At 42.7% G+C, this 57671-nt stretch carries 51 protein-coding genes, 1 pseudogene and 1 riboswitch (2 of these 53 running past the window's edge); of the genes and pseudogenes, 25 read left to right on the forward strand and 27 right to left on the reverse strand.

The genetic code is table 11. The annotated features are described in order from the left end of the window. From EPX21_RS02925 to EPX21_RS02935, 3 genes are all read right to left on the reverse strand, one after another. A protein-coding gene (locus EPX21_RS02925) for a TolC family protein (protein WP_134088189.1) crosses the window boundary here: on the reverse strand, positions 1-568 show its start. The gene continues 683 nt to the left of window position 1, outside the view; the window shows 568 of its 1251 coding nt (coding positions 1-568); its start codon is at positions 566-568; the stop codon falls past the left edge of the window. Positions 569-736: 168 nt separating this feature from the next. Then, positions 737-2119, reverse strand: coding sequence for an ATP-binding protein (locus EPX21_RS02930; RefSeq protein WP_134088190.1), 1383 nt, complete (start codon positions 2117-2119; stop codon positions 737-739). Between the two features lie 9 nt (positions 2120-2128). Beyond that, a complete protein-coding gene (locus tag EPX21_RS02935; protein ID WP_134088191.1) occupies positions 2129-2812 on the reverse strand; it encodes a response regulator transcription factor in 684 nt (227 codons plus the stop codon). A 600-nt stretch (positions 2813-3412) separates the two neighbouring features. Between EPX21_RS02935 and hemF the strand changes: the two genes are divergently transcribed. The 4 genes from hemF to EPX21_RS02955 all read left to right on the forward strand — a co-directional run bounded on the left by hemF (position 3413) and on the right by EPX21_RS02955 (position 9535). Beyond that, entirely contained in the window at positions 3413-4318 is a 906-nt protein-coding gene (gene hemF / locus EPX21_RS02940; RefSeq protein ID WP_134088318.1) for an oxygen-dependent coproporphyrinogen oxidase, read from the forward strand. Positions 4319-4435: 117 nt separating this feature from the next. Beyond that, entirely contained in the window at positions 4436-7027 is a 2592-nt protein-coding gene (gene gyrA / locus EPX21_RS02945) for a DNA gyrase subunit A (protein ID WP_134088192.1), read from the forward strand. 104 nt (positions 7028-7131) lie between these two features. Further along, positions 7132-8253, forward strand: a complete 1122-nt coding sequence (locus tag EPX21_RS02950; RefSeq protein ID WP_134088193.1) for a lipopolysaccharide assembly protein LapB — start codon at positions 7132-7134, stop codon at positions 8251-8253. A gap of 94 nt (positions 8254-8347) precedes the next feature. After that, the gene (locus EPX21_RS02955) at positions 8348-9535 is read left to right on the forward strand and encodes a tetratricopeptide repeat protein (RefSeq protein ID WP_134088194.1); all 1188 of its coding nucleotides are present in this window, start codon (positions 8348-8350) and stop codon (positions 9533-9535) included. Between the two features lie 129 nt (positions 9536-9664). Here the strand turns inward: EPX21_RS02955 and EPX21_RS02960 are convergent, their stop codons facing one another. After that, a complete protein-coding gene (locus tag EPX21_RS02960) occupies positions 9665-10630 on the reverse strand; it encodes an SIS domain-containing protein (RefSeq protein WP_134088195.1) in 966 nt (321 codons plus the stop codon). Positions 10631-10726: 96 nt separating this feature from the next. Here EPX21_RS02960 and recQ point away from each other — a divergent pair, with 96 nt between their 5' ends. Then, complete coding sequence (gene recQ, locus EPX21_RS02965) at positions 10727-12916, forward strand: DNA helicase RecQ (protein ID WP_134088196.1); 2190 nt, start codon at positions 10727-10729, stop codon at positions 12914-12916. Positions 12917-13012: 96 nt separating this feature from the next. After that, positions 13013-13828 carry a 3-deoxy-8-phosphooctulonate synthase gene (gene kdsA / locus EPX21_RS02970; RefSeq protein WP_134088197.1) on the forward strand — a complete coding sequence of 272 codons (816 nt, stop codon included), beginning with the start codon at positions 13013-13015 and terminating at the stop codon, positions 13826-13828. Here the strand turns inward: kdsA and EPX21_RS02975 are convergent, their stop codons facing one another. From EPX21_RS02975 to EPX21_RS02985, 3 genes are read right to left on the reverse strand one after another with little or no spacing between them, the layout of a single operon-like run. Next, the gene (locus EPX21_RS02975) at positions 13829-14779 is read right to left on the reverse strand and encodes a transglutaminase family protein (RefSeq protein ID WP_134088198.1); all 951 of its coding nucleotides are present in this window, start codon (positions 14777-14779) and stop codon (positions 13829-13831) included. Between the two features lie 12 nt (positions 14780-14791). Next, a complete protein-coding gene (locus EPX21_RS02980) occupies positions 14792-15727 on the reverse strand; it encodes an alpha-E domain-containing protein (RefSeq protein WP_134088199.1) in 936 nt (311 codons plus the stop codon). Between the two features lie 13 nt (positions 15728-15740). Beyond that, complete coding sequence (locus EPX21_RS02985) at positions 15741-17186, reverse strand: circularly permuted type 2 ATP-grasp protein (RefSeq protein WP_134088200.1); 1446 nt, start codon at positions 17184-17186, stop codon at positions 15741-15743. Positions 17187-17762: 576 nt separating this feature from the next. Here EPX21_RS02985 and EPX21_RS02990 point away from each other — a divergent pair. Then, entirely contained in the window at positions 17763-17957 is a 195-nt protein-coding gene (locus EPX21_RS02990) for a hypothetical protein (RefSeq protein ID WP_370450918.1), read from the forward strand. Positions 17958-18461: 504 nt separating this feature from the next. On the opposite strand, the gene EPX21_RS02995 is transcribed toward EPX21_RS02990, so the two are convergent. From EPX21_RS02995 to EPX21_RS03010, 4 genes are all read right to left on the reverse strand, one after another. Continuing rightward, complete coding sequence (locus EPX21_RS02995) at positions 18462-19145, reverse strand: NAD-dependent deacylase (protein ID WP_134088202.1); 684 nt, start codon at positions 19143-19145, stop codon at positions 18462-18464. A gap of 18 nt (positions 19146-19163) precedes the next feature. After that, complete coding sequence (locus EPX21_RS03000) at positions 19164-19724, reverse strand: DUF6580 family putative transport protein (protein ID WP_240768492.1); 561 nt, start codon at positions 19722-19724, stop codon at positions 19164-19166. Positions 19725-19876: 152 nt separating this feature from the next. Further along, positions 19877-21328: an alpha-L-fucosidase gene (locus tag EPX21_RS03005; RefSeq protein WP_134088204.1), complete on the reverse strand. Its 1452-nt coding sequence runs from the start codon at positions 21326-21328 to the stop codon at positions 19877-19879. A gap of 7 nt (positions 21329-21335) precedes the next feature. Continuing rightward, on the reverse strand, positions 21336-23168 hold the full coding sequence (locus EPX21_RS03010) for an alpha-L-fucosidase (RefSeq protein WP_134088205.1): 1833 nt from the start codon (positions 23166-23168) through the stop codon (positions 21336-21338). Positions 23169-23292: 124 nt separating this feature from the next. On the opposite strand from EPX21_RS03010, the gene EPX21_RS03015 reads away from it, so the two are divergent. Both EPX21_RS03015 and EPX21_RS03020 read left to right on the forward strand, forming a co-directional pair. Further along, positions 23293-24408, forward strand: coding sequence for an AI-2E family transporter (locus EPX21_RS03015; RefSeq protein ID WP_134088206.1), 1116 nt, complete (start codon positions 23293-23295; stop codon positions 24406-24408). A gap of 94 nt (positions 24409-24502) precedes the next feature. Then, positions 24503-25456, forward strand: coding sequence for an aldo/keto reductase (locus EPX21_RS03020; protein ID WP_134088207.1), 954 nt, complete (start codon positions 24503-24505; stop codon positions 25454-25456). Positions 25457-25537: 81 nt separating this feature from the next. Here EPX21_RS03020 and EPX21_RS03025 read toward each other — a convergent pair whose 3' ends face one another. The 3 genes from EPX21_RS03025 to mqnE all read right to left on the reverse strand — a co-directional run bounded on the left by EPX21_RS03025 (position 25538) and on the right by mqnE (position 28269). Next, positions 25538-26257 (reverse strand): menaquinone biosynthetic enzyme MqnA/MqnD family protein, encoded by a 720-nt coding sequence (locus EPX21_RS03025; RefSeq protein WP_134088208.1) that lies wholly within the window; start codon positions 26255-26257, stop codon positions 25538-25540. A gap of 16 nt (positions 26258-26273) precedes the next feature. Further along, positions 26274-26903 (reverse strand): histidine phosphatase family protein, encoded by a 630-nt coding sequence (locus tag EPX21_RS03030; protein WP_134088209.1) that lies wholly within the window; start codon positions 26901-26903, stop codon positions 26274-26276. Between the two features lie 169 nt (positions 26904-27072). Then, positions 27073-28269 (reverse strand): aminofutalosine synthase MqnE, encoded by a 1197-nt coding sequence (gene mqnE / locus EPX21_RS03035; RefSeq protein WP_134088210.1) that lies wholly within the window; start codon positions 28267-28269, stop codon positions 27073-27075. A 262-nt stretch (positions 28270-28531) separates the two neighbouring features. On the opposite strand from mqnE, the gene EPX21_RS03040 reads away from it, so the two are divergent. The 4 genes from EPX21_RS03040 (at position 28532) to EPX21_RS03055 (ending at position 32280) form a co-directional block, all read left to right on the forward strand. Next, complete coding sequence (locus EPX21_RS03040) at positions 28532-29071, forward strand: GNAT family N-acetyltransferase (RefSeq protein ID WP_134088211.1); 540 nt, start codon at positions 28532-28534, stop codon at positions 29069-29071. 357 nt (positions 29072-29428) lie between these two features. Then, a riboswitch (SAM riboswitch) is annotated at positions 29429-29537 on the forward strand. 253 nt (positions 29538-29790) lie between these two features. Next, positions 29791-29985, forward strand: a complete 195-nt coding sequence (locus EPX21_RS03045; RefSeq protein WP_370450919.1) for a PLP-dependent transferase — start codon at positions 29791-29793, stop codon at positions 29983-29985. A gap of 23 nt (positions 29986-30008) precedes the next feature. After that, the gene (metX, locus tag EPX21_RS03050; RefSeq protein WP_134088212.1) at positions 30009-31067 is read left to right on the forward strand and encodes a homoserine O-acetyltransferase; all 1059 of its coding nucleotides are present in this window, start codon (positions 30009-30011) and stop codon (positions 31065-31067) included. 31 nt (positions 31068-31098) lie between these two features. Further along, on the forward strand, positions 31099-32280 hold the full coding sequence (locus EPX21_RS03055; RefSeq protein WP_134088213.1) for a homoserine dehydrogenase: 1182 nt from the start codon (positions 31099-31101) through the stop codon (positions 32278-32280). Positions 32281-32357: 77 nt separating this feature from the next. On the opposite strand, the gene EPX21_RS03060 is transcribed toward EPX21_RS03055, so the two are convergent. From EPX21_RS03060 to prmC, 5 genes are all read right to left on the reverse strand, one after another. Beyond that, positions 32358-33554 (reverse strand): aminoacetone oxidase family FAD-binding enzyme, encoded by a 1197-nt coding sequence (locus EPX21_RS03060; RefSeq protein ID WP_134088214.1) that lies wholly within the window; start codon positions 33552-33554, stop codon positions 32358-32360. Then, positions 33551-34606: an oxidoreductase gene (locus tag EPX21_RS03065; protein WP_134088215.1), complete on the reverse strand. Its 1056-nt coding sequence runs from the start codon at positions 34604-34606 to the stop codon at positions 33551-33553. Before EPX21_RS03065 ends, EPX21_RS03060 begins: the two co-directional genes overlap by 4 nt. Before the next feature lie 80 nt (positions 34607-34686). Next, a complete protein-coding gene (locus EPX21_RS03070) occupies positions 34687-35793 on the reverse strand; it encodes a YncE family protein (protein ID WP_134088216.1) in 1107 nt (368 codons plus the stop codon). A 349-nt stretch (positions 35794-36142) separates the two neighbouring features. Next, entirely contained in the window at positions 36143-36913 is a 771-nt protein-coding gene (locus EPX21_RS03075) for a glycoside hydrolase family 25 protein (protein WP_134088217.1), read from the reverse strand. 12 nt (positions 36914-36925) lie between these two features. Further along, a complete protein-coding gene (prmC, locus tag EPX21_RS03080) occupies positions 36926-37786 on the reverse strand; it encodes a peptide chain release factor N(5)-glutamine methyltransferase (protein ID WP_134088218.1) in 861 nt (286 codons plus the stop codon). A 151-nt stretch (positions 37787-37937) separates the two neighbouring features. On the opposite strand from prmC, the gene ribD reads away from it, so the two are divergent. The 3 genes from ribD (at position 37938) to EPX21_RS03095 (ending at position 40490) form a co-directional block, all read left to right on the forward strand. Continuing rightward, positions 37938-38984 carry a bifunctional diaminohydroxyphosphoribosylaminopyrimidine deaminase/5-amino-6-(5-phosphoribosylamino)uracil reductase RibD gene (gene ribD / locus EPX21_RS03085; protein WP_134088219.1) on the forward strand — a complete coding sequence of 349 codons (1047 nt, stop codon included), beginning with the start codon at positions 37938-37940 and terminating at the stop codon, positions 38982-38984. A gap of 92 nt (positions 38985-39076) precedes the next feature. Continuing rightward, the gene (locus EPX21_RS03090; RefSeq protein WP_240768493.1) at positions 39077-39850 is read left to right on the forward strand and encodes an EamA/RhaT family transporter; all 774 of its coding nucleotides are present in this window, start codon (positions 39077-39079) and stop codon (positions 39848-39850) included. A 22-nt stretch (positions 39851-39872) separates the two neighbouring features. Next, positions 39873-40490, forward strand: a complete 618-nt coding sequence (locus tag EPX21_RS03095) for a YigZ family protein (RefSeq protein WP_134088221.1) — start codon at positions 39873-39875, stop codon at positions 40488-40490. Positions 40491-40553: 63 nt separating this feature from the next. Here EPX21_RS03095 and EPX21_RS03100 read toward each other — a convergent pair whose 3' ends face one another. Then, positions 40554-41243, reverse strand: coding sequence for a YafY family protein (locus EPX21_RS03100; RefSeq protein WP_134088222.1), 690 nt, complete (start codon positions 41241-41243; stop codon positions 40554-40556). Between the two features lie 218 nt (positions 41244-41461). Here EPX21_RS03100 and EPX21_RS03105 point away from each other — a divergent pair, with 218 nt between their 5' ends. Then, a complete protein-coding gene (locus EPX21_RS03105; protein WP_134088223.1) occupies positions 41462-41908 on the forward strand; it encodes an acetyltransferase in 447 nt (148 codons plus the stop codon). A gap of 89 nt (positions 41909-41997) precedes the next feature. On the opposite strand, the gene EPX21_RS03110 is transcribed toward EPX21_RS03105, so the two are convergent. Next, the gene (locus EPX21_RS03110; RefSeq protein WP_134088224.1) at positions 41998-42525 is read right to left on the reverse strand and encodes a YceI family protein; all 528 of its coding nucleotides are present in this window, start codon (positions 42523-42525) and stop codon (positions 41998-42000) included. A 286-nt stretch (positions 42526-42811) separates the two neighbouring features. On the opposite strand from EPX21_RS03110, the pseudogene EPX21_RS03115 reads away from it, so the two are divergent. Next, positions 42812-44071 (forward strand): annotated as a pseudogene (locus EPX21_RS03115) (TonB-dependent siderophore receptor); the annotation flags it as partial. A gap of 101 nt (positions 44072-44172) precedes the next feature. On the opposite strand, the gene EPX21_RS03120 reads toward EPX21_RS03115, so the two are convergent. Next, complete coding sequence (locus EPX21_RS03120; protein ID WP_166670667.1) at positions 44173-45003, reverse strand: universal stress protein; 831 nt, start codon at positions 45001-45003, stop codon at positions 44173-44175. 124 nt (positions 45004-45127) lie between these two features. On the opposite strand from EPX21_RS03120, the gene EPX21_RS03125 reads away from it, so the two are divergent. From EPX21_RS03125 to EPX21_RS03135, 3 genes are all read left to right on the forward strand, one after another. Then, positions 45128-46066, forward strand: a complete 939-nt coding sequence (locus tag EPX21_RS03125; RefSeq protein WP_240768497.1) for a UbiA family prenyltransferase — start codon at positions 45128-45130, stop codon at positions 46064-46066. Positions 46067-46072: 6 nt separating this feature from the next. Next, positions 46073-46705 (forward strand): bifunctional 2-polyprenyl-6-hydroxyphenol methylase/3-demethylubiquinol 3-O-methyltransferase UbiG, encoded by a 633-nt coding sequence (locus EPX21_RS03130; RefSeq protein ID WP_134088227.1) that lies wholly within the window; start codon positions 46073-46075, stop codon positions 46703-46705. A 122-nt stretch (positions 46706-46827) separates the two neighbouring features. Further along, positions 46828-48828, forward strand: a complete 2001-nt coding sequence (locus tag EPX21_RS03135) for a BamA/TamA family outer membrane protein (protein WP_134088228.1) — start codon at positions 46828-46830, stop codon at positions 48826-48828. Positions 48829-48834: 6 nt separating this feature from the next. Here EPX21_RS03135 and EPX21_RS03140 read toward each other — a convergent pair whose 3' ends face one another. Then, complete coding sequence (locus EPX21_RS03140) at positions 48835-49359, reverse strand: 5'(3')-deoxyribonucleotidase (RefSeq protein WP_134088229.1); 525 nt, start codon at positions 49357-49359, stop codon at positions 48835-48837. A gap of 372 nt (positions 49360-49731) precedes the next feature. On the opposite strand from EPX21_RS03140, the gene EPX21_RS03145 reads away from it, so the two are divergent. Further along, a complete protein-coding gene (locus EPX21_RS03145) occupies positions 49732-49911 on the forward strand; it encodes a histone H1 (protein WP_134088230.1) in 180 nt (59 codons plus the stop codon). A gap of 199 nt (positions 49912-50110) precedes the next feature. Here EPX21_RS03145 and EPX21_RS03150 read toward each other — a convergent pair whose 3' ends face one another. Beyond that, entirely contained in the window at positions 50111-50785 is a 675-nt protein-coding gene (locus tag EPX21_RS03150) for a response regulator transcription factor (protein ID WP_134088231.1), read from the reverse strand. Next, on the reverse strand, positions 50782-52188 hold the full coding sequence (locus EPX21_RS03155) for a cell wall metabolism sensor histidine kinase WalK (protein WP_134088232.1): 1407 nt from the start codon (positions 52186-52188) through the stop codon (positions 50782-50784). Before EPX21_RS03155 ends, EPX21_RS03150 begins: the two co-directional genes overlap by 4 nt. A gap of 274 nt (positions 52189-52462) precedes the next feature. On the opposite strand from EPX21_RS03155, the gene EPX21_RS03160 reads away from it, so the two are divergent. Together EPX21_RS03160 and EPX21_RS03165 are read left to right on the forward strand one after the other, a co-directional pair. Further along, positions 52463-53773, forward strand: a complete 1311-nt coding sequence (locus EPX21_RS03160; protein WP_166670668.1) for a DUF4270 family protein — start codon at positions 52463-52465, stop codon at positions 53771-53773. A gap of 6 nt (positions 53774-53779) precedes the next feature. Beyond that, on the forward strand, positions 53780-54778 hold the full coding sequence (locus tag EPX21_RS03165) for a kelch repeat-containing protein (protein ID WP_134088234.1): 999 nt from the start codon (positions 53780-53782) through the stop codon (positions 54776-54778). 103 nt (positions 54779-54881) lie between these two features. On the opposite strand, the gene mgrA is transcribed toward EPX21_RS03165, so the two are convergent. Both mgrA and EPX21_RS03175 read right to left on the reverse strand, forming a co-directional pair. Continuing rightward, positions 54882-55913 (reverse strand): L-glyceraldehyde 3-phosphate reductase, encoded by a 1032-nt coding sequence (gene mgrA / locus EPX21_RS03170; RefSeq protein WP_134088235.1) that lies wholly within the window; start codon positions 55911-55913, stop codon positions 54882-54884. Positions 55914-56028: 115 nt separating this feature from the next. Continuing rightward, positions 56029-56934 carry a L,D-transpeptidase gene (locus EPX21_RS03175; protein WP_134088236.1) on the reverse strand — a complete coding sequence of 302 codons (906 nt, stop codon included), beginning with the start codon at positions 56932-56934 and terminating at the stop codon, positions 56029-56031. A gap of 85 nt (positions 56935-57019) precedes the next feature. Here EPX21_RS03175 and EPX21_RS03180 point away from each other — a divergent pair, with 85 nt between their 5' ends. After that, positions 57020-57671, forward strand: the 5' portion of a protein-coding gene (locus EPX21_RS03180; protein ID WP_134088237.1) for a putative sensor domain DACNV-containing protein. 473 nt of this gene lie beyond the right edge of the window; the window shows 652 of its 1125 coding nt (coding positions 1-652); its start codon is at positions 57020-57022; its stop codon lies beyond the right edge, outside the window.

The raw sequence follows: 57671 nt of genomic DNA on the forward strand, positions 1-57671 counted from the left end.
ATTCTTTCGACAATAGTTGTGTACGCATAAAATCAGTTTGTGTTATTACTTGATTTTTAAGTCGCACCTCATTGATATCACGGAGCGAGTCGATGTTGTTTTTGGCAATTTTGAGAATATCCAGCTGTTTATGTGCCGTGTATATATCCATCCACTTTGAAGCAACTTCGGCAAATATTTCCCGCTCTAGTTCCTGATAATTCTTTATAGACCAATCGATCTGCTGCTGGGCCAGGTTTATTTTTTTTTGCCGTTGACCGGCTAACTGAAAAGGCTTGGTCAGTGTAAACAAAGTTTGGCGGTTTAGCGGATCGGACCATGCCGTATTGGCGGCGAAATGTCTATTTTGGGTCAACTGAATCGTTTCGTTATGAAATGAGGGATTGGGCCGCAGTGCAGCCGTTATACTGTCGGCCTGCGCGGCGCTGATTTGATGGGACTCGGTTTTTAAATTTGGATTTTGCGTTTTGGCAAACCGTAATGCATCCCGTAAGCTCAGGTGCTGAGCACTCACGGTAGCCAACTTACAAAAGCATAATAGCGCTATTATCCAAAAAGCTCTTTGCATGATGTGGTGTCGTTTTTCGGTGCAAAGGTGGAGAATAGGTGCTCCCCAAGCCGTTAGAAAGGCTTTATATTTTTATTAGAAAAATATTAGAGAAAGGGTAGTTCTTTATTGGTTATTCGTTGTTGTTGCCGATATCATTGGATATAGGTGTCAAGACGATATCAATAATCACATAGCTCCATGTTTTAAATGTGGTAGCTTGATCTGGAACTTGGTGCCAATTCCACGTGTTGACGAAACGCTAATCTCACCATGATGAAGGGCTATAATCCGTTGACAGAGGGTCATACCGATACCATGGCCGCTAGAGCGATTTTTGTTTTGGCCCCGATAGAATGGAATAAAAATCTTTGCTAAGTCGGCCTCAGGAATGCCTTTGCCATTATCAATGAAGTCGACAACCGCGTAGCCGTACTGATAAGAAATTTTTACTTCACACGACTGGTCGTCAGAAAATTTACAAGCATTCTCCATCACATTAGCGAAAGCCACTTGCAACAGGTAATTATTTCCGCTGACGGTAATCTCGTCATCGGCGTCGGGCACTTCCGTAAAGTCAATGGCAATATGGCAAGAAGGCGTCTGCTTTTGCAATTGATGTTTAGCGTCCAACAGAGTTTCATCGATGCGCACGGGCTTGAACGATATTTGTGTGGGGTCGTAGCTTGCTTTTGCTAAATCCAGTAAACTTGTGGTTAACTTAGCAAGTGCCTGTGCATCCTTCAGCGTTAATTCGATGGTTTGTTGATATTGTTCGACGCTTCGGGGTTTATTCGAAGAAAGCTCCAATTCTGTAATAATGGTCGACAAAGGTGTTCTAACTTCATGCGCGATATTAGACACGAATTCCTTCTGTGCGTTAAAAGATTTTTCGAGGCGATTAAGCATTTCGTTGAATGTGATCGCCAGTTCAGCCAGTTCATCTTTACCGCTACCGACGTTAATTCGCGAATCCAAGTTACTGGCTGTAATTTCCTCTACGTTATTAACCATATTTGAAACCGGTTTCAGCGCCTGTTCTGCGGAAAAGCGACCGGCAATGACAATCAATAAGAGCGACAAACAAAATGCAATCGCTAAATACTCTAAGATGGTATCGAGTTTTTCCTGTCCATAACGATCAATAGCTGCAGCGGTGATGATGTAGGATTTATTACCGTGTTGAAGTGTGAAAGCGGTGACATGGTATTTATTGTATTTGTATCGGATTTCTTTGTTTTTAACAATTGCATCCAATAGTTGAGGAGTCTCTTTTACGATGTCTTTATTTTCTGCATCGTGATAGATGAGTCGGTGCCACTCATCGTAAATTGCGACTTCTTCATTAATGACGCGCAGCGTATTATTAGCATATATTGTTTGGAGTACTTCGGGCTTGATGTTGAGGTCGAACAGAAAGTATACTTTTGTGATGGCATGTTGTTTAATCTGGTTGTAAAATTCATCTTTCTGATCATTAGCCAATGAAAGGTAAAAGATCAAAGCAAAAACCAGCAGAACCCCTGCTGAAAGCAGCGAATATAAAAGGGTTAGTTTATTCCTAATCTTCATGAAAAGTAGCTAATCAGTCTTGAAAATAAATCCCATACCGGGCTTGGTGTGAATATATTTTTCGTCATAGGCTTTATCAATCTTGTTGCGCAGATAATTAATATATACATCGATAAAGTTCGTTCCCGTGTCGAAGGTGGTGTCCCATACTTTTTCTGCGATTTCGACTCTCGGAAGAACCCTTCCTTTGTTGCGGATCATATATTCAAGCAACTTAAATTCTTTCGGCGTCAAACTGATTTCGTTTTCGCCCCGTTTAACAATCCTCGTATGGAGATTCATTTCCAATTCGCCCGCTTTCAATACGGCAGCACCGCTTCCCGGGCTATTGGTCGTACCCCGTTTGAGCAGTACACGGATTCTGGCCTCAAGTTCTCTAAAGTCAAAGGGCTTTACAAGGTAATCATCGGCGCCGGCGTCAAAACCCTCCAGCTTGTCATCGGTAGTTCCTAAAGCCGTTAACATAATGATCGGTAGATCAGGGTAAATCCCTTTTATTTCCCTGCATAAGTCAATTCCGTTAATCTTCGGAAGGATGATGTCCATGATAACCAAATCGTAGCCGTGTTGCATGACCAGTTTTTTACCCAACATACCGTCATAAGCCACAGCGGTTTTATAGCCATGTTCTTCCAGTCCGCGTTGTAGCAGTTGGGCGATACGCAATTCGTCTTCGATAATAAGAATATTCATTATTCTGTATTTAGCAGTACAAACTTAGGCAAAATTTAAGTTCTTCAGTAGCCGAAGCCTTGCCCTTGTTAAACAGAAGAGATGATCGTTGCATACTAGATCCATGATCTTGGTGGCATCCTTAAAAAAAAGCCCTCAACCGGGGAGATTGAGGGACTTTACTAACCAATTATAAACCTAAATTATGATACGACAAAGTTACATCGATTTGTGTTGAATTACAATCGGGATAGCATTGTGGTTTTGTGTTATTGGATTTTGTATACTGATATATAGTATGTTGTGACTTTATTTAAATAAATATTGACCGATTTTGATAATTTTTGGCAATTATAAAAAACGGTGTAAACAATTCCTTTTTGGCAAGATGGGAAGCGTTATTGATTATGATGGAGGAATTCCAGTTATGCAGGCTTTGCCGGAAAAAACGAACAACTCCACCCTCGACGAAAGAGTGAGCTAATCGGGAACGTATACGCAACTACTTGTTTCAAAAGGATCATTATCACTTATTAGGACGTTTTAAATGTTATGCAGGACGCAATTATCCAACAGCATTTACTGTGGCGTAATAGAAACCTAATTCCTTATCTTTGCCGCATGTTTAATAAAGAAGAAATTGCTGCTTCTTACCAGCAGATTCAGGACGGTATCTGCAGGGGTTTGGAAGAAGCGGATGGAAAAGCTTTTTTTGAGGAAGAGCGCTGGACGCGGGAAGGCGGCGGTGGCGGACGTACCCGTATTATGCAGAATGGAAATGTAATCGAAAGAGGAGGGGTGAATTTCTCTGCTGTTCATGGGAAGCTGCCGGAAAAAATAAAGGCCGCCTTTGGAGTAGAGGAAGACGATTTTTTTGCGACCGGTGTATCGATTGTCATTCATCCTAAAAATCCATGGGTGCCTATCATACATATGAACATCCGCTATTTTGAGCTTAATGAACAGACCAAGTGGTTTGGAGGAGGAATTGATTTAACGCCTCATTATGTCATTCCGACAGACGCTTCATTTTTTCATAAAAAGCTGAAGGAAGTTTGTGATCAGTTTCATCCCGATTTTTATGTCCGATTCAAAAAATGGGCAGACGACTATTTTTTTATCAAGCACCGGAATGAAACGCGCGGCATTGGGGGGATTTTCTATGATCGACTGCATACCGAAAATACGTCTCTTAGCTACGAACAGCTGTTTGAGTTCTCTAAGATGATTGGAGAAAGCTTCGTGTCTATTTACGCTGAATTGATAAAGCGGAACAAAGATCGCGCTTTTGCGCCTCATCAAAAGGAATGGCAATTGATCCGAAGAAGCCGGTATGTGGAGTTCAATCTGGTGTATGATTCAGGTACTAAATTTGGATTGGAAACAAATGGGCGGATCGAATCGATTTTAATGAGCTTGCCCCCTCAGGCTAATTGGGTGTATAACTATCAACCCTCGCCAGGTTCGGAAGAAGACAAAACACTACGATTACTGAAAAAAGGAATTGACTGGGTGGAAAAGGAATAGCTGCGGGGTTAAATAGTGACCTCATCGACTGCCTTGAGGTGGATGGTTAATTCTCAAAGATTTTTATTATTTTCGCAAGCACTAAAGCGAAATAGTTTTTTAATGGACTAAACAAGTATGGCTGACGAAACAGAAAATGACGATAATTTGGTGCCGGCTAACGACCGGATCATACCTATTAGTATAGAAGAGGAAATGAAAGCTGCCTACATCGACTATTCGATGTCGGTTATTGTTTCAAGAGCCTTACCAGATGTTCGGGACGGCTTGAAGCCCGTTCATAGGAGGGTGTTATATGGGATGTTGGACTTAGGGGTAACGAGCGGAAAGCCCTATAAAAAATCGGCCCGTATAGTTGGTGATGTGTTAGGGAAATACCATCCGCATGGTGATTCGTCGGTTTATGATACCATGGTGCGTATGGCGCAGGAATGGAGCCTTCGCTATCCTTTAGTAGATGGGCAAGGGAATTTCGGTTCCATTGATGGCGATAGTCCTGCGGCAATGCGTTATACGGAGGCAAGGTTGAAAAGGATTGCAGAGGAAATGCTTGCCGACATCAATAAAGATACAATTGATTACCAATTAAACTTCGACGATTCGCTTCAAGAACCGACAGTTCTTCCTACAAAGATTCCGAACCTGTTAGTGAATGGGGCGTCAGGAATTGCGGTCGGTATGGCAACCAATATGGCGCCTCACAACTTAAGCGAAGTGATTGATGGTACCGTTGCCTATATCGATAATCGCGATATCACCGTGGCAGAGTTGATGCAATACATCAAAGCGCCGGATTTCCCTACGGGCGGGGTGATATACGGTTATTCAGGTGTACAGGACGCTTTTGAGACCGGAAGAGGCCGCGTTGTAATGCGCGCCAAAGCGGAAATAGAAGTTGCAAAGAACGATAAGGAAACGATCATTATAACGGAGATCCCGTATCAGGTAAACAAAGCGGAAATGATCAAACGGACGGCAGATTTGGTGAACGAGAAGAAAATTGAGGGTATTTCTGCTATTCGGGACGAATCAGACCGGGAAGGCTTACGGATCGTATACGATATAAAAAGAGATGCAAATGCTTCGATCGTACTGAATAATCTTTTCAAGTACACGGCTTTACAGACCTCCTTCAGCGTAAACAATATTGCATTAGTGCATGGACGTCCCATGCTATTGAACCTGAAGGATATGATTCATCACTTTGTGGAGCATCGGCATGAAGTGATTATTCGCAGAACCAAATTTGAGCTTGCCGAAGCAGAGAAAAGGGCTCATATTCTGGAAGGCTTGCTGATTGCGCTTGACCATCTGGACGAAGTGATTCAGTTAATACGCTCTTCCGATACGCCCGAGGATGCTCGCGTTGGCTTGATGGAGAAATTCGGTTTGTCAGACATTCAGGCAAGGGCCATCCTTGATATGACGCTCCGACGGTTGACCGGTCTGGAGCGCGATAAGATCAAGGAAGAATATGAGGAGTTAATGAAAACCATCGAATACTTAAAGTCGGTGTTAGCCGATGAAGGCTTACGGATGCAGATCATCAAAGACGAGCTTTTGGAAGTTAAGGAAAAGTATGGAGATGAGCGTCGTTCCCAGATTGTGCATTCAGCGGAAGATATGCGCATGGAAGACTTTATCGATGACGAGGAAATTGTTATCACCATATCGCATGAAGGATATGTAAAGCGTACACCATTGACGGAGTACCGTTTACAGGCAAGAGGTGGAAAGGGAGCGTTAGGGTCGACGACGAAAGACGAAGACTTTACAGCCCATATTATTACTGCTTCTGCACATAATTATATGTTGTTCTTTACCGAGGCAGGCCGTTGCTTCTGGCTACGCGCCTTTGAAATTCCGGAAGGTACCCGAACGTCCAGAGGAAGAGCCATCCAGAACATTATCAATATTCCAAAAGAAGAAAAAATCAAAGCCTATATAAAGGTGAAGAATTTGAAAGATCAGGAGTACCTGGAGAACAACTTCATCATTATGTGTACAAAAAGGGGCACAATTAAAAAGACCTCGCTGGAAGCATATTCGCGACCAAGAGCAAACGGTATTAACGCCATCAATATAAACGAAGGTGACCAGCTACTGGAAGCCTGCTTAACGAACGGCAACAGCGAGATTGTAATGGCTTTAAAATCAGGACGAGCTATTCGTTTTAATGAGTCGACGGTTCGCCCTATGGGAAGAACTGCCACAGGTGTACGCGGTGTTACCTTAGCGGGGCCGGAGGATGAAGTGATTGGCATGATTAGTGTTAATACAAAAGATGCGACCGTATTGGTAGTTTCGGAAAAAGGTTATGGAAAACGTACCGATCTGGAAGACTACCGGGTGACCAATAGGGGCGGTAAGGGAGTTAAAACCCTAAATGTAACGGATAAAACCGGTTTGCTGGTTGCCATTAAAGACGTAACGGACGATGACGATTTGATGATTATTAATCGCTCGGGAATTGTAATCCGAATAGCCGTCAGTAAGTTGCGCGTGATGGGGAGGGCTACACAGGGCGTTCGCTTAATTAACTTAAAGGAGAATGACCAAATAGCATCCATTACCAAAGTTGATCACGATGAAGAGGAGAGTAGCGAAGATGCAGAAAACATTGTTGTTAACGACGTTATTCCAGATGACACAAACGGTAATGATGCCGACGAATCAGATGATGTTGAAGAGGATGAAACAGAGGAATAATCAACTGTTTATGTGCGCAGGAGCGAGACACAAAATTAACAAGTATTGATGGCAAGTCACCCGATTTAAGGATCGGGTGACCTGCCTTAAAAAAGAAGAGGCTAATGAAAAGTGATCTGTATAAACATATCATCACTAGTACTGCTGTAATTATTTTCTTTTGTACGCAGTTGGGCTGGGCTCAGTCTAATATCAAGGAGGGAAATAACAATTTCGCTCGCTACACAAAATCAGGTGATATCAAAGATCTGTTGGAAGCCCGCAAATTTGCGGATCTCGCCTATAAAGAACGCAGAGATTCAAGCTCATATAGCAACACCTTATTGCGGGGACTCGTATACAGTAGTCTGGCTGTAGCCGACTCTAACCGGACACAAAAGTATGTGAAGGATCCCATTGATGAAGCGGAGTTTATGTTAAGTCGACTGAATGATGAGCAGCTAAATTTTGAGAATGAAGCGCAGATCAATTACCTGAAAAAACGTTTGGCGGCAGCTTATTTGATTCGCGCAAACCGTGCGCTCACTAATAACAACTACGATGAGGCCTATCGCCTATTCGGAAAGGTGAATGAGTATAACAGCACAGCGAATACAAAGCACAATTTGGCTTTACTGAGTGAGCGTTTGGACAGACCGGACGATGCTATCAAGTTGTATAACGAATTCATCCAAAATAAATCATCAGCCAAACCGAGCTACATTCTTACACTGGCTAAAATTTACCTCAATAAGCGCGACAATAACGCTGCGAAAAATGTATTGCTGAAAGGACGGGAATATTTCCCTACCAACAAGGATATCCTTTTTGCTCTGTTGAATCTGTATGCAAGTAGTGGCGCTTATGACGCAATCGTAGCCCTGGCAGAAGAAGCCACCGCTATGGAACCTGAAAGTATAAATCTCAACTATCTGATTGGTTATGCTTACGAGGTCACTGGTGATCGTGAAAAGGCTGAAAGCTATTATCAACGAACGCTGGAACTCAATCCGGACGACTACAATAGTAATTACGAATTGGGGCTATTGTACTTAAGGGATTTTGTAAAAGATCCGACGGATCTGGAGAAGCAGTACGAAGCACAAAAATATTTATTAAAAGCAAACGAAATAGATCCAAATGCTGTTAAAGCTCTAAAGTCGTTAGCTGTTTTATTTGACAAATCCGGAAATGGCGTGCAGCTTGAACGTGTGAACAGTCAACTAAGTCAGATGAATATGAACTAGGGCGGTGTGAGTTTTTCCTACTAACGTTGAGCGAAAGGCAACATTGGTAGGTACTAACAAATAACAAATCACTAAGAACACAAATTATAGAGAAATGAAAATTAAATCGATTTTATTAGCTACACTTTTACTAGGTTCGACAGCTGCATTTGCACAGAAGGGAGAGCTTAGTAAAGCAAAAAGTAAATACAGTTCATTTGCAACCCTTACGGGTGGAGGCGTTGAAAACGTGCCAGAACTTGCAATGAAAGAACTGGGTGAAGCTAAGGAAGCTATTGATAAGGCCGCTGCCCATGACAAGACGAAAGATTTGCCTGAAACATGGACTTACTTAACTTTGATCAATGCGGAATATGCAATGATTAACCAGAAGGCCGGTAAAGCGGCAGAGGGGGAGGCTTCCTATAAAGCGGCCGGTGAAGCGTTCGCAAAAGCTAAAAGTTTAAATGAGGGAAAAGATGATGAGGAACTTAAAGGTAATATGGAAAGAGCGGGAAGCTTATTAGCCAATTATGAAATCGGGAATGGTGTGAAAGCCTTCGAAACCAACGATTTTGCTTCCGCTTATACCGCTTTCAATAATGGCTTGAAGTATATGCCCGGTGATTCGATATTGACCTTGTACGCAGGGATTGCTGCGCAAAATAATCAGCAATATGACGAAGCAATCAGTAAATTCAAAGAATTGATTCCTAAAAGCTCAGATGCTTACCTAAATTTATCAGATGCTTATTTAAAGAAGGGCGATACTGTATCGGCCATTAAGTATATCGATGAGGCTGCAACGAACTTTCCAGATAGCGCTAAAATTATCAATCAAAAGATCGTGTTGAATATTACGAGTGGAAACAGTGAGAAAGTAATTAAAGACATTGAATCACAAATGGCAGCTGACCCTTCTAATGGCGACTTACCGTTCTTTTTAGGTTATGCATACGAGTCGACTAAAGAACCAGATAAAGCTCTGGAAGCGTATAAAAAAGGTATCGAAGCGAAACCGGATGATGCCCGCAACTATGGCGCTGCCGCTGCGATCATTCTGAACAAGGCAAGAGATATCTATAACGCTGCTAGCGGAATCCCTACCAATAAAGAGGCGGAATACAAAGCTAAATTGGAGGAGGCTTATAAAATAGCCGATACAGCAGTACCTTATTTAGAAAAGGCTACTACGCTGGATCCGCAAACGAAAGGGTATTGGGAAAATATGCGTTTCTATTACCAGTTGAAAGGAGATGAGGCGAAAACCAAAGAAATTACAGATAAAATAAACGCGCTTTAAGCAAGTGCTTTAATCATAAAAAAAGCTGTTCTCATAAGGGAACAGCTTTTTTTATGATCGGATATGAGATATAAGGGTTAGGATATAAAGTATTTAGGCTTATGCCATATGTCTTATGTCCTGCCACAACTAAATAATACCCTCATTCAGCAGATCGTGTAGATGAATAATACCGTCGTACTGATCGCTGCGAACCACCAAAAGCTGGGTAATATGGTTATTTCGCATCATGTTCAGTGCATGGACGGCCAATTCGTCGTGTTGGATAACTTTGGGGTTTCTTCCCATAATATCTTCGGCTTTTAACTGTCCGATATCTTGATTTGATTCAAGCATCCTTCTTATATCGCCGTCGGTAATCACGCCGATGATTTTTCTGTCGTCAACTACGGCTACCGCACCCATTCGATTTTTAGTTATTTCCACCAATACTGCTTTAATAGGCGTGTCACTTTCTACCGCTGGCTTAGTGTGCTGACGAGCCAAATCGCCCACCTTTAGGTAAAGCTGTTTTCCAAGCGCACCGCCTGGGTGATATTTGGCAAAATCATCATTGGTGAAAGACCGGCATTCCAGGAGGCAGATGGCCAATGCGTCGCCCATAGCAAGTTGCGCCGTAGTACTCGTGGTGGGCGCCAAATTTAACGGGCATGCTTCTCTGGAGACCGTTGTATCCAGTAGGAAATCTGCCTGTTCGGCCAAATAGGATTTTGTATTTCCAACCATTGCGATTATCTTTGCGTTGGAATTTTTAAGCAGTGGTACAAGCACTTTGATTTCCGGGGTATTTCCGCTCCTAGAGATGGCTATTACAATGTCCTCTTGTTGTAGCATCCCTAAATCTCCGTGAATGGCGTCTGCCGCGTGCATGAAAATTGCCGGTGTTCCTGTAGAGTTCATGGTGGCAACAATTTTCTGTGCAATGATAGCACTTTTACCTATTCCTGTAATAATTACACGGCCCTTTATACTCAGTATGGCATATACGGTGTTGATGAAATCGTCGTTGATATTTTTGGTCAAATTACTAATCGCTTCGGCTTCTAATGATAGTGCGGTAATGGCAATATTTTCAATGTCAGATTTGGTTTTCACGGATATTTTTTATTAATTTTAGTAAGAATTAAGGCAAATTTATGTTATTTTAAATATTAATGGACATAAGCCTTTCTTTAATTTTTCGGAAGGACAATGGAGATAGAAAAAACATTATTTGACAATTTGCAGAATTTTTTTGGTTTTGATACTTTTAAGGGAGATCAAGAGGCGATAATAACCAATATTCTGCAAAAAAAGGACACGTTTGTGATAATGCCAACCGGTGGCGGAAAATCAATATGTTATCAGTTACCGGCATTAATGAGTGAGGGAACCGCTGTTGTTATATCACCGTTGATAGCACTGATGAAGAATCAGGTTGACCAATTAAGGGCTTTTGGAGGAACGGACAGTATTGCCCACTTTCTAAACTCGTCACTCAATAAAAGCGAAATTACCCGAGTGAAACAGGATGTGTTGGACGGCAAAACGAAACTGCTGTACGTAGCTCCTGAATCGCTTTCAAAAGCTGATAACATCGAATTCCTTAAACTGATAACGGTGTCATTCGTGGCGGTGGATGAGGCTCATTGTATTTCAGAATGGGGGCATGACTTCCGACCTGAATATCGAAAAATCAGGCAGGTAATCAATGGGATAGGAGAGAACATACCCATCATTGCGTTAACTGCTACAGCCACGCCGAAGGTCCAGTCAGATATACGCAAAAATTTGCAAATGACGGATGCCACCTTATTTAAGTCTTCCTTTAATCGGCCGAATCTATACTATGAGGTACGACCGAAGAAGAACGTGGTTAAGGAAATTGTAAAATTTATAAAAAATAACACGGGCAAATCGGGTATTATTTATTGTTTAAGTCGCAAGAAAGTAGAGGAAATTGCCGAAGTACTTAATATCAACGGCATTCCGGCGCTGCCTTACCATGCCGGTCTGGACGCAAAAACAAGAGCCGAGACGCAAGATAAATTCTTGATGGAAGATGTGGAGGTTATAGTGGCAACGATTGCTTTTGGGATGGGCATCGATAAACCGGACGTTCGGTATGTAATCCATCATGATATACCCAAAAGTATGGAAGGCTACTATCAGGAAACCGGCAGAGCAGGACGTGATGGTGGTGAGGGCGTTTGTGTCGCCTTTTACTCGGAGAAAGATATAGAGAAGCTAACCAAGTTCATGAAGGATAAGCCTGTTTCTGAGAGGGAAATTGGGACGCAGATACTCAAGGAGGTCATCGATTATTCCGAATCATCGGTGTGTAGAAGAAAGCAAATCCTCCACTATTTTGGCGAAAATTTTAATGAGGCGGGCTGTAACAATATGTGCGATAACTGTAATAGCCATCGTACACAGTTTGATGCCGATGAATCCTTACATAAGGTGTTGTCTTTTATTAAAGAGCAAGGAGAAAAGTTTGATGATTTCCATATCATTAACGTCATGATCGGACAAAACAATCAGCCTGTTTCGTCATACAAGCACGACACGCATCCGTTTTTCGGATCTGGAAAAGAACAGGGCTTGGTATATTGGAAGTCGTTGTTGAGACAAGCCGTGTTAGACAACTTTTTATATAAGGATATAGATAACTATGGGCTATTAAAGTTGACTAAAACAGGAATGGATTTTATTGACAACCCTTATAGCATCAAGTTCTACTTAAACAATCCGATGGAGAAAACGGACGAAGATGGGGATGAGGCACAAACGCAAGGCGGTGGAGCTTTGGATACACAGCTGTTGCAGATGCTAAAGGACTTGAGAAAAAAGATAGCAAAAAGTAAGGGGCTGCCTCCATTCGTTATTTTTCAGGATCCTTCCCTAGAAGAGATGTGTACTCATTACCCGGTAACCTTAGATGAACTGAAACAGATTCATGGAGTAGGCGCGGGGAAAGCGGCAAAGTTTGGCAGCCAATTTGTTTCGTTAATCAAAAGCTATGTGGAGGAGAACGATATCGACCGTCCGGTAGATCTGGTCATTAAAGGAACAGCTAATAAGTCAGCATTGAAAGTTTCCATTATTCAGAATATTGACCGAAAGATAGGTTTAGACGACATTGCTTCGGCCAAGGGCTTGTCTTATGAAGATATATTAAAAGAGGTTGAATCCATCGTTAACTCTGGAACCAAGCTTAATTTGAACTATTTCATAGATGAGATGATTGATGGAGACCGCCAGGAGGAAGTTTTTGATTATTTCCGTACAGCCGAGGTAGATTCGATTGACGCTGCATTGAGCGATTTAGGGACGGAGGATTATACATTTGAAGAGATCCAATTGATGCGGATTAAATTTATGTCCGAGCTCGGAAATTGATAAGCTGACAGTGATTCGCTGAGCAGCATGGGGTTAAGTGATATCGCTTACTGCGTATAGCTTAGTGCATTTATATATAGATAATAACATAAAGAAATGACAATACAATCAATCGCTGGAATCAAACATGCTGATTCCAGCAATTTCTTTCTTATGGCGGGTCCTTGTGCTATTGAAGGGGAAGCGATGGCTTTGGACATCGCCGAGAAAATAGTAACCATCACCGATAAGCTAAAAATTCCCTATATTTTTAAAGGCTCTTATCGAAAAGCAAACCGATCGAAGTTAGACTCTTTTACCGGTATTGGGGACGAAAAAGCGTTAAAGATCTTACGAAAAGTAAGTGAAACCTTCGATGTGCCAACGGTTACAGATATTCACGAATCGCACGAAGCGGCTATGGCAGCTGAGTACGTAGATGTATTGCAAATACCTGCGTTTTTGTGTCGACAGACGGAGCTGTTAGTAGCGGCCGGTAAAACTGGTAAGACGATTAATATTAAAAAAGGCCAGTTTCTATCGGCTCATTCAATGGGTTTTGCGGTCGATAAAGTAATAGAAACGGGTAATACGCAGGTAATATTAACAGATCGCGGTAACAGCTTCGGCTATCAAGATTTAATTGTGGACTTCCGGGGAATTCCTGTCATGCGATCTTTTGACGTCCCAGTAGTGATGGATTGCACTCATTCGCTGCAGCAGCCAAATCAAGTGTCGGGAGTTACTGGCGGTAAACCGGAGTTAATAGCAACAATTGCTAAGGCGGCTATTGCTGTGGGCGCCGATGGCTTGTTTATAGAAACCCATCCGGACCCGGCGAACGCTAAATCGGATGGCGCTAACATGTTGCACCTGGATCGACTGGAGGAATTATTAATCAAGCTTACCCGGATCAGAGAAGCTATTATTTAGCTATTGCTGTTGTTGTTGCTGGTTTCCCATAAGATGGGTCCCTAGGGGTTCCGGGGCTAAAGCAGAATCCCGCCTTTTCACTGCATTGGTTTGCTCAAACAACTTTCCGTCCTCGTAATGGATAGAAACGTGGACGGAAAGCAATTGGTGACAATTACCCCTAAAGGTTCCTTTAACAGGTGTGCAATCCTTAAAGTTTCTGCCGATGGCCAGTTTTACATGGTAATTTGTTACCCACGTATTGTTCGTTGGATCAATACCGGCCCATCCAAATTGAGGTATAAAAGCCTCAATCCAGGCATGTGTCGCACCTTCTCCGCGCATTCCGCTTTTGTTCGGGCATATATAGCCGCTAACGTAACGAGAAGGGATTTTTAGGGTCCTCAAAATCTGTAGCATTAAATGGGCAAAATCTTGACAGACGCCCGCCTTGTGCTGCAGTATTTCATCGACCGTTGTTTCGATATCGGTAATACCTTGGACGTATTTAAAGTGCTTAAATATGTAACTGCTACACTTTTCTATAGTTTCGGCAACGCTTGCACTTCCGGTTGACAGGCTAGTCACTATATCCCTGATAAGTCCCTGATTTTTGATCTTTTCCGGCTTCGTCAGTTCCGTAAGATACAAGTTGTTGCTTGTCTCTTGATAGAGCTGAGAGAAATCACTGTGGAAGTTGACCTGAATGAGGCTCGATGCCGTGGTCCGTACAGTAAGGTGGCTTTCTATGACTAACTCTCGGTGAGGATGCAGAATAGAGAAGGTGGCCACCTTGTTTTTCCAATAATCGGTATAGGTATGCAGGATCGGGGAGAAGCTGATGTTTAGCTCCTGGTTTATCAGTTCCTGTTCTTGGCAGATGAACGGAAATATACGGATCTCATTTACACTTTCAATAACCGACTTTTCGTAGGTGTATTTTGTGATATGGGAGATGGTGTAAATAGCCATAGCGGGGGGATTTTAGTAAGAAAAAAATAAGAGTTTTAGCTTTGCGTTGAAGTCCAGTAGGTCGCGCTTGAGCTCTGCGAAAAATGATTTGATATCAATATGAACCACAGAGCCAGGATCCATAAATTGAATGCGACTTTGGATTCTGCCAAAAGTCCTTACTAGTTCTGGAACTTCGGGGTTGCTATTTTCTTTGATAAGTATTGCCAACGAGCGATCGATTTGATTCAGACTGTATAATATAGAATGGGGAAAATCAGGGTTAAAGATCACCTGTTGTAAAATCTGTTGGTTGTGTTTGGTACTCCGATAACTCTTGAGGTAAGCTTCGTAGCCAGCAAGTGACAGCAGTAAAAAACGCCAATTAGTGATGTCGCGTTCCTTCCCTAAGTCATAGGCATGTAGTTCACATTGTTTATCCGTCAAAATAAGCGTTTCGATGCTTCTTTCTACGAATTTCCCTAACCTCATGACGTTCCAAGCGGTTCCTCTTTGCATGGTCACCTCTGCTACACCGACGTAAATCATACTGTGTTTTAAAAATAAATCGATGATTTCTAAGGCATCGGCGCTGGCCAGCTTCAGTTTGACGAAGGGTCTGTTAATTAAGTGGTAAATAGAGTTGATCTCTTCCCAAACTTCCCTTGTAATATGGTCTTGTACACCGCGGGCGTTTTCGCGGGCTTTTTGTATGATGTTTTTTGCGGAGTTATCGTTATTGGCATCCAGTAACAAGTAGTGAAGTGCTGCGTAGGTGTCATTTTCAAACAGTTCGGTTTTGTCCTCCGACAAATCGGTATAAACCTGAAGAATAGGCTTCCATGTGCCGCTATTGATGTTTTTATCCAAAGAGTATATATAATGTGTTCTTGCCACGCGGAGCATGTCTTCTACGCGTTCCATGTATCTTGTTAGCCAGAATAATGAATCTGCAATTCTACTTAACATATCAATTGTTAGGTTAGTCAATAATCCAGGTGTCTTTGCTGCCGCCCCCTTGCGAAGAGTTGACTACGAGGGAACCTTCGGACAGGGCGACACGCGTTAAGCCGCCGGGAACCAGTTTAATTCCTTGCGGACCATATAAAGCATAAGGCCGCAGGTCAACATGACGGGGCTGTATTTTCCCATTGATAAAGCATGGTACCGTGCTTAATTGAATAATAGGTTGTGCAACGTAATTGCGGGGATTCCGCTCAATTTCACTTTTCGCCTTTAGCCATTCCCGCTCACTGATTGTATTCCCCATGATCATTCCGTATCCGCCCGATTGGTTGGTGTTTTTAATAACCAGATTTTCGATGTTTGAAAGCGCATATTTAAGTGCATCAGGGTCGCTCAGTTGATAGGTCGGGATATTATTTAAGATCGGCTCCTCGTTCAAATAATATTTGATCATCTCGGGCACGAAAGTATATACCGCTTTATCGTCGGCAACGCCGTTGCCAACAGCGTTTACAATGGCTACATTTCCTTTTCGGTAGGTACTTAGCAGCCCCGGCACACCGAGGAGGCTGTCTTGTTTAAAAACCAAGGGGTCTAGAAATTCATCGTCCACGCGCCTGTATATCACATTGACCTGTTTAAGACCTTTGGTGGTTTTTGTATAGACTTTGTGATTATCAACCACTAAATCTCGACTTTCAACAAGATCAACGCCCATTTGTTTTGCTAAAAATGTGTGTTCGTAATATGCTGAATTGAAAATTCCAGGTGTCAGTATCACGATGTAGGGGTCGGATACTTGGGAAGAAACAAGGTCTAGTAGCACTTCATGTAAGAGTGTGGGGTAGTGGGTGACACTCCTGACGTTCGAAGTCGATAATATGTCCGGAAAAATTCTTTTGGTTACATCGCGATTCTCGAGCATGTAGCTAACGCCGGAAGGAGTCCGCAGATTGTCTTCCAATACATAAAATTTGCCGTCGCTTCCCCGGATGAGATCTATTCCGGAGATATGAACATATATATCGTAAGGAACCTTGATGCCATAGACTTCTCGGGTATAATGAGGACAACTGGCTATTAAGTCCACCGGCACAATACCGTCATGCAATATCTGCTGATTACTATAAATATCTTTAAGGAACAGATTAAGCGCCTTCAGGCGTTGGATAATGCCTTTTTCTATTTCGGCCCATTCGCTACCGGTAATAATCCTTGGGATAATGTCAAAGGGGAAAACGCGTTCAATTCCTTCATTATTGTTATAAACGGTAAAGGTGATACCTTGGTTTAAAAACAGTTCGCCGGCTAGGCGATGTCGATTGCTCATACTGTCGACATCAAGGTTTTTAAGCATGGAAAAAACATGGCTATATTGTTGTCTAATATTTTTTGAATCGTACATCTCGTCCCATGTGTTCTCACGATGCACATATTGGTCAAGAAAATGTTCATTTGCCATATGTTTATGAATTTTCTATAATTTTAAGGAAATAAGGTTGCATTATCAATAATAAAATACCAAAAATATTCATTTTTGAACATCATAAACCGACTTTATAGTCTTTTTTTGATCTATTTTATAAATTTTACGTGTATAATTTGTTGGATGTTAAAAGACGTAGGAGAATATAGGTTTGAAAGCAACGGTTTTGAGCTTACTCTTGGTTACTAATTTAAAATAATGCGTTTTTCGTTTATTTTTGTATAGATTTAGCTGCGTCGCTATGCGGTTTCTGTTGAAGTGACGACCGGATTGGTTTATTGTCATATTTGAACGTGACCCAAAACTTCGGAAAAGTTTCGATATCTGTGAAATGCTAATACGATTACTTGCGCTTGCCAGATGAATCATGAACACGATATGTTATATAATTTATATTATGTTAAATAGAATTTGCTAAGCTCGATAATTCCAGACCAATCCGCAATAATTTTGTAGATTTGTTTTCTATTTCAGTTTTATCCATCTATTTGTTGTTTAATGAGAGCGATTGCCGAACTTCCGCATAAAGAATGTAAAATCACTATCTTTTCGATGAATCAAAAATTCATCGTCAAATTTGAACAAGGTACATTAGAACAAGTTTACAAAATCTCTGAATTGGATGTGACCGATGGCGTCAATGGCGTCTTTCAAATTTTAGATGAGGAATTTGTACAGGGTGTTGTTGAGCGCTTTGCTGCCATGCGGACTGATTTCAAAATGGCTTACGACCGACACGAATATTAGCATAATCTCTTGAATCAATCTTATCCCGCTTGGTTTAAGCGGACCGGCCCTCTTATTTACCTCTCTTCTTCCCTGTCTTAAATAATTGTTTCTATAAAGTATTTAATAGTCTGTAATACAACTTCTTATAATGTGTGTCTATAATGAACAGAATATTATTTGGCAGATACGTAGAATATCTCTTTATTGTTAACATCTGTTATAAATGTTTAGTTTATATAAAGAGTATAATATCTTGTTATATACTACTTTTATCTGTTTAATAAAAATTATATTTGGTTGTTTTGCTTACCAAATATCGTTTTATGAATGTTGTATTAAGCGAATCTCGGTACTTTGGAAGAGCTCAGATTGTCCGTCGTGAGTTGTAGCTTATTAGCACGCCTTTCTTATCAGGCATGTTGAGCGCACAGCGTAGTTGGAATATTGATATGTAGTTGTTTGTTGCCTGCGAGTAGGCTTTTTCTTTAAGGGATATAGTGTAGTGAGATGGAAATATCGCGATTATTTCAGTAGTTGGTTCACGATATCGGGGACGCCGATACTAGCCTTTTCAGCGATATTTGTTATACTTGTACCGGCGCTGTTGAGTTCTTGTGCGGCAGGGTCAATTAAGATTTTTCGAGCATTATAGGGTACAAAATTTAGTAAACTTGCGGCGGGATATACCTGAAGTGAAGTGCCGATGATCAGGAATATATCCGCTTTTCGACACACATCAATTGCGACCGACATCATAGGAACCGGTTCGCCGAACCATACAACATGAGGACGCAGTTGCGAATTCTTTTTACAAAGATCTCCCATCTTGATTTCATCTCCCTGTATGTCATAGATTAACGAAGGATCGACGGACGACTGTGCCTTTGTAATGAGTCCGTGCAAATGTATAATGTCGGTTGATCCGGCGCGTTCGTGTAAATCGTCGATATTTTGCGTTACAATAGTAACGTCAAACTTGGTTTCAAGTTCAGCAAGCGCTTCGTGGGCAGCGTTAGGCGTCGCTTCCAATACGGCTTTCCGCCTGATATTATAAAAGTGTTGAACTAGCTCGGCATTTCTCTGCCAGGCTTCAGGTGTAGCAACATCCTCTACGTTATATCCTTCCCATAAGCCATCATCTCCGCGGAACGTTTTAAGTCCACTTTCAGCTGATATCCCTGCTCCTGTAAATGCAACGACTTTCATATCCGCTTCTCGTTCTGCTTACCGAATGCTCAGCCCAGATGCCAAGTCAAGCCGCGGGAACTGGCGCTGTGCCCATTCAAAGCCGCCATATAAAATAGAACCATAGGCTAAATTACCTAATAATAGGTTTTTTTCGAAGGGAATAGCTTTTATATAGCAATTCACAAAACCAGCAGCATTCAAAGGGTAAAGCTGGCCGCTTATCCAAACACCGAAGTTAGTGACGATCCAATGAATCAATACGGAGGCGACAGCCGCCAAAAATACGTTCAACACCGATACCCGTTTAATCAGGCTACCGGCAAATACCATCAGCGCGAAGGCGACATAAACGTAAACAATGCCATCATAGAACAAAGTAATCTGCCCGAAATAACCGTAGTTTATGACTACGTCTGAAATGAAAAGAGTTAATAAAGGAGCAATATAGGCTGTCCATCTGCTGCGAAAGTAAGTGCCCGCAAAAAGCGCGATAGCCCCAACAGGCGTAAAATTAGCCCAATCCCCGAATCGCCCCACATTAAGTATCCGTAAAAGTGCAGCACTGATAATGATCAAAATGAGGATGATATTTCTCATGTTAAACCTATTTTTATCGCTGGTATTCATATTAATCTGTTTGATTTACAAACTTAGAGAAAATGCTTATTATTAGCGAATTTAGTTGTTCTTATTCGTTATCGGTCGTTCGTTATTTTTCGCTAGTTCCAATTGTTGGTTGTGGCTCAGTTCTATAAATGAACATATCGCATTTTGATCATGCTTGCATAGTTGTCGGGCTGCAACGTTCTTGCAGCCATCGGGATTTCGATGTGGATATTGTTGTTGACGATCTTCCACCGAAGTTTAGTTCGAGCTCCTACTAAGCTTAGCTCTTGCAGTTTAGCGCCTTCTTTTAGCGGTAACTCCAGTCGCTCCGGTAAGAGGCTGTCTTTCTCCTGATGCAGTACAAAAGCATAAACGGTATTTTCTTCTTTATTCTGTGTAAAGAAGATGTCGCCAAGCGAATATGGCGCTATGCTATTGGACGCATAAATTCCTTCACCGTATTTGCTTATCCATTTTCCTATTTCCTTTAGACGCTGATAAGCGACGGCATCCCAGTCGCCTTTCGGCCCGGGCGCGATATTGAGTAAGTAATTTCCACCTCTGGATACAATTTTAATCAGATTGTGGACGATTTCCCGTGCCGGCTTATACTGGTCGTTCGGAACATAGCTGAATGAATTGCCCATGGTCATGCAAGATTCCCAAGGAATGTCAAGTGGCTGGTCGGGAATAGACTGTTCGGGTGTTACATAGTTTTCATATTCGCCGGGTACCGTTCTGTCTACAATGATGATTCCCGGTTGTTTTAGCCGCGCCATTTCTGCAATTTTAGGCATGTCGATATCTTGTTCGGTTTTAATTCCTCGCTGCCATTCCACGGTGGTATCGACCGTCGCCAAAGGTCGTACCCAGCCGCCGTCAAGCCACAAAATGTCTATTTTGCCGTAATCAGTCATTAATTCGCTCACTTGATTGTAAGTGAAATCTTTGAATTGCTGCCAGCGTTCCGGGTATTTTTTCGGATCGTAGTTCACATTTCGGTCTTTTGGTGGAAAATAAGGCCACCAATAGTAGGGCGTATGCCAATCTGGTTTTGAAAAATAAGCGCCGATTTTAAACTGGTCATTTCGAAAGGCGTTGAAAATTTCTTTGGCGACATTAGCTCGGGGATTAGACGAAAATGGCGATTTAGGATCGGTAATCTTATAATCACTCTGCTTCGTATCGAACATCGCAAAGCCATCGTGGTGTTTGGTCGTAAATACTACGTACTTCATGCCGGCCTCTTTCGCTGCTTCTGCCCATTTTTCGGGGTTAAAATCTACCGGATTGAATTGTTTTTGTAAATCTTCATATGCCTTGACGTATTCGTAGTAACTTTCCGCATGTGGACCACGGCGCTGTGTCCATCCCTCGTCTTCCGGACAAAGGCTCCAGCTTTCGACAATGCCCCACTGGCTATAGGTGCCCCAATGCATAAAAAGGCCAAACTTTAAATCGCCCCATTCTGCTAGGTTCTTTACAACCAAGGAATCAGTCGGTTTAATGTAGTCCGCCGACGTGTTATGTTCCTGGGCGACGGCTTGGGTGCACAGGCAAAGGCTCAATAGCCCAACTAAAAAATGCTTTATCATTTCAGTATTATAAATTGCTTTCAATCGCTCCAACGTTTTCCCTGTATAAGTCTAGCGGTCCATCTAACAAGAGTGCTATAACCGTCATATGCGGGTCAAGGCGGTCTTCCGGCACTGGGATGTAAGTAATGCCCGGCACCTGACTCCAATACAGCTTGTTATAAATCTCCGGCGTTAATAGCGTACCTTCCCCTACGATACGAGCCCTTTGTATATGATTTTTAAGTCCTTTAAGCGCTATTGGTCCGGTGGGCTTGCCTTCGATGAATAGAAATAATGTGGTTTTGTCTTCCGATAAAGCACTTAATCCCGTATAATGGCCTTCCGGAAGGCCATTTTTCGTATGGTGCAAGGCTTCTACGTGCTTAACTATCCATGGCTGTAAGTGCGGGTTGCTTGGTAAAGTATAACCGTAAGCATCGTATTTTAAATTGCTGTTATCGAAGGGGTTGTAGCCAATGCTGATGCTCCCTACGATGGATTGAATTTGCGATTGCAAGTCCACCGTTGATTGCTCCACTTGTTCATAATCTACCGCGCGTTCCTGCGGAGTGCCTAATTGCAATGCTTCCGCTAACTCAATAGCGACAACCGTTGCATCCTTATCTTCCCCTGTTGCGGGTATGTTTATGGAAAGGCTGTGGTGTTGCTGCTGAAAAGGAACGCGGCCACTATAGCCTAAGATTTTTACTGCTTTTACGTGGGATACTAACTGATTGACAGTTATTGTTTTATTGTCTTTCTTGTCAAGAAACAGATAAATTGTTTTACTGTCTTTTGACAGCGTTGATTTGCCGACAAAATGTCCGTTAGGCAGACCTGCCTGCGTCCCGTAAATCGCTTGCTGGTTTTTATTCGTCCATCTTCCCAGTTCGTTAAGTACGGCTATTTGCTCCGCAGGAATGCTGCCGTCAGCACGGGGCCCGATATCCAGCAGCAGATTCCCTCCCATGCTGATGCAATCGATCAGCGTACGGATAATCATATTAGCGGATTTGTAATGGCGGTCGTAAGGTTGGTATCCCCATGAGTCGTTTATCGTGTAACAGAGTTCCCAATATGGATTCGTTGGTTTAAGTACCGGAACTCCTTGCTCTGGCGTATCGTAATCGCCATAGCCGGTTAACCGGGCATTGACAATAATATTGGGGTTGTGTTTCCTCAGGTTCGCGATTATCTTATTCGCTTGCCATTCTTCAGCACTATGTTCCCAGTCACCATCAAACCAGAGAAGATCCGGGCGGTAACGAGAGGAAAGCTCCTCCAGCTGTCTAAGCATATAACTTTGGTACCGCTGCCAACGTTTCGGGCTATCTTTTAGCGTGTACCTCTTTCTCGTTCGTGTAAAAATATCGTAATCGTCATTACTCCAGTCGGGCAACGAGAAATAAATACCGGTTTTGATGCCCTTCGCTTTCAACGAGCTCACAAAAGGGCTCAATACATCCTGTTTCGCGGCACTGTGCTTTTTGGTCGTAATCGCTTTTTCAGCTTCACTGTCCCATAAGGCGATTCCATCATGGTGTTTGGCGGTAATGACGGCATATTTAGCGCCGCTCGACTCAATCAAACTCGCCCATTGTTGTGGATTATATTGCGATGCGGTGAATCCATTCAATTGCTGCATATAGGCATCATGATCCAAATAATTGTTAAAAAACGACCAGGACTCGGAGATACCGTTTACCGCATAAACGCCCCAGTGAATAAATATACCTAGTTTGGCGTCTTCAAACCATTCCATTTTTAACTCGTCGGTGTTTTTTTTGTTTTCTTGCGCAGCGAGGGACAAGAAGGCCGATCCGGCTAAAAGGAAGGTTATTGCTCTTTTTATTAACATAAGTGACGGGCAGATTTTAAATTTTTCGATAAAGATAGTTGATTTCTCATTTTAGCCAAAGAAATCCGGTTCTAGATTGAAAAATACATTAACTTTATATTTATTTATTCCTAAAACCCGTTCAATGAAGATAATTCTACTTCCATTCTATGTAAAACTCGCTTGCGTTTTGCTGAGCATATTGCTTATAGGTTATTTGGCCGTTCTGGGGCACACGATTCTGGCGCCCTTGATTTTTGGATTTTTATGTGCCGTGTTATTGTTGCCCTTAGCTAATTTTTTAGAGCGTAGATTAAAAATGCCGAGATCGCTGTCCTCGCTATTGTCGTCTATTACCTTGGTCATCTTTATAGTCGCTGTCTTTACCTTGTTGGGTACGCAGCTTTCGTCTTTAGCAAAAGACTGGCCTGCATTTAAGCAGCAGCTGCTTAGTTCGGCCGCCGACCTGCAGGTTTGGATATCGCAGACTTTTCACGTGAATAACAAAGCCCAGATAGACTACATAAATGAGGCAGCCTCCAAGTCGCTCTCTACCGGTACTACGATTTTAAGTAAAACATTGATGTCATTGTCATCTCTGCTTTTACTTTTATTATTCTCTTTTCTTTATACCTTCTTTATACTTTTCCACAGAAGATTGATTCTTAGGTTTTTGGTGAATTCATTTAAAAAGAAGCACAGCTCGGTGGTATACGAGATCGTCTATCAGATTCAGTATATAATTAAACGCTATATAGTGGGCTTGTTCTTGCAAATGCTGATTGTCACGCTTTTGACCTGTACAGCCTTTTATTTCATTGATGTGAAATATACCTTCCTACTAGGATTGATTACCGGCATTTTTAACATTATCCCTTACATCGGCATTTTTACCGCCTTAATTATAACGGTTTTGATCACCTTTGCAACATCGACCGTTACACATGTGCTTTTTGTCATCGTCGCATTGGTACTCATTCATGCGGTAGACGGGAATTATATTATGCCGAAAATTGTCGGCTCAAAAGTGCAAATCAATACGTTAATTGCGCTGATTGGTTTGGTGCTGGGCGAAATGCTGTGGGGAATTACCGGTATGTTTTTGTCGATTCCGATGATTGCTATTATGAAAGTAATTTTTGATCGTGTGCCGGAGCTAAAACCATGGGGTCTACTGTTAGGCGATGAAAGTAGCGGCGTAGGAAGTTATATGAAAATTCCGGGACGTAAAAAGCTGAAAAGTGAGGGAATATCGCATTGAGTAAATAGGGTGTCATATTTGGTTTTGTGCAATTCCTGATAAAACTTATCAATTCTGTTGTCGTTTATAGTAGACAACAAAATTAATTTGCGTAATGACACATAAAAGAAAGTTAGGTTTGACACCGTTGGAAGTTTCTCCCATAGCTTTTGGCGGTAACGTTTTTGGATGGACTTTGGATGAAGCCGCCTCTTTTCAGATGTTGGATGCATTCATCGATAGCGACTATAACTTTATAGACACAGCAGATGTATATTCTAAATGGGTGCAAGGAAATAAAGGCGGTGAATCTGAAACCATCATTGGCAAGTGGTTGTCAAAACGGGGAAAACGCGATGATGTGGTAATCGCTACCAAATTGGGAGCCGAGATGGACAAAGACAAAAAGGGCTTGAAGGCCTCTTACGTTAAAGAAGCTGTAGAAGCTTCATTACTCAGATTGAAAACCGATTATATCGATCTCTATCAAACGCATTATGATGATGAGGCGACGCCGGTTGAGGAAACAATGGAAGCTTTGAATAAGCTTATTGAGGAGGGTAAAGTCCGTTACATAGGGGCCTCTAATTTTAAGGCAGCGCGAATTGCGGAATCTAACGCATTCGCTAGAAAAAATAATCTACAGCCTTATGTAAGTATTCAGCCGCTTTATAACCTTTATGACCGTCAAAAATTTGAAGCGGAATATCTCCCCTTGGTGCAAGACGAAAACTTAGCCGTGCTCAATTATTATGCATTGGCAAGCGGCTTTCTTACCGGTAAATATCGAAGTGAAGACGATTTGAGCAAAAGTCCGCGAGGCGAATCCGTAAAACACTATTTGACGGAACGAGGTGAGCGTATTATAGTGGCTTTGGAGGAAGTGGCTGCTAACAAAGGGGCCAGCAAAGCGCAGATTTCGATCGCTTGGTTGTTGCACAAGCCTTTTATTACCGCGCCGATTGCGAGTGCTACGAACGAGAAGCAGCTCCACGACCTACTTACTTCGGCGGAAATTACCTTAACGCCTGAAGAAATAACACTTTTGGACAATGCCAGCAGCTATTGATAGCTGATTGGGAGTAGCTAGTAGGGAAATAGTTGGGTGGGGTAAGTAAGTTTCCCCTACTCACTGCTCCCTTATTCCCTTCTAAAGCGCTTGAATATACTGATGAAATAACCGGATCGCTTGTCTTTTTTTATCCGTGAGCGCGAAGTCGATCGAGTGTTTAAGATAATGGGCGATGTCAAAGTCGTCTCGCTTAGGCAGTGCTTCTATGACTTTGTCCCGGTTGTCCAATCCAAATTTCATGGACTCATTAAAGCGTGAAATAAAATCAAGCGGCAAGGACCTGTTCGCGGCCCAAACTGCAAAAGCGAATGGTAACCCGGTAAAATTCATCCATTCTTCTCCCATATCATATACGAAAGGAAGGCTGTCTTTCTTTCCGAAGGTTCTATCGCCTATTTCTACAAAAGCATCGGCATTTAAATCTTCGGTCAGTTCGACCGGTTGTTTCCAAAAATTCTTCAGTAATACCCTCGCCAGGTTGTTGGAGGTGCGTGATTGCTTGTCAAGTCGAAGTGTTTTTATCTCAGTAATTGGTTTATTACTAAAAATAAATACCGAGTTGACCGCCCCGGTTGCGCCGATACAGTAATCAGCTATAATTTCATAGCCCGGAACATGCAACAAGGCTGCGACAGGTACCAGGCCTATGTCCGTCTGCCGGTCAATCAGCTTCTGCGCGCAGGTACTGGGGATGTCTAGGCTTAATTCAATTTCATTAATAAGTGGCGTATTTTTTATGCCATAGATAAAAGGGGTCGTATTTGTATAAGATACGGCTGATACGTTTATTTTATTCATGTGTGCTATTTAAAAACTATTCAGCGTTTTGGAGTTCGGCTAAATGATTAATGTTGTAGTGGTCTTCTATTGTAAAGACTCCATTGTCATATGAAACTAGGTACAAAGCAGTGTTCATATGCGGAAAGTCGTCCATTTCAGAAAGCGGTTTGTTTACCAGCAAGCAAAGGAGGATACGCATGGCCCGACCGTGCATACATATCAACACCACATCTTCGTTCGGTTGCGATGTGATGTAATCCATTGCCTTTTTTTGCCTTTTTTGCACTTGATTTGGACTTTCGCCACCTTCTATGCTTACGTCCAGTTTACCTTCGCTCCATTGTTGAGTAATGGAGTTGAATCCGGTCATAATGTTAGTCGACTGTTCTTTCCCTTCATAGATTCCCCAGCTTATTTCGTCTAAACCATCTAGCTGCTCCCAGGGAAGGCCTTGTTCAATGAATTTGGCCACCGTTTGATGCGTTCTGATCAACGTGGACGTATATATTTTGTCGAAGTTTATTCCTTTGTAGGCATCGTAAAAAGCTTGTGCTTGTCGCTGTCCGAAAGCATTTAATGGTGTGTTAACACCTTTGCCCTGCACTATTCCTTGTTTATTTAAGTCCGTTTCTCCGTGTCTAATAATATAGAATAATTTTTTCACCTGTAAATAGTTTTTATCCATCAGTCAAATGCCCGCCTGTCGATAGCTTGAGCTTACCATCTTTTAAAATTTGTCCTCAGCCACATAATCCTTAAAACTCCTGCTCAGAACTCCATAGGTTTACAGCTTGCTACTTAAAACGTAGCACTTATAACCTACAACTCCGGCGCTAATTCACCACCGGCAAGCTATAATAGCTACTTTTTGGAGCTGTTTGTTCGAATTGGTAGTCGTGATAATCAGTGACTACATTATATAGGGTATCACGTTCGATCGGATGGCGCCCCACTTGTTTAATAAGCTCCACTAATTGCTGCGTAGTCATTGCCGGATTTTGCTCTTCGGCACCCGCCATCGAATAAATTTTGGTGGTGTCATCTAAGGTTCCATCGATATCATCCACACCGAAACCTAGGGATAGCTGCGCTGTATCCCTACTGATCATGGCCCAGTAGGCTTTTATATGTTGGAAGTTGTCTAAATAGATCCGTGCAATCGCGTAATTCCTTAGATCTTCAATCACAGAAACTTCAGGAATGTGCGACATTTGATTGTCTTTGTTTCTGAATTTAAGTGGAATAAATGTTTGGAAGCCGCCGGTCTTATCCTGCAATTGTCGCAACCGCTCCATATGGTCTATACGGTGATGAAATCCTTCGATATGACCATACAGCATTGTGGCATTGGAGTGCATACCCAGCTTATGCCATTCCTCATGGATGGCAAGCCATTGCTCAGCGTTGCATTTGTCTTTAGCGATCTGCTCTCTTATTTCAGGATGAAAAATCTCTGCTCCGCCTCCAGGCATAGATTCCAGTCCCGCGTCTTTCATCATGCGCATACCGGTGGCATAATCTACTTTTGCCTTTTTAAAAATATAGTGGTATTCAACAGGCGTCAACGCTTTGACATGCAATTGCGGACGATGTTTTTTTATAGCCGAAAATAAATCCATATAGAATTGCATATTGTATTGCGGGAGGACCCCTCCTACTATGTGCACTTCTGTAACCGGTTCATCGTCATATTTTTTGATTGTCGCCAGCATCTCCTCCATGGTTGCTTCCCAACCCTCGGATCGTTCTTTAATTAATCTGGAATAAGAACAGAATTTGCAGTCATATACGCAGAGGTTTGTGGGCTCAATATGGAAATTCCGGTTGAAATATGTGTAATTACCATTCTTCTTTTCCCGGATATAATTGGCCAGCACACCGAGGTATCCCAATTCGCCCTTCTCATAAAGCGTTACCCCCTCTTCAAAGCTTATGCGTTTATTTTCAAGAACTTTTAGCGCTATCTTTTTCAAATCTGCATCCAAGCGGGGGTTGTTAATGACTAATTTTAAGCTGTTGTCTGCTTCCATACGCGAATATCTTACGGGCAAACTTAGATAAAGTTGGGGGGATATGCAAGCTTGTAACCGTCTCGTTAACGTAAGATTTTAGGTTATGGGGCTTAAGATCTAGGCGGTGTGTACGGCATTATAGCGTAGGTGTCAGTTACAACTTAGAAGTTAAAACTTAAACAAACAATTTTTAGAACTTATTTGTTGTATTCTTGGAAAGATAACGGTATATTTATTCGACGAATTACAACTGCCCTCTTTCGTTCTAATTTCTTAAGTTATGGATACACTAAAGGTAGAGCCCATCGTTTTGCGTAAACTAACCATCGAAGACGCAGAAATTTTCAACAACATCTACATCAGACCGGATCTGTTTTGGAAGATTAATGTCAATGATGAGGTTGGCGATGAAACGGCCGAAGAGTTCACGAAAAGGATGCTCTGGCTTTGTAAATTTATTTACACCATTCGCTTGAGAAATGAACCCGGTAAAGTGATCGGTTGCTGCGTGTTATATAATTGGAACAAAAAGAAAAAGGAAATTTATTTTGGCGGGTCCCTTGTACCTGAATATTGGGGAAAGGGAATTATGCCTGCCGCCTTTAACCAGATGGTCGAGATGGCTAAATATTGCTTGGGCGCGTCCTTCATTAAAATCTGCATCAACAAAGACAACCAGCCGGCCACCCGAATGGTAGAGAAATTGGGCTTTTTCAACGCGTTAAAGGAAGAAAACTTTGTAACGTACTCGCGTCCGGTCGACTTACCACCCTCCACCGCTAAACTTATTCATAAGGACGGGTTTCAACAAGCTATTTAATGTAAAGAATAGTTAGTAGTAAACATAAGGCATAAATATAGGCTAGGAATATTGATACCTGACACCAAAAACAGAACCAAGACAGGAAGTCTTGATACCTGATACTTAATACCACTTTGAGTGGATGATATTTGATAGTAGATAATAAGACATAAGACATTAGGACAAGAAGTCTTGATGTCTGACACCAAAAACAGAGCAGTCTAAAGCCAACTATTCACTATTAACAGCTTCGCTAATTCACTACCTTATCCTTTTGCTTTTTGCAACTGAAAGTTTTGCGCAATAAAAATAAAGTGTATATTTGCGCCATACATTTCAATAATGTATTGATCAATTCCTCTTAAAAAGAGTCTTGATTTATAAAGAAGTGGCGAGAGACCGGCTCTAAGACCCACTGGCAACCATCCGAAGCGATTGGAAAAGGTGCCAAATCCTGTCCCAAATAAATGGGAGCATATAAATTGAATAAGACATGAAATCACATTCAACTAGTAGCACAGTCAAGTCTGGTATAGCGTTTAGCCAGCAGGCATTCAATCAAATCTCTGTCAGCAAAGGGCAATCGCCGACCTATATGTATTGCTCTGGGATGCGTATGTGCTGTTAGAAAGAAATCTCTTTTTTTCTTAATGCTAATATATACAACCTTCTGATGTATATTCTTTCATACGTTTAGGCTCATAAATAAGTGGTTAATACATTATAAGAAATATCGAATGTCAACAAAAAATCTAAAATTTCACGCCTTAAAAGCGCCTTCGGCCGCAACCCATCAACAGCTTTTGAAGGAAGAGCAGTTGGCCGCAGGTGTGACGCCTATAAGTCTGCGTATAGCAGTAGGTATAGGACATATAGACGATATAATTGCCGATTTACAACAAGCTTTCGATATAAGATCAAGTAGAAATTAAACGGCGCGTGAGCGCTTTAATATATGAGTATCCATAAATTCAACTATAATAAAACCTTTCGGTTTGAAAACGGAAAACGATTAAAAGGTCTACAAATAGCCTACCATACCTACGGACGTCTGAATACCCGAAAAGATAATGTGGTATGGGTTTGTCATGCATTGACGGCTAACTCCGACGTATTTGACTGGTGGCCTGGGTTATTTGGCGAAAAGGATTTGTTCAATCCACAAGAACATTTTATTATTTGCGCCAATATTATAGGATCACATTATGGCAGCACCAGTCCCTTAAGCATTGATCCGAGCACGGATCAGCCTTACTACCTTTCTTTTCCGCAGTTCTCTATCCGCGACCTCGTTGCTGCTCATGAGCTGTTAGCACAAGAATTGGGCATCGGTAAGATTAAAGTGCTGATTGGTGGCTCGCTAGGCGGGCAACAGGCTATGGAGTGGGCTATTAGCCATCCCGATCGAATTGAAAGTCTCATTCTGCTGGCTACCAATGCGCAACACTCCCCTTGGGGAATTGCCTTCAATGAGAGTCAGCGCCTAGCCATTAGTGCGGATCGTACTTTCTTCGCGAACAAAGCCGACGGCGGTGCTAAGGGTTTAAAGGTAGCCCGCAGCATTGCGCTACTCTCTTACAGAACTTATGAGACCTATGGTGCCACTCAACTAGAAAATTCGGACGAAAAAGTCGATGATTATCGTGCTTCTTCCTACCAAAACTACCAAGGCGAGAAATTGGTCAAACGGTTTAACGCTTATAGTTATTGGTTTTTGAGCAAAGCGATGGATGCCCACAATGTCGGCAGAGGAAGGAATGGTGCGCAACAAGCGTTGCAAACGATACGAGCGAAAACCTTGGTGATAGGTGTTAGCAGCGACTTGCTGTTTCCCTTAGACGAGCAACAGTTTTTGGCCAAACATATTCGGAACGCGAAATTCGCAGCTATCAATTCTTTTTATGGACACGACGGCTTTCTTATCGAGACAAAGCAGATCAGCAAGGAAATAGCTGCTTTTTTGAAAGAAAATCATTCCAATAGACTGAATGAGATATTACAACCACATAGTTAAAATATATACATAGAGAAGATCTAACACAACAATGAGTAAAAAGCTTACACTAGGATTGTTTGGCTTTGGTGTAGTAGGCCAAGGCTTGTACGATATCATTAAAACCAAAAAGCTAAACCTGGAAATTAAACGTTTCGCCATCAAAAATCCAGAGAAGAAGAGAACGCTGCCTTTGGATTTATTCACGACAAAGGCAGATGATCTATTAGAGGATACGGAAATTAACACCATCGTAGAGTTGATCGACGATGCCGAGGCGGCTTTTGATATTGTCTCCAAAGCTTTAAAGAATGGTAAAAATGTGGTTTCCGCCAATAAAAAAATGATCGCTACGCATTTGGAGGAACTTGTGGACATTCAACAGCAATATGGCACGAGTCTCTTATACGAAGGCGCTGTATGCGGTAGTATTCCTATTATCCGCAATTTGGAAGAATACTATGATAATGAACTTTTACATTCTGTGTCGGGGATTTTCAACGGATCATCGAATTACATCTTATCCAAAATTTTTAACGAACACATGGATTATGATACCGCTTTGAAACAAGCCCAGCTTTTAGGTTTCGCAGAAACGGATCCAACACTAGATGTAGGCGGCTTTGATGCGAAGTTTAAATTGGCTATCGTGGCTTCACATGCATATGGATTATACGTTAAGCCGGAAGAGATTCTCAATATCGGTATCGATCAGTTATCAGACTACGATATTCGTTTTGCCAGGGAAAAGAATTACAAAATCAAGTTGGTGCCAACGGCTCGCGAAATTGGTAATGAAAAGGTCATCCTTTACGTCATACCAAAGTTTGTAAACGAAAAGAGCATCCTTTATTCGGTGGAGAACGAGTACAACGGGGTGGTGGTTCAAGCGGCTTTTGCCGATCAGCAATTTTTCTATGGCAAAGGGGCGGGAGGACATCCAACGGGATCTGCGGTCCTTTCCGATATCGCTGCCTTAAGGTATGACTATCGTTACGAGTATAAAAAGCACTTGGAAGCAACCCAACTAAGCCATAGCAACAACCATAAGATTACGGTCTACTTACGTTATAATGACGAGACCATTTTGGAAAAACTGAACTTTATCAAAGTATCCGAAAGACATTATGCCCGCGAGTTTAAATACATCATCGGTGAAATCAATCTTGAGTCGTTGATTGCTAATAAAGCTTTGTTGGCGCAGGATAAGAGTTTTGTGGTGGAGATGCCATAAGAAAGCTGCACGGGCAGGAGCGGCGGAGCGCAACAATCTTACATTCATGTGCTACTGAAGCTGCTCGTGCAACTAATTTAGAGATGCTGCGCGATTACGTATCCACTTGCCCAGGCCCATTGAAAGTTATAGCCTCCGAGCCAACCGGTGACGTCCACGCATTCACCACCGAAGAAAAGTCCTTCACATTTTTTTGACTCCAGGCTTTTCGGCAAGAGTTCGTCTGTGTTGACGCCTCCTCGCATGACCTCAGCCTTATCATAGCCTTTGCTGCCAGCGGGTTTAACTTCAAAGCGGTGAATCACCTGTTCCATGTATTTTACTTCCTGTTTGCCGATAGACGCAACTTTCTTATCGACGGGTAGAAATTTGCCTAATGCTTCCGTGAACTTCTTAGTAAAATGATCCTGCAACAGCTGTGAAAGCAAACGCTTCCCTCCTCTTTCCCGTTCTTGTTGGATTAATTGAGCAATGCGTTGCTTCGGTAGCAGGTCAATCCAAATCAGCTCGCTAGGGTTCCAGTAAGAGGAGATTTGCAGGATGGCAGGGCCACTGAGGCCCCAGTGTGTAAATAAAATATTCTCCTCGAAGCTTATGCGATTGTTCCAAACCCGACTAAAAATCGAATTGCCGGCTAAAGCACTGAACCACTCGGCGCCCTTTCCGGTGATCGTTAATGGAACAAGGGCCGGTGCGGTGGCGGTCACATCTAAACCAAACTGTTTCGCTATCCGGAGGGAAAAATCACTCGCGCCGAGCTTAGCGACCGGCAAGCCACCGCTGGCCATGACCACCTTAGGCGCTTCAAGCGTTTCCAGTCGGTCCTTGTGATTAAATGTAACCTGAAAAGTTCCAGAGCCAGGGTTCTTTTCGATCGCTTTCACTTCTGCCTGCAGAAACACCTCTTGCCCTAATTCTTTGAGTAGGCGTTCAAAGGCAGCAACGATATCCTTGGCTTTGTTAGAAGTAGGGAATAATTGGCCGAGTGTTTTCTCTTGCCCGATGATACCCTGCTGTTCAAAAAACTGGATGGTATCATCCACCGTCCACTGATTTAGCGTTGCGATGGAAAAGTGCTTGTTTTCGGAAATGAAATTCGTGGGCGATGCATATAAATTGGTATAGTTGCAGCGGCCTCCTCCCGAGATCAGTATTTTGGCGCCTAGCTTATCGTTTCGCTCCAAGATCGCTACTCGTTTACCGAGGTAGCCTGCCTGCACAGCACACATGAGGCCGCAAGCCCCTCCTCCTATAATTAATGCGTCATAATTCATTCGACGAGCATTACACGTTTTTCTTCCCAGCTTTTTTCGGCCAATTGCAGCAAGTAAATCACATCCCGGGCCTGCTCCGCGGTTACGGCCAATTCAGTTTTTTTTAGGATGGCATCACGAACATTTTCGTAATAACCTGGATAATTTCCCTTTTGGCTGGGAATCTTTCTTCGGTTTTCCGGTTCTTCAGCTGTTGTGTTGAGGATGCCCCATATTTCTTCCGGTTCTTCGCCCCAATTTGGTAAGTCGGCCGGTGTTTTTCCCTCCCGAAGCGCCGCTTCCTGCGGATCGACCCCCGGTTTTATAAAGGCACCTTCGGTTCCATATAATGCGAAGCGTGGGGTGGGTTCTTTTATCAACATACTGCCCTTTAAGGACACCTTCAATTGCGGGTAATAAAACAATACTTCGAAGTCGTCGACCGCCCCTACACCTTCCCTCATTTTTCTCAACGAGGCAAAAAGGCTATGTGGTTTACCGAATAACTGTAAAGTCTGATCTATTAAGTGGGCACCGAGGTCAAACCAGATACCCGAGCCCGGTAAATCATCTTCACGCCAAGCGCTCGGGCGCAGGTAATTACGAAAGCGGTCGTAGCGGATTTCCATCGTCACCAATCGCCCCAGTTCGCCGCTCGCAATCACATCCTTTACGGTAAGGTAGTCGCTGTGCCAACGGGCGCTGTGAAAGACGGACAATAATTTACCTTGATTTTTTGCCAACGCGATCAGTTCGTCTGCTTCGTCCACCGTATTAGTGAACGGTTTTTCTACCACTACATGTTTACCCGCTGATAAAGCCGCTTTAGTAAGGCTAAAATGTACGTCATTAGAGCTAGCAATGATTACTAAGTCAATCTGCTTATCGTTAAAGATATCCCGAACATCTGTTACAATCGCGGCATCTGGATACTTTGTACGTAAAATAGACTGCTGTTCACTGCGGCGGGCGTAAACTTTATAAAGTTTTAAGCCGGTTACCGAGCTTATAAGAGGAGCATGAAGCACTTGTCCTGCCATGCCAAAACCGATCAATCCTACATTGAGTTGCATGGGAGACGAAGATAGGGAATTGAGGAGAAATAAAAAATTCCGGCATAGCTAGCCGGAATTTTTTATTATTAGTGTTTAATCTATTGATAATTGGGATAATAAAAAGCAAAAGCTTTTGGGCTAACACCTACTTCAAGTGACCCCGTGCCAACCCAAGCACCGTTGTAGTATTCGAACAGAGACATGGTACCATTGCTGGTGTAATCTTTCGCATCTCCAACAACAATCGCTGATAGCTGTGGTAAAAAATCAATGCTGTAAGCATTATCTATTGCTAAACCAGACTGACCGAAAGTTTGTACAGTTTGACTTCCAGTGTCCATCGTCAACAATTGTCCTTTTCCTGAAGTATTGTTATTAAAGTTTGTACTGATTAGAAAAGCCTGCGACGTGGTTTGTGTCATCGGAATCACAATTATTTGTTCCGCTCCGAAAGTCATGGGCGTAATTTGATTGTTCGATAAGTTGACCACATACAGTTTCGATGGATTGGTCTCCGTAACTCCTTCATAAGTCGCATTAGCATTCACATATAGCGTATTTCTAACACTATCAGCAGCTATAGCCACGAGATTCTCTGCGACCTCAATACTACCAGTTACTGTCAAAGAGCTGGCATTAACCACCGAAATGGTATTGTCGTAATCACCGCCATCAAGTTTTTCTCTCCAGCCCGAATTGGCTACGTAAATGTTTCCTCCAGTAGCAGCGAGTTGCTCCGGTGAATTTCCGACAGCTACGCTAGTTGTGGAAAAGGTTGTCGTATCGATAGCCACTAACTCGTTATTTCCTTGACCGGTTGCATAAACTCTTCCGCGATAAGAGAGTAAGTTACGAGGTAAGCTAATGTTAACTGTTCCCAGCTCCTGTTTGGTTTCGGAGTCTAATACCACTACCTTGTTGGCGTTTGTAACACTCACATACAGCTTGGTTCCATAAGTAATTAGGTCGTTCGCGCCGGTACCTAGGTTACTATAGACATTATTTGTATAGTTTCCGGTCGAAAGATTATAAAAGCTTAAACTGGAGTTCAAGGACGATCCCTCGTTGAGAATAAAATAACCTGCGTTTTCCGCTATTGGCATAGTAGGAGTAACGTCATCATCATCATTTTTACTACACGCTCCCAGTGTAAGTAAGGCTCCGGCCAATAAGCTTAGGTAAAGAGAGTTGAATTTTGTCTTCATTTGTTGTTTATAAATAAGGTGAATTTTTGTTTATATGCTTTTTATAACGGTTTAATAAATGAAAGTGCTACTTGCTATTCACTTTAATGATATCTTAACGAGAACAACTCGTATTGATCACTTTCCGAGCGCCTACTATTTCCGAGTGCTAACTCGAAATATGCCCCCTTGACTTCCTATTGATCTCTCTGACAAAAATAATCATTCAAGGCGATTATCCAAATGTAGGTCAACGGACGTACCAATGAGGAAACGGCCGCCGGTTTAAGGCGTTCGTAACATGACTTAACCTTGTAGTAATCGATGAAAGTACATGAACAATGGCCATACGAAAGCTTGCAATCAACAGCTAGTTCGTACAAACCTCACATGGCATAATGCTATTATGGCAGTTTAAGACATTGAAATCGACAAATTCGTTTGTGCCTGCTATTCTTCCTCGCTCGCTGTGTTGCCAAATGTCCCATTCACGGCTAATATAATCGGGCTTGTCCTCCCGCTCGTAATGGGCAATCCATAATGGGTATTGATCGAATGCTGTGCCGAGAAAATCTCGATAAAAGGTTGTATAGGTATATACCACGGGACGGATTCCATAGTAATTATGGAGGGTATTCAAACAATCTTGCAATCGCTTCTTTAGCAATTTGGCGTCAGTACGATAATTTTTTTCAATGTCAACTACAGGAGGCAAGCATCCGTCTAAATTTCCTACCCGTTTTATAAAAAGTTCTGCTTGCCGCACTCCGTCTTTATTCGGATGAAAAAAAAGATAAGCACCTCGTTTTAAACCATGTGCCTTTGCTTCCTGCCAGTTTACTTTAAACTTTTTGTCGTTCCGCATGTCCATCGTGGCCCGCATGTAGACAAAGGAAATAGGCACATCGTTATCCTGTGGTGAACATAAAGCGTCCCAGTCGATTGTTCCTTGGTATTGGGAAATATCAATTCCATGGGTATGGTATCCGGTAGGCATTTTTATACCGTAATGGGTTGCATTTCGAAATAAAAAATGATTGACGAGTGCGATGGATATCAATGCGAGTAAACAACAGACCATCAGCAACCATTTCCAGGAAGAGCCTTTTGTTTTCTTTTTCCGTTTTCCTCTTTTCTTCATGGCTGTCTTTATCTATAAACTGGCTCTCACCATTCGATCTGCGCCTTGTAAGTCCTGCTTAAGCAGGATGTCTTTAAAGCCCTTTTTTTGCAGTAACTCTTTCACTTCCTGTCCGAAATTCCTATTGACCTCGAAATAGAGCCTCCCTCCTTTTGCCAGATGAGTCAATGCGAAAGAAGCAATGGTTTCGTAAAAGAGCAGCGGCGCCTGATCTTCGACGAAAAGGGCTAAATGGGGTTCGTATTGCAGCACATTTAAGTGCATTTCCTGTTGCTCAGTATGAGTGATATAAGGTGGATTGCTGACAATGACGTCGAATTGCATGGACGCTGCAAAAACGAGATCCCACTCCAGGATATCGGCGAGCATCCAGTGAATCGAACAGCGGTTAATAGTTGCATTGTGCTTAGCTACTTCCAGCGCTTCCGGCGATATATCCATTGCATAGACGCGTGCTTTGTCGACATGTTTTTTAATAGCAATCGGAATGCAGCCCGAGCCTGTACCTATATCCATTATTTTCGGTTCTGGTAATGCGGACTGTTTCAAATCTTGAATAATGAGATCAACGAGTTCTTCGGTTTCGGGACGCGGGATCAATACATGAGCATTCACTTTGAAGGTTAATCCCATAAAGGATGTATGTCCCACGATATATTGCACCGGTTCTCCCGAACATAGGCGAGTAACTATTTCGTTCAATCGCTCTAACTGCGCCTCAGGAAGCATTAAAGATTTGTTGAGCAGTAAGTCTTTTCGAGTATATCCGAATATATCTTCCAGTACAATAAGCAAAATGCTTTCCGCTTCGGTGGCTTCATATAAACCAGCTAATTTTTCTATCAATAGTTTTTTGACGGCTTCGAGTTGCATGTGTTTACGTGTTCAAACCTACTAATTCAAAAGTAAAAATTCAAAAGTAAAAAAGCTTGCCTCCCGAAGGGATGGTAAAAAAACAGGACATAAAACTGTAAAAAAAATCGGCCTATTGACCGACAGCTGCTAAAAATCCTTAGGTTTGTACATGCCTAATCACGAAATCTATATGCACCGCTGTTTGGAGCTGGCTAAGCTTGGCCACGGAACTGTTAGTCCGAATCCGATGGTGGGTGCGCTAGTGGTACATAAGGATAAAATTATTGGCGAAGGCTGGCACCGAAAATATGGCGAAGCACATGCCGAACCGAATGCAATTGCCGATGTTTTTAATCGTCATGTAAATGCTGCCGATCTATTGAAAGAATCAACGGTCTACGTTACTTTAGAACCGTGTTCACACCATGGGAAAACACCGCCCTGTGCGGATCTGCTGATAAAGCATGGGCCGAAGCAAGTCGTGATCGCCTGTAGAGATCCTTTTGAGCAGGTCAACGGCCGAGGTATTGCCAAACTGCGCGCAGCTGGTATCGAAGTGATCGAAGGCGTATTGGAGGAGGAAGCAAAATTTATAAATCGCCGTTTCTTTACCCGCGTACAGCAACAAAGGCCTTACGTTATACTGAAATGGGCGGAAACAGCCAACGGTTATTTTGCCCCTAAAATCAGCAGCCAACGGTGGATTACAGGCTTTGCTGCGCAAGTACTCAATCATCGATGGCGTAGTGAAGAAGACGCTGTTTTAGTGGGCGCAAACACCGCTTTGATTGACAATCCGCAGCTTAATGTCCGCCATTGGTTCGGCAGAAATCCAAAACGGATTGTTATCGATAAAGAACTTTCTTTACCGTCACACCTCCATTTGTTTGATCAACAAGTAGAAACCCTGGTGTTTAACGCTATAAAGACAGATTGGCAAAGCAATTTGAAATTCATCGCCTTAGAGCATTTCGATTGGTATTTACCTCAGAACGTGCTGTATCAACTTCATTTGATGGATGTACAGTCCATAATCATTGAAGGAGGTGTTAAAACGCTCAAACTATTTATAGAGGCTGGCTTATGGGACGAAGCGCGGGTATTTCGGGGACGGGACTATTGGGAGGATGGTTTAGATGCTCCCCGTTTACAGGCAATTCCTCAGCTTGTGGAAAACATAGGCAATGATTCACTTACTGTTTATTTTAACAAATAAAAATGCTCCTGGTCCTTTTAAGTGTTTTATGTAGTGTTACGGTCTCCGTACTTATCAAGCTAGCAAGACGCTATTCGGTTAACATTTTGCAAATGATTGCATGGAATTACCCCGTAGCCGTATTGCTGAGTTACCATTATTTGGAGCCAGATCTAAATCACTTCTCGTTCGCCGAGGCACCACTGGCAACCTATTTAATATTAGGACTGCTATTGCCGTCCCTCTTTGTGATTATAGCGGGGTCAATACGCTATTCAGGCATCGTGCGGACGGAAGTCGCGCAGCGTTTATCACTTTTTATTCCTCTCTTGGCCGCATTCTTTATTTTTAACGAACATCCGAGCGTTACTAAACTTGTTGGGGTGGCTGTGGGGCTGGTAGCGATTGCGTGCTCCATCAAATGGCAGAAGCGTACGGAACACACACTAGGGAGTAAAAATGCCTGGCGGTATCCTTTAATGGTATTTTTCGGTATGGGCATTATCGATATTCTTTTTAAGCACATTGCTCAGTACCAAGCGGTTTCGTACAAAACGTCTATTTTCCTGGTTTTTGTCCTTTGTGTTTTGGTGTCGTTTTTATATATAGGCTTTTTAGCGATTAGCAAACGGGAGAAGTTTTCACTTTCGGGTACCCTTTGGGGATTGGCATTGGGCCTTTTCAATTTTGGGAATATCCTGTTTTACATGAAGGCCCATCAGGCTTTGCCGAATAATCCTTCCATCGTATTTTCGGGAATGAATATCGGCGTTATTGTCGTGGGAGCCATCGTCGGTTTATTCTTGTTTAAGGAAAAATTGAGTACATTAAATAAAGTAGGCCTCTTGTTAGCGGTGATTTCTGTAGTGATTATTGGCACGTTGTAAAGCCTATAACCGATTATTATTAATGAATTTATTTGAAGATACTTATAACACAATCGAAAAACCCGCCGAAGGCTTGTTTAAAGACAAAGGAAGCAAGTTTATTGCTTATGCATATCCTTTCGGCGACCCCGGAGATTTAAAAAATGTTATTGCGGAGATCAAAGCGCTTCATCCTAAGGCGCGTCATCACTGTTGGGCTTACCGATTAACGACCGACCGCTCGGTGTTCCGGCTGAATGATGACGGCGAACCGTCTGGAACTGCCGGTCGCCCTATATTAAACGCGCTTTTATCGCAAGATTTAACGAACATTATTGTGGTGGTGGTAAGGTACTTCGGAGGCACACTGTTGGGTGTACCCGGACTGATTAATGCGTATAAAAGCGCGACACAAGACGCCTTGAGTCAGGCTCAAATTATTAAAAAAACAGTTAATGATGTGTATAAGGTGACCTTCGATTATCTACAAATGAACGAAGTAATGCGTATTGTGAAGGAAGACGCGTTAACGGTGTTAAAGCAAACCTTCGATAATAATTGCTCGCTGGTTTTTGAGATTAGGCAAAAGGAGGTGAATGAGACGCTCGGCAGGTTACAGAGTTTGAGCGGTGTAAAAGTGAAATACCTACGGACTATTTAGCGTATGACAAGAAGGTTGGTCGGCATGCTTACCAACCATGTTGGCAACTGACTGCCTATTGCCTTAATAGTCGACCGGCAATTTGTTCATAAAGTCGGCAACAGGTATATGCGTTGACTTTCTGAACGGGCATTGTATGTCATGGAGTTTTTTGATTCTGGAAACTCTAAAATCGCGATATTCATGACGTAAATGGCACCAAGCGATTAAGTGCCAGCTGAATGCATAAAATATAAGTCCGATGGATTCGACCTCCCGACAGCTCCGTTCGCCATTTTCCTTTTCATAGTCGATCCGTAAAATGGATTTACAAACGATGGCGTTTTGGATGGCCGATAAATATTCAAAATCATTTTGGAGTCGGGATGGTATCTGGAATTTAATGTGCTCATTTAGAAATTCCAATTGCTCTTTCTGTTGACTTCGCATCACGTTCTTTACCTTATTTAATGCTGTGATATAATGTTTTTGAATAGAACGGTCAGCAAAACCGGTCAAAAAGCGCTCCATGAGGATCAAGGCATTGGCTTCATCATTGTTAAAAGCAACCGGCGGCAGAAAATAGCCCTGAACAATGTAGTAGCCTCTGTTGGCTTCAAAACTGATGGGTACGCCCTGTTCGCTAATTGCGCGAATGTCGCGGTAGACTGTTCGGATACTGATTCCAAATTTCTCCGCAATGGCTTCGACTCCTACATACCTGCGTGATTGGAGTAAGGTTACGATACCGAAGAGTCTGTCGATCCTGTTCATAATCTATCTCGAAGATATAAAAGTTTAGCAGTTTTTGGAAAAGATGGGGATCATTAAAAATGAAAGTTAATTTATTTGTTTGAATAGGAGGACTTTTTTTGTACTGATGTCTTGATCTCATTACATTGCATCCGACATCACGATAAGAAAATGACTTTTTAAACATCTTCATGAATAAAGATCATCAAAACCGTATTTTTGAGTCATAGCCGATACGAATGATTAGAAGTTTAGCAAACGATGATTACGCGCGCGTTATGGAAATCTGGGAGCGCGCGGTGAGAGCAACACATCACTTTCTGAAAGAGGAAGATATTCTACAGTATAAAGAACTTATTTATAACAAATACCTGGATTTGGTGGATCTGTATGGTTTTGTTGATGAGAAAGGTGTCCTAAGTGGCTTCGTCGGGATTTCGGGTGAGGCTATCCAGCTGTTATTTGTGGATGCAAACAAGCGGGGTACAGGTGTGGGAAAGAGACTGGTAGCATATGCTGTGCGGGAAAAAGGTTCAAAAACGGTCGATGTAAACGAGCAGAATCAGCAAGCGGTACGCTTTTATGAGCATCTGGGCTTTGTAACAACTGGCCGCTTTCCTGTAGACGACGCCGGAAAACCTTATCCAATCTTGAGTATGGAGTTGAAAACTAAAAAGAGCGTCTAAAGCTTGCCTCTTCGCATATGCCGAATGCACTTTTCTTTACATTCGATCTTACAAAGAGATAAACTTTAGACACTCCATCCATCGGACCTTTATGCTTGTTTAGCCAATTGTATATTGCTCACCAGCTTAATGTCTTCCCCAAGCGCCAAGCCGCCTGTTTCGGTTAGTGAATTATAGGTAAGCCCAAAGTCCTTACGGTTAATTTTACCGGTAATTTCGAAGCCTGCTTTTGTATTGCCGTATGCATCTTTTTCAATGCCACCGAATTCTGCTTTTAGGGTTATCGGTTTAGTGACTCCTTTTAAGGTTAAGTCGCCCACTAATTCGAATTCATCATCACCTACCTTTTTCCAAGAAGTTGAGCTGAATAAAATTTCAGGATAGCTATCTGCGTCGAAAAAGTCGCCTGTTCTTAAATGATTATCGCGATCAGCGTTTTTGGTGTCAATACTTTTAACGTCAATTTTAAAGTTCGCTTTAACGTTTTCAAAACCCTCTGTTGCTGTAGCCACGCCCTCAAATTGATTAAAAGAACCTGTCACAGTTGAAATCACCAAATGTTTAATTTTAAATTGTACATCAGAGTGTACCGGATCTACTACCCAAGTTGTTTCCATATTTTAAATTTTATACTATGTTTCTGTTAATATACCAAAGATAAGCACTTTAATATTAAATTGATGTTTAAACATTTATTTTGAAATTGTTATGACTTTGTCAGTTGTCGGTTGCGAGTTATCGGTTGCCAGCGGTGAAATAGAAGCCATAAATGCAAGATGCCGCAAACACATCGCTGCCTTTACGTTTATTTAGAATAATTTTAATAAGAATTGCGTTTTACTGTTTAAGTTGGTTTTTTTGCATCAAAATAGATAAACACCAAATAACAATGAAACTAGTCTTAATTACAATCGGAGGAAAACGGATGGCTATAATCAGTATGTGATGTATACGGATACGGATGTTCCCGGACAACGGATTGCGAATGATACGGTATTAAGCAGGTATGTTACTGATCAAGATGCCTTGAGCCAGGTCCTAAATATCCAGCAGAACTTTACGGGCGATTTTCGCGTTGGCGGGCTACGGAATCGTTTAGTTGTTGGTTTAGACTTTTTGCGGCAGGTAAATGACAATAATAATGCACCCTACATCTTATTCGACCGGGTAAATTCATCCTATGACGATCCTACCTATTATAATTTTAACAGGCAGCTCGTTGATGAACGCTTAGCTGCGAGTACCGCGCTCGGTACTTATAACCGTGCTTCTTCCAATGTTTACGGAGCTTATTTTTCGGATATTCTGAATGTTACGGATGAGTTATTGGTAATGGCCAGTTTACGCGTGGACCATTTTCAAAGTCAGGGAACAACCAATTTAACTACGGGTGCTATCAGTGGCGATTATAAACAAACGGCGGTATCGCCTAAGTTTGGAATTGTTTATCAGCTTATCCCAAATCAGGTGTCGTTATTTGCTAATTACATGAACGGTTTTAGAAACGTAGCTCCTGTTACGCAGCCACTTCCGGATATACCCAATACCTTTAAACCACAACAAGCGAACCAATGGGAAGGAGGCGTTAAGCTCGACGCCTTCAATAACCGATTGAGCCTTACTGCAAGCTATTATGACATTGCCGTAAAAAACGTGACGCGAACGGAGTCGATCGTTCGCGGGGATACAACCTATAATATCACGGTGCAGAACGGCACGCAAACGAGCAGAGGCTTTGAAATCGACTTGAATGCGAGGCCGATTGACGGTTTGAATGTCATTTTCGGTTACAGCAATAACTTCAGCGAACTTACCAATGCAGACGTAAACGTAAACGGTCGCCGCCCCGTTTCTGCCGGTCCGAAACACTTGCTTAACTATTGGGTTAGCTACCGTTTTTCTCAGGGAATCGTAAAAGGCGTTGGTTTGGGCTTTGGCGGAAATTCAGCGAGCGAAAACATTATTACGAACGATGCACGGACTGGTACCTTCACCCTCCCCGCTTACACCGTGTTGAATGCCTCGGTTTTTTATGACCACGCGAAGTTTCGGATCGGATTGAAAGCAGATAATTTTACCGACAAGCGGTACTTTAAAGGATGGACAACGGTGGAACCCCAAATGCCAAGAAGTATTTTAGCCAACCTGACGTATAAATTTTAGGTGGTTCTGACTGAAGACGTGGCCGAAACAGAAAGGACGCCGGCCACGTCAGTCGAAAAAGACCGGAAATATCAAGCGACAATACGAAGCTTCAGACATTACTATTGCTTTACTAGAAGCAAAGGGATATGCGTAACGTAAGCCATGCGTTCGGTAATGTCTGTTAAAAATAAACTTTCGAAGAAATTTCTTTTTTTCTCGATATGTACAATCAATGATATGTTATGCGATTTGGCGAACGCTAACACTTCCTTCACAATGTCAATCTCGCTAATGCTATAATATTTCGGATTGTATCGATTTAATTTATCCTTTACCGCTGTAAAGTTGTGGTTATGCAGGGTTTGCAGCGGCAAACCTTCGCCTTCATGGCTAAGTACGTATAGTTCCAATTGATTATATAAATACAAGGGATTTAATAAATTCGAAATCGTCTGTGCCTGTTTGGTGTCGACGAGGTCCATTACGGAGGCGATTTTTGTGATGGGGAGTAGTTTAGCAGATTCCGGAATTATTAACAGCGGGCGACTCACCGTTTTGGCAATCTGTATGGTATTGCTACCAATCAGCGTCTGCTCCAATTTGCTTTTTCCCGTTAAGCCCATTACTACATAGTCAACCTGGTGTTTATTAACCAAATCATTGGTAAGATCGTCCAGATTTCCCGCTTTTGCCAAATAGATTAACTCGGTATCCGTATGTTTTAAGAACTTTAATTCGTTCGCTAGGCGCTTTAAATGCGTCAGCGCCTCTTCTTTGGCCTCATGGGATTTATTGACTACTAAGGGACTGCTTGGAATCGACGTGATACTTTGTAGTTTATTAAACAAGAGTATGCGGGCGGCTTTCAATTGCTTCGCCAGTATAGCCGCATATTTAGCAGCATGTGTTGCTGCTTCAGAAAAATCAGTGAGTACCAGAAGCGTTTTCATAAATTCAATATTTGAGCCCAAGCGCGAATACTTAATCATACTGCAAGATGCGCCACCTCGGTATAGCGATGTCATCAAATGCTAACGCAGTAAGGTGAAAAACTCCCCCATTCCAGTGCAAAAAATGTATTTTAGCGTCATATCTATTGAGGATATGATAGATCGCGTTATCAAGTTTGTGTTTTTCGGAAACATTTTTGTCGGCATTTTAGCGGTAGCCTTGTCGTTAGAAACCGCCGTTCAACTCGCTATTCCTTTTAATAATACAGCCTATTACCTGCTTTTGTTTTTTGCAACGATGGCGTATTACACCTATGCGTATATTAATGTAACCGTTAATAGTCAGCATAACAACCCTCGCACCCAATGGTATCAGCGCAACGCTCGATTTGCGAAAGGCAACTTAGGCGCTTCCACAGTTATGAGTGCGGTACTTTTTGTCACCTTAATCGTGCAATACGCAGGGGCCTTAGGTTCTTTACATTGGGCTTATTGGTTGATTATCGTGGTGGTGGTCTTGTCGGTTCTCTTATATTACGGGCTCCTGCCGCGGTCGTTTATGCGGCTAAACATCCGGAATACAGGTTTGTTAAAGGCTTTTATAATTGGCTTTGTTTGGGCCTCTTGTGTCAACCTCTTTCCGATTATTATGCTTAAAATACAGCATCCGACCAATGCAGTTGATCCTCTTTTCGTAATGTGGTTCTTTGTAAAGACTTTTATGTTTTGCACGGTAAATGCCATTATGTTCGACATTAAAGACTATGCAGAAGATGCCAATAAGCAGTTGAAAACCTTCGTCGTGCGCTTCGGGCTTAGGAACACGATATTCCAAATACTGATTCCTTTATTGATAATCGGCGGACTGTCCATGTTTTTTTTCGCCTATTACAGACATTTCAGTGTGCTCCGCCTGTTGATTAACCTGCTGCCCTTTGCGCTATCGCTTTTAGTTGCCTATTCCATGTATAAAAGGCACCGTATACTTTATTATTTGATTGTCATTGACGGTTTACTATTAATAAAAGCAATTTGTGGCATATTTTCCATGCAATTTGTTTAAGGGTTAATGAAGAACAATTACAATCATATAGCGCCGGTATATGACAGCTTGAGCCGATTGGTGTTCGGACGGGCGCAGGTTAATGTACAGCGCGATTTACTAGCTTCTGTTGTTGCAAGCAGCCGGATATTGATTGTTGGAGGAGGCACCGGCTGGATATTGGAAGAACTTGCTGCTTTGTGTCCGGCAGGCTTGGCTATTACCTACGTAGAAATCTCTTCGGAGATGTTGAGGATCGCTAAAAGACGTCCTATCGGCAGCAATCTGGTCGAGTTCTTAGCAGAGGATATTCAAGATTATTCGGCTGCGAAGTGCTCCTACGACGTCATCATTACGCCTTTTTTATTTGATAATTTTTTAAACTCAACAGCAAAAAAGGTGTTTTTTCAGTTAGATGCTCTACTGTCGGCCAAGGGGATTTGGCTCTATGCAGACTTCTACCTTGATCCTCGGAAAGAAAGTAGTTGGAAAAAAGGGCTGCTATTCCTGATGTATAAATTTTTTGGCTGCGTTTGCCGAATTGAAGCACAAACTTTAGTCGATATGGCGCCCTATTTCCAAGGGTCAGGATATCGCGAGCTGTTTTGTTCATTTCGTTACGCTGGCTTTATAAAAGGAATCGTTTATCAGAAACCGTAATGTTGACATAAAACGAGGAAATCTTTGGCGCGATGGATTTACCGGATCTGTTCTATTTCGCAATTTGGTGAAACTCTTTTATTTTAGTCGCCGTATTGAAGCGGTGCATTAACGTATTGTACATGATTTTTTCTTTGGAGGGTAAAAACAGCTATATTAAACGAATTTTTTGTTGCCTGTTGCTTTTAATGAGCGTTTTTGTTGCCTATGGTCAAAAGGTGACTATTTTAAAGGAACGAGCGAATCCTTTGCTGGAACTTTCTGTGAGCGAGCTTCCAGACCGCATTTTGTTTACAGATCTTCGTTCGAAAGTTACTATTAAAGAGTTTACCTTGCCCGGAAGAGGTTTAGGTGGACTGATGATGTTCTCGTCTGATGGACAATTCTGCGTAGTTTCGGGGGCCGACGGGCAAACGACTGTTTTTGCCCTCGGCAAAGGTCGGATCGATCAGGTTGCCCAGCTTCCCTTTAGAACAAAGTTTGCGGTCTTTAATACAAAAAGAAAAGAGTGGCTTTTTGTGCATTCGGTCGGCGTGTTTCAGGCTAAACTGAGTAAATACCTCGCGAATACCTGGCAACCCGTTGGAAGTCGGACGATTGCCTCTGATGTAAATGCGATTGATATTAGCAACGATGGTAAGCTGATCGGTTTTACGAACAATCGGCTCATTCAATTGCTCGATTACGAGTCTTTAACCAAGGTTCAGGTGAATTGGGAAAAAGAGAAACAGCGGTTGTTGGTTTTTAATCCCAAAAGGGAAGAAATGGCCAGCGTAACTGACAAAAATAATATAGAGATCCGTGATTTCTCAGACGAGCTTGTGCAGGAAATAGAAACGCATCATGCCAGGATTAGTTGGCTGGTCTACGACCGCGCCGGTGATTACCTGATCAGCGTCGATATCGGTGGCAGACTGTCCGTGTGGAAACCAAAGGAAAAAAAGAAAGTACAGGAACTATCGGCGGTTTTTATGCCTCCCACTTTTACGCAAAAAAATGAACTGCTTATTAGAAAAGGGCCTGATTGGGAAGAGGTTCCGATAGAAGCGTCGGCGGAAGCAGCGGCTCAATCCGTTTACGTCGGTGAACAAAACGAGCGGCGTCTTAAACTTTTACCACAACCTATCGTGGGATTCACTAGGGAGACGGGCCTATCGTTAGGTGCAAGTGTTAAAATGATCTGGTATCCGAAGGCAGACAACTTATCGAAATTCTCACAGCCTACCGTGTTTATTCCCATGGTTTCCTATGGCTTCAATGGAAAACAACTAGCTGTAGGTGCTTACGTAGAGGCCTATTATGAAAATAAATGGCACTTTACGAATCGTTTTTTATTTACGAATAACAGTAAAAACTATTTTTTCGGCGTTGGCCGTGAAAGTAATGACCGCCACAAAACGACCTACGTTTCGAACAATTTTATTTTAGATGGTGCTGTAAGTAAGATTCTATCAGATAGGTTTTTCGTTGGGCTCAACTATAGGTTGCGTAAAGATAGCGAACTACATTTTGAACGGGAGCCCTTTCTCAACTTTCATGGAAGAGAAGGAGGATGGCTCTTCGGCATCGGTCCGACTCTTCGTTTGGATAAACGCAACGACGTTCTTTTTCCGACGGAAGGTAGCTGGCTGGACATCAACTATTACTGGTTCAATAAAGGGCTGATCAGCGACTATAGCTATCACGAGCTAAAATTCGACTACAGAAAATTTTTGCCGATGAACTGGCTTGTGCGAGGTGATGCACTCGCCTTTCAAGCAATGTTCAATGGCACTTGGGGAGGCGAAGCCCCGTTTTACCAACTTCCTTACATTACGGCAGAGAGAGCCTTTAGAGGTGTTTGGAGGAATCTTTACATTGCCGAGCAAGTGTGGAGCGTCCAGGCCGAATACAGGTCGTATTTTTCCCATATCGATCACCGCTTTGGCTATGCCGTTTTCGCTGGTTTAGGTGATGGCGCCCGTAATTTTTTCAAGGATTACCAGGCTTCCCTAAAAGCGTTTTACGGTGTTGGTTTGAGGCAACAGCTTATTCCCAAATATCGATTGGACTCACGCGTAGATGTTGGTTTGACAAATAAAGGCGATTTTGGCTTTTTTGTCGGAACAGGCGTGGCTTTCTAAAACACGTCAATCCAACAACATATTGAGAACTTCGGTCCAATTTTGAACGCGAATATGGTGATTGACACCGAGGTTATGCCCCGCACTGAACAAAATTGGTTGTCCTTTGCAATAATCGAGATTTTTACAGTAGTCATCAATCATATAATCTGTGTCTATTATATTTTTGTTTCCGCAAAAAATAATGTTACGCCAATGAATAAAGGGAAAATGCTCGGCCAGCCATTCCTTTTTCTCGGATAATGACAAGGGGAATTCCATCGCAGCAGATACAATATAAACCTCATATCTTTCCTGAAGCTTCTTTACTGCTTCCACCGCGCCTTCCATCACGGGTACTGTTCTAAAAAAGCCCGGTGTATAGAGAAATTTATATATACATCCATTTGGTAAAGCCTCCGCCTCTGGCACATGACGGAAAATATCTTTAGTTAAGCGCTCTCCGAATTCCTGTTCGTAATATGCCAAATACTGGCTCTCTGTGTCGGCTAAGGCACCGTCCATATCGATGGCAATCGACTTTTTCTTCATATTTTACGGTTTTTATGCAACTAAAATACAAAGTATTTGCCATATGCTTTAGCCCCGAGGATTGATCCATAGGCTGAGCTGCTCTCGAAATGAAGGCCTTTCTATACATTGCGGCCACAAACGTCTGCAAATTGCTACAATAAACGTATTTGTGACCTTTTACCGATCAAGTGAAAAACCGAAAGGCTGCTCAAACATTTTGGCTCATTTTGAACCAACATTATTTTTTTTATTCGAAATCACCACTTTTTTTAGAAAAAACACAGCTTTTGACCCGACGGAAGCGATTTGGTACGAAAAATGTGGTCTGTAGGCCGTTAAGGGCAAGATCATCTTGTCGTCAAATTATCACTTAAAATAAAATTTATTACAATGGACAAATTTGGAAAGTTAAAAGAGCTTATTAGCTCCGTAGAAGCTGACGCCGAAAAATTCTACAACAAGGGAAATGCTGCGGCGGGTACCCGTGTGCGTAAAGCGATGCAGGAGTTAAAGAATCTTGCCCAAGAGATTCGTAATGATGTTACCTCTATCAAAAATTCAGGTAAATAGTCATTTGAAAATATCACCTATGAAGATACAGGAGGCCGCCTAAATGCATCGCCTTGCCGTCGTTCGATCTCGGATATTGAGAGCAATTTCGATTTCACATACGCCGGTTCGAGATGACGTTGAGAAGACGACTTTTAGGCGGCCTCTTTTTTGCTCTGCGGGCTCAGGTCAATTAGTAGTATATAAACCGAAGGGCTAATTACACAATCATCTTATAGCCCACCGCCCGGATATTGACGATGGAGATGCTGCTGTCCTTTTGCAGGTAACTTCGAATCCGACTGATGAAAACATCCAAGCTTCTACCAGTAAAGAAACGATCATGTGGCCATACTGCATGAATGATATCTTGGCGGTGGATTACCTTATTTTTGTTTTCGTAGAGCATTTTTATCAGTTCGCATTCCCTGAAAGAAAGGTTGACTTCAAGGCCGTCTTTATCTTTTAGCGTTTGTCGCATCGTATCCATAGCATAGGCTCCTATCTGCAAAAAGCGCTTCTGGTTTTGCCATTGATTGCGTTGTACTAATGCATTGATACGAACTTTTAATTCTTCGATACTAAAGGGCTTACGCAGGTAATCATTTGCTCCCAGCTCAAAAGCGTTCACGACGTCTGCCGTTTGCGTTCGCGCTGTCAAAAAGAGAATCGGCGTTTCCGCATCGACTTCCCGTATTTTTCTGGCAATTGCAAAGCCATCCATACCGGGTAACATCACATCTAAAATTACAACCTCCGGCTTCAGCTGGTAATACAGTGAAAGGCCATGTTCGCCATTGACACAGTGGCTCACGTCATATTGGGCCGACCGCAGGTTGTCCGCAATAATAAGCCCTAAATCTGTTTCATCTTCAATTAATAAAAGCGACATCATATGCTTAAAGGTAAATAGATAGTAAAAGTGGTGCCTTTGCCCGGCGTGCTGTTGACCTCAATCTGCCCTTTATGTTGGGTGATTACCTGTTTTACATAATGTAAACCCAAGCCAAAGCCCTTCACGCGATGTACATTACCGGTTGGCACACGGTAGAAAGGCTGAAAAATGTGCGTGATATCTGTTCGAGCGATTCCAATGCCGTTATCTACGATGCTTAATATCCATTGATCGTTTCGTGTTTTACTGATGACCTGAATATGCGCGGGCCCGTTGGTATATTTAACGGCATTCTCCAACAAGTTGTTGACGGCGTTAGTAATATGCATCTTGTCGATATACACTTTCGGCGCCCCCTCCGTTACCGACAGGGTGATCGGGTGTCGATTAATAAGCTCGTGGTTTTCAACCAATTGTTGCAATAGTTTGTTGATGTCCACCGCTTCCTGCTGTAAGTACATTCCTTTCCGTTCCCCTACCGCTAAATGTAAAATTTGATCGATGAGGTTCGTGAGGTGGGTGGCGGACCTGTGTGTCATTTGGAGATATAAGTCGGCCTTTTCCTGCTTGCTTTCCAAACTGAGCTGTTGCAAGGTTTCTGTTGCCGCCAATACCGTCGCCAAAGGCGTCTTTAACTCATGCGTCATGTTATTTACAAAGTCGTTTTTTATGTCGGCCAATTTCTTTTGCTTAAAAATGGTATATAGCAAAAAAACTAAACATCCAACGGTAAGGCCTGTCAGTAAGAGCGATGAAAGGAATGCCCAGGCCAAACGTTTGAGAATCCACCAAATGGGTGGTTTGAGATATAAGTCGACAAAAAGCTCTTTAGCGGGATCAAGCATCATCGTGGCAGCCTGTATAGGATATTCCGCCAAAATTTCCTTATCCGGCTTACTGACGGGCGATGCAAAATGAGGGCCGCGCATCGGCGGCGGTTTCAAATGCTTTTTATCCACGTGTATTGTATCTAAAAAGAATACATCGGCCAACTCGGCACCCAACTTGGCTTTGTACCGCTTTTGCAGCAATTGTAAGTCGATATGCACGAATGCGCTAGGAAATAGATGGACCGGAAATCCTCTGCTGTCAGTGCTGTCCGTTACACCGCGATGCCGAGCCGGCGCAGGAGGCGCCGTGATGGCTTGATCCCCCCTATAAAAAGGTGGCCTATTAGGCGGAAGTTCAGCGCCGTTAAAGGCATGGTAAACGTCCGGATAGACGGTCCGGAATTGTAACTCCCGTTCCTCCTGCATGCTTTCAAAGAGTGACCTTTCCGCGTAAGCAATAAAGCTCTCTTTTTCGTGCTGGTAATTGCCAACTAGCCAAAAACACTGAAACACAATCGTTACCACACTAGCTAACGCAATCAAACCCAATAAATACCGGTGTTGTCTAAACATGCATCCTGAAATAAGTGAGGCAAAATTAAGCGTAAGCCAGGCGCCACGGAACTGGCTTAACTATTTTTAACAATATGTAACAGTAATTAACACTATTCCTGCACACCTTTGCCTCAGTTAAGCAAGCAGCCATCCTATTACGATGGTTGAGCAACTTGCTGCTTGTAAATCAGATGATATAATGATAACAGAACCCAAACCAAAAAAAGTGACTTACTTTTCTTGTTGGCCTTTGCGGACGAAGCTTTTTGTACTTTCTTTAGCTGCCTTTCACATGCTAGCGTGTACAAAAGAGGGCACAATTAGTTTAAACAACACCAACGATCAGCTCGGCGCTGAAATCGCCGACAGCATCACAGTGCAGGCCGCAACGTATCAGCTGGATCCCTTGCCAGCCAACGGCCAAGGGGTGATGTTAGTCGGCAAAATGAGTGATGAAGTGACGGGGGATCTTACCGTATCCAGTTATTTTAGGATCGGCAACGCCGAAATCAGCAGCGTTTCTTTGCCAAGCGACGCACGTCTAGACTCGGTTTCATTCGCCCTCCCCTATCAAGGCTATTATTATGGTGATACCACCGCGATGCAATCTTTGACCTTGCATAGGGTAACGGAAGATATTGAGCTCATTACGGAGTCAAACGCGTGGGAGGAAGATGAACGGCCTGTCTTCGCCAGTGGCTCTACCCTGTTTACCAATAGTAGTTTTAATTATGACGCAGCGCCGCTAGGGTCGGTTAGTTTTTATCCCAAACCTACGAGTAAAGACACCGTGTTTATCAAACTGGCAGATTCATTTGGACAAGACCTTTGGGAAAAAATACAAAATAAAACAAGTCAAGTCACCAGCTCCGAAGAGTTTCTTCAATATATGAAGGGCTTTGTATTAAGGCCAACGAATGAGGCTTCCGTTCTAACGGCATTCCCTGTCGACTCCATCCTACTGAACGTCTATTATTCTTATACCAACACCACCGACGGGAAGAAGGTGCAGGAAAATATACAAATGAAAGTGACGGATAATACTTATCAGTTTAACGAAGTACAGGTGGATAGAAGCAGAAGTATCATCAGTCAATTGGCCGCAGACACCGAAGGTGAGCTACCGGCTTCAGAGACGAATCAACAGGTGGTGCTGCAGGGCCTAACTGGTTTAGTAACGAAAATTCAGTTCCCCTATCTTTACGAATTTGTAAACCGGAATGACGTCATTATTAATAAGGCTGAATTAATTGTCGAAACTCCGGCAAACTCACAGGTACTATATGCCGCGCCAACGGCGTTGAATATCATGTTGGCCAACGCATATGGTGTGCCCACCTCTTTGTTAACGGCTAGTTATGAAACAACTACACAAACGGCCTACCTCATCAATGACCTCAGCGGTGGTGTCGGCAATGGGCGTTATACCTTCAATTTAACAGAGTATGTAAGCAATTACCGAGGCGCTGACGAAGACAAGAAAAGCGCCTTGTATCTGACCATTCCGACAAGCGATTTGCTGGTAAAAGCCGATCGTCTACTAATAGGAAGCGCTGATGGCAGACCGATGATTAAACTCCGCATATTATATACTAAATACTAATAAAAAATGAAGACTAAATTTCTTAAATTAAGCATGATGTTTCTTGTGCTACTGACGGCCGTTGCTTGTAGTAAAGACCAGGAAGAAGACGATAATGAAGAATGGGTACGTGGTGTAGACTTTGACGGGCTTCCCAGAAGCGGTGCGGCAAGTTTTACCATTAACGATGATGTGTACATTACCACGGGCTATGGAACGAGTAGTACACGGTTCGTTGATACCTGGGGTTATGACGTGGCGACTGCAACGTGGAGTAGTAAAGCCAGCTTTCCGGGCGAAGCACGTAATAACGCCGTTGCCTTTGCAATTAATGGGAAGGGCTATGTAGGACTAGGAACCAACGGAACGAAAATGTATGATGATTTCTATGAGTACGACCCACAACAAGACACATGGACCCAAATTGCATCTTTTCCAGGTATAGCGCGTTATGGCGCGGTAAGCTTTGTGGTTAATAATACGCCTTATGTGGGTTGCGGACAAGATGTGGATGCTCAGGACTACAACGACTTTTATACCTATTCGCCCAGCAATAATACGTGGACAAAAGTAAATAGTACGCCCGAAAAAAGGAGTTTTGCCTTTAGTTTTGTGATCAATAACGTCGCTTACCTTGGTGGCGGTACTAATAATAACGCCTATGTGTCTAGTTTTTACGCCTTTGATGGCCAAAATTGGACAACCAAAGAACCACTTAGTGGTAGAACGGACGACTATACTTACGATTTACGTCGGAGGTTTCCAGCTGTTTTTGTAATTGGTAACTATGGCTTTATCTCTGGAGGTACCAACAGCTCTATATTAAGTTCGACATGGAGGTACGACCCTTCTGTTGATTATTGGGTTGAACATGACGACTTCACCATAAACGGGGCCTCTTCCAGACAACAAGCGGTGGCCTTTTCGTTCAACGGTGTAGGTTATGTTGTCGGCGGAAGAAGCGGAAGTACACCCTTTGACGATATCTGGCAATTTACGCCTGATTTAGGAAAACACCCAAATTAATTCATGTAGCTTGTTAGCTTAAGGCAATAAACCGAAAATTTTTGCGGCCCTTCCTGTATGTGGAGGGCCGCAAAAATTTTCGGTTTCGCATAAAAAGAAGGCCTTATTCCAGTTCAGCTGATTTAGCCCAAAGGTTAACAGCGCCGTCTTGAGCAAATCGATCAATTTGTTGAAGTTCTTCCTCTGTAAAATGCAAGTTATCGATTGCGCCAACGCAATCCACTACCTGTTCCGGCTTGCTCGCACCTATTAAAGCCGATGTCACCTCCTTTTTCCTTAGCACCCAAGCGATCGCCATTTGCGCCAATGTCTGTCCGCGTGCCGCAGCAATATCATTGAGTGATTTAATATTAGCCAAATTCTGTTCACTTAAGAAATCCGGATTCAACGATTTATGCTGGCTGGCCCGACTATCTTCGGGTATCGCCTGTAAGTATTTGGTGGTGAGCATTCCCTGCGCCAAAGGCGAAAAGACAATGGATCCCATGCCGGTATCATCCAAGGCCTGAAGTAATCCGTCTCCTTCAATCCATCGGTTCAGGAGCGAATAGCTTGGTTGGTGGATAAGGCATGGCGTGCCGAGTTCGCGTAATATGGCAGCCGCTTCACGCGTTCTTTGGGCATTATAAGACGAAATCCCTGCATAAAGGGCCCTGCCCGAACGTACAATATGGTCGAGTGCCATCATGGTTTCCTCTAACGGTGTGTTCGGGTCAAAGCGATGTGAATAGAAAATATCAACGTATTCCAAGCCCATGCGCTTTAGGCTTTGATCGCAACTCGCAATCAAATACTTTCGGCTGCCCCATTCCCCATAAGGGCCGGGCCACATATCGTAACCCGCTTTGGAAGAAATAATCAATTCATCGCGTAGCCCGGTAAAATCTTCCCTTAAAATCCTTCCAAAAGCGAGTTCAGCGCTTCCGGGAGGAGGTCCGTAATTATTAGCAAGGTCAAAGTGCGTAATGCCGAGATCGAAGGCGGTTTGACAAATGGCTCTTTTCGTCTTATGTGGAGTGTCGTCACCGAAATTATGCCATAAACCTAAGGATATAGCGGGCAGTTTAAGACCACTCCGTCCACAGCTGTTATAGATCATCCGATCATATCGATCGGGATTAGGAGTCCAATTCATAAGGCTAATATATTAAGTATAGTACAGGTGCTAAAGATATAATTTGTCTGATAAAATAGCGCGCGAACGGCCGCTCATAATAAAATTAGCATACGCTATACTGTTCGGTATTTTGCTATAATGAATCCCGTTCAGCGGAAACCAACTGTTTTCTTTTTTCTTGCTCTTGCACTATTTTTTCCAGATGCGGTTTAAATTCTTTGACGAGTTCTTCCTCCGTTATTTTGTTTGCATCCGGATCTTCGAGCAATTTCAACCAAGGTTTTGGTGCCTCGTAATCATATGCGCCGAAAACGATTACCGGGGTGCCGTTGGCCAAAACATGCTGATCTTTTTCTACAATCCATTGTTCAGCCCAGTCATAGAGCCATCTGGCATCCTGTTCCAATAGGCGTAAGCAGGAATGAGACGCAGGATAGCCTGGCATGGTATATTGATGCCAACCGATACCTTCCTTATTCCTGATATTGAAATTCCACCGAAGGAGCCACTCATCGTCGGCGGTGCTTACATGTTCCTCCGCCTTCCAGTTCGCAAAAGAAAGTCCGGTTTTCGTGGGGTGAGCTTTACTGCCCATGCTGCTGGGTCCCCATCGTACCAGTTGACCATGTTCATAAGCAGCGAATGCCTGAATGGGATACGCAAAAAACACCATTTTATCCACAGGTCTGAGGTCTTTTAGCTTTAATGGAAAAGGTGTATAACTGTTGACATCTGTCCATACCGAGTCAGGAACGACCAGCGAATCTACGCGGCTGAAATTATCGAAATCAATGCGGTTTAAGGCTAAAATGACATGTTGTTGTTGAGCAGTGTATCGTTTCTTAAAACTTCTCAGTGCGGTATCATTGCCCTTTACTGCAAAACTTTTATACTTACCGGAATAGAGATCGATCTCGGGTACTTTATGTTCGGGTTTATTGGTTTCGGCTTGGTGGTTTGGCTTCCTATCTTCGTTGCACGCAAATAGTAATACGCAAAATGAGGATACAAAGATCCAATGAAAAAGCGTTCTTATCATAGTTGTTGTACTTTGTTTAAAAGAATAACAGCGTGCTTACGAAATTGTGTGAAGTGTTTTTAGGCAAAATTAGCTAAGTTTGGGTATGATTTCCGAAAGTACATATCTCGCCGCCAAAATGATTTCTGGAACATTGGAGCAGTATTTTGCCGAACAAGTGGCGGGTCAGATAAACGTGACGGGGAACGCCTATTTCCCAAAGGCTAATATTATCGAGTCGATTATTGATTCCGCTTTTTGGGCAAGCTTACGGCGTGAGGAGGGCTACTCGCCCAAAATTTCGATTGCTTTGATGGCGCCCGGCACCGTATCGCATCCTATACGTTTTGCGAACCCGGTACGTTTTACGCCTTACAACTTAGTGAAACTATCTCCTGCGGTTATTCAACCTAGCATTCACTTAGGCGTTTGGTATGAAGGAAATAACCTCATGATCTGGGGGACCACGCATGATATTCCGGATTGGTGCTTGGTGTTGGAAGTGATTGAGCCAGGCTTATTGGTTGTAAAACATAAAAGACACGGGGGCTATGGCAAGTTTGTCAATATTGCTGTACTGAAAGGCGATCAGATTAAAATGATTGACGAGCGCAATTTGGAGCTGACAGGGTATCCCCAACTGCTGGCCTCTCTTTTAGGCATGCCTTCGCGTACTGTTATCGATCATACAGTCAACATGCTGGTGGAGCTTGCGGTTGCCATGCGTAGACACGCGCGGGGGGGACTGTTACTGCTAG

It is taken from the genome of Olivibacter sp. XZL3, from assembly GCF_004368405.1.
GTDB lineage: Bacteria > Bacteroidota > Bacteroidia > Sphingobacteriales > Sphingobacteriaceae > Olivibacter.

Excerpts from the sequence above, each read along its gene's own strand:
- EPX21_RS03000 (WP_240768492.1), bottom strand. The coding sequence starts at position 19,724 with ATGAGAAATATCATCCTCATTTTGATCATTATCAGTGCTGCACTTTTA.
- EPX21_RS03010 (WP_134088205.1), bottom strand. The coding sequence starts at position 23,168 with ATGTTAATAAAAAGAGCAATAACCTTCCTTTTAGCCGGATCGGCCTTC.
- EPX21_RS03045 (WP_370450919.1), top strand. The coding sequence starts at position 29,791 with ATGTCAACAAAAAATCTAAAATTTCACGCCTTAAAAGCGCCTTCGGCC.
- EPX21_RS03110 (WP_134088224.1), bottom strand. The coding sequence starts at position 42,525 with ATGGAAACAACTTGGGTAGTAGATCCGGTACACTCTGATGTACAATTT.
- EPX21_RS02990 (WP_370450918.1), top strand. The coding sequence starts at position 17,763 with ATGAATCAAAAATTCATCGTCAAATTTGAACAAGGTACATTAGAACAA.
- EPX21_RS03140 (WP_134088229.1), bottom strand. The coding sequence starts at position 49,359 with ATGAAGAAAAAGTCGATTGCCATCGATATGGACGGTGCCTTAGCCGAC.
- EPX21_RS03090 (WP_240768493.1), top strand. The coding sequence starts at position 39,077 with ATGATTGCATGGAATTACCCCGTAGCCGTATTGCTGAGTTACCATTAT.
- EPX21_RS02935 (WP_134088191.1), bottom strand. The coding sequence starts at position 2,812 with ATGAATATTCTTATTATCGAAGACGAATTGCGTATCGCCCAACTGCTA.
- EPX21_RS03135 (WP_134088228.1), top strand. The coding sequence starts at position 46,828 with ATGATTTTTTCTTTGGAGGGTAAAAACAGCTATATTAAACGAATTTTT.
- EPX21_RS03160 (WP_166670668.1), top strand. The coding sequence starts at position 52,463 with ATGCTAGCGTGTACAAAAGAGGGCACAATTAGTTTAAACAACACCAAC.
- gyrA (WP_134088192.1), top strand. The coding sequence starts at position 4,436 with ATGGCTGACGAAACAGAAAATGACGATAATTTGGTGCCGGCTAACGAC.
- EPX21_RS02985 (WP_134088200.1), bottom strand. The coding sequence starts at position 17,186 with ATGGCAAATGAACATTTTCTTGACCAATATGTGCATCGTGAGAACACA.
- EPX21_RS03040 (WP_134088211.1), top strand. The coding sequence starts at position 28,532 with ATGGATACACTAAAGGTAGAGCCCATCGTTTTGCGTAAACTAACCATC.
- EPX21_RS03130 (WP_134088227.1), top strand. The coding sequence starts at position 46,073 with ATGAAGAACAATTACAATCATATAGCGCCGGTATATGACAGCTTGAGC.
- EPX21_RS03125 (WP_240768497.1), top strand. The coding sequence starts at position 45,128 with ATGTATTTTAGCGTCATATCTATTGAGGATATGATAGATCGCGTTATC.
- EPX21_RS03025 (WP_134088208.1), bottom strand. The coding sequence starts at position 26,257 with ATGAATAAAATAAACGTATCAGCCGTATCTTATACAAATACGACCCCT.
- EPX21_RS03075 (WP_134088217.1), bottom strand. The coding sequence starts at position 36,913 with ATGAAGAAAAGAGGAAAACGGAAAAAGAAAACAAAAGGCTCTTCCTGG.
- EPX21_RS02950 (WP_134088193.1), top strand. The coding sequence starts at position 7,132 with ATGAAAAGTGATCTGTATAAACATATCATCACTAGTACTGCTGTAATT.
- EPX21_RS02980 (WP_134088199.1), bottom strand. The coding sequence starts at position 15,727 with ATGTTAAGTAGAATTGCAGATTCATTATTCTGGCTAACAAGATACATG.
- EPX21_RS03055 (WP_134088213.1), top strand. The coding sequence starts at position 31,099 with ATGAGTAAAAAGCTTACACTAGGATTGTTTGGCTTTGGTGTAGTAGGC.
- EPX21_RS03065 (WP_134088215.1), bottom strand. The coding sequence starts at position 34,606 with ATGCAACTCAATGTAGGATTGATCGGTTTTGGCATGGCAGGACAAGTG.
- EPX21_RS03175 (WP_134088236.1), bottom strand. The coding sequence starts at position 56,934 with ATGATAAGAACGCTTTTTCATTGGATCTTTGTATCCTCATTTTGCGTA.
- mqnE (WP_134088210.1), bottom strand. The coding sequence starts at position 28,269 with ATGGAAGCAGACAACAGCTTAAAATTAGTCATTAACAACCCCCGCTTG.
- EPX21_RS02955 (WP_134088194.1), top strand. The coding sequence starts at position 8,348 with ATGAAAATTAAATCGATTTTATTAGCTACACTTTTACTAGGTTCGACA.
- EPX21_RS03105 (WP_134088223.1), top strand. The coding sequence starts at position 41,462 with ATGATTAGAAGTTTAGCAAACGATGATTACGCGCGCGTTATGGAAATC.
- hemF (WP_134088318.1), top strand. The coding sequence starts at position 3,413 with ATGTTTAATAAAGAAGAAATTGCTGCTTCTTACCAGCAGATTCAGGAC.
- EPX21_RS02975 (WP_134088198.1), bottom strand. The coding sequence starts at position 14,779 with ATGGCTATTTACACCATCTCCCATATCACAAAATACACCTACGAAAAG.
- mgrA (WP_134088235.1), bottom strand. The coding sequence starts at position 55,913 with ATGAATTGGACTCCTAATCCCGATCGATATGATCGGATGATCTATAAC.
- EPX21_RS03150 (WP_134088231.1), bottom strand. The coding sequence starts at position 50,785 with ATGATGTCGCTTTTATTAATTGAAGATGAAACAGATTTAGGGCTTATT.
- EPX21_RS03020 (WP_134088207.1), top strand. The coding sequence starts at position 24,503 with ATGACACATAAAAGAAAGTTAGGTTTGACACCGTTGGAAGTTTCTCCC.
- EPX21_RS03005 (WP_134088204.1), bottom strand. The coding sequence starts at position 21,328 with ATGATAAAGCATTTTTTAGTTGGGCTATTGAGCCTTTGCCTGTGCACC.
- EPX21_RS03120 (WP_166670667.1), bottom strand. The coding sequence starts at position 45,003 with ATGAAAACGCTTCTGGTACTCACTGATTTTTCTGAAGCAGCAACACAT.
- prmC (WP_134088218.1), bottom strand. The coding sequence starts at position 37,786 with ATGCAACTCGAAGCCGTCAAAAAACTATTGATAGAAAAATTAGCTGGT.
- kdsA (WP_134088197.1), top strand. The coding sequence starts at position 13,013 with ATGACAATACAATCAATCGCTGGAATCAAACATGCTGATTCCAGCAAT.
- EPX21_RS03165 (WP_134088234.1), top strand. The coding sequence starts at position 53,780 with ATGAAGACTAAATTTCTTAAATTAAGCATGATGTTTCTTGTGCTACTG.
- EPX21_RS03155 (WP_134088232.1), bottom strand. The coding sequence starts at position 52,188 with ATGTTTAGACAACACCGGTATTTATTGGGTTTGATTGCGTTAGCTAGT.
- EPX21_RS03070 (WP_134088216.1), bottom strand. The coding sequence starts at position 35,793 with ATGAAGACAAAATTCAACTCTCTTTACCTAAGCTTATTGGCCGGAGCC.
- metX (WP_134088212.1), top strand. The coding sequence starts at position 30,009 with ATGAGTATCCATAAATTCAACTATAATAAAACCTTTCGGTTTGAAAAC.
- EPX21_RS02995 (WP_134088202.1), bottom strand. The coding sequence starts at position 19,145 with ATGAAAGTCGTTGCATTTACAGGAGCAGGGATATCAGCTGAAAGTGGA.
- EPX21_RS03095 (WP_134088221.1), top strand. The coding sequence starts at position 39,873 with ATGAATTTATTTGAAGATACTTATAACACAATCGAAAAACCCGCCGAA.
- EPX21_RS03145 (WP_134088230.1), top strand. The coding sequence starts at position 49,732 with ATGGACAAATTTGGAAAGTTAAAAGAGCTTATTAGCTCCGTAGAAGCT.
- EPX21_RS03100 (WP_134088222.1), bottom strand. The coding sequence starts at position 41,243 with ATGAACAGGATCGACAGACTCTTCGGTATCGTAACCTTACTCCAATCA.
- ribD (WP_134088219.1), top strand. The coding sequence starts at position 37,938 with ATGCCTAATCACGAAATCTATATGCACCGCTGTTTGGAGCTGGCTAAG.
- EPX21_RS03060 (WP_134088214.1), bottom strand. The coding sequence starts at position 33,554 with ATGAATTATGACGCATTAATTATAGGAGGAGGGGCTTGCGGCCTCATG.
- EPX21_RS03015 (WP_134088206.1), top strand. The coding sequence starts at position 23,293 with ATGAAGATAATTCTACTTCCATTCTATGTAAAACTCGCTTGCGTTTTG.
- EPX21_RS02930 (WP_134088190.1), bottom strand. The coding sequence starts at position 2,119 with ATGAAGATTAGGAATAAACTAACCCTTTTATATTCGCTGCTTTCAGCA.
- recQ (WP_134088196.1), top strand. The coding sequence starts at position 10,727 with ATGGAGATAGAAAAAACATTATTTGACAATTTGCAGAATTTTTTTGGT.